Source organism: Streptomyces sp. NPDC088354 (genome assembly GCF_044753585.1).
GTDB lineage: Bacteria > Actinomycetota > Actinomycetes > Streptomycetales > Streptomycetaceae > Actinacidiphila.
This window is the reverse complement of sequence record NZ_JBIVNJ010000004.1, coordinates 167751-225421: the sequence shown is the minus strand read 5'-3', so window position 1 is coordinate 225421 and position 57671 is coordinate 167751. Positions and strand designations below refer to the sequence as shown.

General features: G+C 72.7%; 48 protein-coding genes (2 of these 48 cut by a window edge). 33 read left to right on the top strand and 15 right to left on the bottom strand.

The features are described from left to right. From hisH to ACIP98_RS09310, 6 genes are all read left to right on the top strand, one after another. A protein-coding gene (hisH, locus tag ACIP98_RS09335; RefSeq protein ID WP_319661090.1) for an imidazole glycerol phosphate synthase subunit HisH crosses the window boundary here: on the top strand, window positions 1-425 show its 3' portion. 226 nt of this gene lie to the left of the window's left edge; the window shows 425 of its 651 coding nt (coding positions 227-651); its start codon lies beyond the left edge, outside the window; it ends in the stop codon at window positions 423-425. A 14-nt stretch (window positions 426-439) separates the two neighbouring features. Beyond that, window positions 440-1174 carry a bifunctional 1-(5-phosphoribosyl)-5-((5-phosphoribosylamino)methylideneamino)imidazole-4-carboxamide isomerase/phosphoribosylanthranilate isomerase PriA gene (priA, locus tag ACIP98_RS09330; RefSeq protein WP_319661091.1) on the top strand — a complete coding sequence of 245 codons (735 nt, stop codon included), beginning with the start codon at window positions 440-442 and terminating at the stop codon, window positions 1172-1174. Then, window positions 1171-1569 carry a RidA family protein gene (locus tag ACIP98_RS09325; RefSeq protein ID WP_319661092.1) on the top strand — a complete coding sequence of 133 codons (399 nt, stop codon included), beginning with the start codon at window positions 1171-1173 and terminating at the stop codon, window positions 1567-1569. The genes priA and ACIP98_RS09325 overlap by 4 nt, the downstream gene beginning before the upstream one ends. 14 nt (window positions 1570-1583) lie before the next feature. Further along, window positions 1584-2348, top strand: coding sequence for an imidazole glycerol phosphate synthase subunit HisF (gene hisF / locus ACIP98_RS09320; protein WP_319661093.1), 765 nt, complete (start codon window positions 1584-1586; stop codon window positions 2346-2348). A gap of 138 nt (window positions 2349-2486) precedes the next feature. After that, complete coding sequence (locus tag ACIP98_RS09315; RefSeq protein ID WP_401974662.1) at window positions 2487-3104, top strand: winged helix-turn-helix domain-containing protein; 618 nt, start codon at window positions 2487-2489, stop codon at window positions 3102-3104. Window positions 3105-3181: 77 nt separating this feature from the next. Further along, a complete protein-coding gene (locus ACIP98_RS09310; RefSeq protein ID WP_401974659.1) occupies window positions 3182-4450 on the top strand; it encodes an MFS transporter in 1269 nt (422 codons plus the stop codon). Between the two features lie 7 nt (window positions 4451-4457). Here the strand turns inward: ACIP98_RS09310 and ACIP98_RS09305 are convergent, their stop codons facing one another. Both ACIP98_RS09305 and ACIP98_RS09300 read right to left on the bottom strand, forming a co-directional pair. Continuing rightward, window positions 4458-5096, bottom strand: a complete 639-nt coding sequence (locus tag ACIP98_RS09305) for a TIGR03085 family metal-binding protein (protein WP_401974657.1) — start codon at window positions 5094-5096, stop codon at window positions 4458-4460. A 39-nt stretch (window positions 5097-5135) separates the two neighbouring features. Then, entirely contained in the window at window positions 5136-5906 is a 771-nt protein-coding gene (locus tag ACIP98_RS09300; RefSeq protein WP_401974654.1) for a hypothetical protein, read from the bottom strand. 84 nt (window positions 5907-5990) lie between these two features. On the opposite strand from ACIP98_RS09300, the gene hisI reads away from it, so the two are divergent. From hisI to ACIP98_RS09235, 13 genes are all read left to right on the top strand, one after another. Then, window positions 5991-6365 carry a phosphoribosyl-AMP cyclohydrolase gene (gene hisI / locus ACIP98_RS09295; protein WP_319661099.1) on the top strand — a complete coding sequence of 125 codons (375 nt, stop codon included), beginning with the start codon at window positions 5991-5993 and terminating at the stop codon, window positions 6363-6365. A 130-nt stretch (window positions 6366-6495) separates the two neighbouring features. Then, window positions 6496-8016, top strand: coding sequence for an anthranilate synthase component I (locus ACIP98_RS09290; RefSeq protein WP_319661100.1), 1521 nt, complete (start codon window positions 6496-6498; stop codon window positions 8014-8016). Window positions 8017-8059: 43 nt separating this feature from the next. Next, window positions 8060-8740, top strand: a complete 681-nt coding sequence (locus ACIP98_RS09285; protein WP_401974651.1) for a TIGR02234 family membrane protein — start codon at window positions 8060-8062, stop codon at window positions 8738-8740. Window positions 8741-8860: 120 nt separating this feature from the next. Continuing rightward, window positions 8861-9076, top strand: coding sequence for an HGxxPAAW family protein (locus tag ACIP98_RS09280; protein WP_319661102.1), 216 nt, complete (start codon window positions 8861-8863; stop codon window positions 9074-9076). After that, window positions 9073-9606, top strand: coding sequence for a DUF2752 domain-containing protein (locus ACIP98_RS09275; RefSeq protein ID WP_401974835.1), 534 nt, complete (start codon window positions 9073-9075; stop codon window positions 9604-9606). Before ACIP98_RS09280 ends, ACIP98_RS09275 begins: the two co-directional genes overlap by 4 nt. Window positions 9607-9756: 150 nt before the next feature. After that, window positions 9757-10566: an indole-3-glycerol phosphate synthase TrpC gene (gene trpC, locus ACIP98_RS09270; protein ID WP_319661104.1), complete on the top strand. Its 810-nt coding sequence runs from the start codon at window positions 9757-9759 to the stop codon at window positions 10564-10566. Window positions 10567-10864: 298 nt separating this feature from the next. Then, window positions 10865-12115, top strand: a complete 1251-nt coding sequence (gene trpB / locus ACIP98_RS09265; protein WP_319661105.1) for a tryptophan synthase subunit beta — start codon at window positions 10865-10867, stop codon at window positions 12113-12115. Then, window positions 12112-12921: a tryptophan synthase subunit alpha gene (gene trpA / locus ACIP98_RS09260; protein ID WP_319661106.1), complete on the top strand. Its 810-nt coding sequence runs from the start codon at window positions 12112-12114 to the stop codon at window positions 12919-12921. The genes trpB and trpA overlap by 4 nt, the downstream gene beginning before the upstream one ends. Before the next feature lie 76 nt (window positions 12922-12997). Beyond that, a complete protein-coding gene (locus ACIP98_RS09255; RefSeq protein WP_401974647.1) occupies window positions 12998-13939 on the top strand; it encodes a DsbA family protein in 942 nt (313 codons plus the stop codon). 87 nt (window positions 13940-14026) lie between these two features. Continuing rightward, window positions 14027-15100, top strand: a complete 1074-nt coding sequence (gene lgt, locus ACIP98_RS09250) for a prolipoprotein diacylglyceryl transferase (RefSeq protein ID WP_401974645.1) — start codon at window positions 14027-14029, stop codon at window positions 15098-15100. A 185-nt stretch (window positions 15101-15285) separates the two neighbouring features. Next, complete coding sequence (locus ACIP98_RS09245; RefSeq protein WP_319661109.1) at window positions 15286-16026, top strand: VIT1/CCC1 transporter family protein; 741 nt, start codon at window positions 15286-15288, stop codon at window positions 16024-16026. 345 nt (window positions 16027-16371) lie between these two features. Next, window positions 16372-20913 carry a glutamate synthase large subunit gene (gene gltB, locus ACIP98_RS09240; protein ID WP_401974832.1) on the top strand — a complete coding sequence of 1514 codons (4542 nt, stop codon included), beginning with the start codon at window positions 16372-16374 and terminating at the stop codon, window positions 20911-20913. Further along, window positions 20906-22366, top strand: coding sequence for a glutamate synthase subunit beta (locus ACIP98_RS09235; protein WP_319661112.1), 1461 nt, complete (start codon window positions 20906-20908; stop codon window positions 22364-22366). Before gltB ends, ACIP98_RS09235 begins: the two co-directional genes overlap by 8 nt. Window positions 22367-22430: 64 nt before the next feature. Here ACIP98_RS09235 and ACIP98_RS09230 read toward each other — a convergent pair whose 3' ends face one another. The 4 genes from ACIP98_RS09230 to ACIP98_RS09215 all read right to left on the bottom strand — a co-directional run bounded on the left by ACIP98_RS09230 (window position 22431) and on the right by ACIP98_RS09215 (window position 25805). Beyond that, entirely contained in the window at window positions 22431-23144 is a 714-nt protein-coding gene (locus ACIP98_RS09230; protein ID WP_401974641.1) for a calcium-binding protein, read from the bottom strand. Beyond that, complete coding sequence (gene wecB / locus ACIP98_RS09225) at window positions 23141-24367, bottom strand: non-hydrolyzing UDP-N-acetylglucosamine 2-epimerase (protein ID WP_319661114.1); 1227 nt, start codon at window positions 24365-24367, stop codon at window positions 23141-23143. The genes ACIP98_RS09230 and wecB overlap by 4 nt, the downstream gene beginning before the upstream one ends. Window positions 24368-24432: 65 nt before the next feature. Continuing rightward, the gene (locus ACIP98_RS09220; protein WP_401974638.1) at window positions 24433-25683 is read right to left on the bottom strand and encodes a glycosyltransferase family 2 protein; all 1251 of its coding nucleotides are present in this window, start codon (window positions 25681-25683) and stop codon (window positions 24433-24435) included. Beyond that, entirely contained in the window at window positions 25680-25805 is a 126-nt protein-coding gene (locus ACIP98_RS09215) for a hypothetical protein (protein ID WP_401974636.1), read from the bottom strand. Before ACIP98_RS09215 ends, ACIP98_RS09220 begins: the two co-directional genes overlap by 4 nt. Before the next feature lie 415 nt (window positions 25806-26220). Here ACIP98_RS09215 and ACIP98_RS09210 point away from each other — a divergent pair, with 415 nt between their 5' ends. The 4 genes from ACIP98_RS09210 (at window position 26221) to ACIP98_RS09195 (ending at window position 32016) form a co-directional block, all read left to right on the top strand. Further along, the gene (locus ACIP98_RS09210; RefSeq protein WP_401974634.1) at window positions 26221-28053 is read left to right on the top strand and encodes a DUF2334 domain-containing protein; all 1833 of its coding nucleotides are present in this window, start codon (window positions 26221-26223) and stop codon (window positions 28051-28053) included. Next, the gene (locus ACIP98_RS09205; protein ID WP_401974631.1) at window positions 28050-29090 is read left to right on the top strand and encodes a glycoside hydrolase family 113; all 1041 of its coding nucleotides are present in this window, start codon (window positions 28050-28052) and stop codon (window positions 29088-29090) included. Before ACIP98_RS09210 ends, ACIP98_RS09205 begins: the two co-directional genes overlap by 4 nt. 38 nt (window positions 29091-29128) lie before the next feature. Continuing rightward, a complete protein-coding gene (locus ACIP98_RS09200) occupies window positions 29129-30955 on the top strand; it encodes an alkyl sulfatase dimerization domain-containing protein (protein ID WP_319661119.1) in 1827 nt (608 codons plus the stop codon). 80 nt (window positions 30956-31035) lie between these two features. After that, window positions 31036-32016, top strand: a complete 981-nt coding sequence (locus ACIP98_RS09195; protein WP_319661121.1) for an alpha/beta hydrolase — start codon at window positions 31036-31038, stop codon at window positions 32014-32016. 31 nt (window positions 32017-32047) lie between these two features. Here the strand turns inward: ACIP98_RS09195 and ACIP98_RS09190 are convergent, their stop codons facing one another. The 3 genes from ACIP98_RS09190 to ACIP98_RS09180 form a co-directional block, all read right to left on the bottom strand. Then, a complete protein-coding gene (locus ACIP98_RS09190) occupies window positions 32048-32950 on the bottom strand; it encodes a hypothetical protein (protein WP_319661122.1) in 903 nt (300 codons plus the stop codon). Window positions 32951-32983: 33 nt separating this feature from the next. Beyond that, the gene (locus ACIP98_RS09185; protein ID WP_401974627.1) at window positions 32984-34012 is read right to left on the bottom strand and encodes a class I SAM-dependent methyltransferase; all 1029 of its coding nucleotides are present in this window, start codon (window positions 34010-34012) and stop codon (window positions 32984-32986) included. Between the two features lie 762 nt (window positions 34013-34774). Further along, window positions 34775-35179, bottom strand: a complete 405-nt coding sequence (locus ACIP98_RS09180; RefSeq protein WP_319661124.1) for a VOC family protein — start codon at window positions 35177-35179, stop codon at window positions 34775-34777. A gap of 162 nt (window positions 35180-35341) precedes the next feature. Between ACIP98_RS09180 and ACIP98_RS09175 the strand changes: the two genes are divergently transcribed. From ACIP98_RS09175 to ACIP98_RS09155, 5 genes are all read left to right on the top strand, one after another. After that, complete coding sequence (locus tag ACIP98_RS09175; protein ID WP_401974624.1) at window positions 35342-35503, top strand: hypothetical protein; 162 nt, start codon at window positions 35342-35344, stop codon at window positions 35501-35503. A gap of 4 nt (window positions 35504-35507) precedes the next feature. Next, a complete protein-coding gene (locus ACIP98_RS09170; RefSeq protein WP_401974621.1) occupies window positions 35508-36110 on the top strand; it encodes a sortase domain-bontaining protein in 603 nt (200 codons plus the stop codon). A 74-nt stretch (window positions 36111-36184) separates the two neighbouring features. Then, on the top strand, window positions 36185-38680 hold the full coding sequence (gene pepN / locus ACIP98_RS09165) for an aminopeptidase N (protein WP_401974618.1): 2496 nt from the start codon (window positions 36185-36187) through the stop codon (window positions 38678-38680). 194 nt (window positions 38681-38874) lie between these two features. Beyond that, window positions 38875-40269 carry a pyridoxal phosphate-dependent decarboxylase family protein gene (locus ACIP98_RS09160; RefSeq protein ID WP_401974615.1) on the top strand — a complete coding sequence of 465 codons (1395 nt, stop codon included), beginning with the start codon at window positions 38875-38877 and terminating at the stop codon, window positions 40267-40269. After that, window positions 40256-41713, top strand: coding sequence for a lysine N(6)-hydroxylase/L-ornithine N(5)-oxygenase family protein (locus ACIP98_RS09155; RefSeq protein ID WP_401974612.1), 1458 nt, complete (start codon window positions 40256-40258; stop codon window positions 41711-41713). The genes ACIP98_RS09160 and ACIP98_RS09155 overlap by 14 nt, the downstream gene beginning before the upstream one ends. Here the strand turns inward: ACIP98_RS09155 and ACIP98_RS09150 are convergent. The 3 genes from ACIP98_RS09150 to ACIP98_RS09140 are packed head-to-tail and all read right to left on the bottom strand — an operon-like array spanning window position 41667 to window position 45048. Further along, the gene (locus tag ACIP98_RS09150; protein ID WP_319661130.1) at window positions 41667-42413 is read right to left on the bottom strand and encodes a succinate dehydrogenase/fumarate reductase iron-sulfur subunit; all 747 of its coding nucleotides are present in this window, start codon (window positions 42411-42413) and stop codon (window positions 41667-41669) included. The two genes, ACIP98_RS09155 and ACIP98_RS09150, sit on opposite strands and share 47 nt — an antisense overlap. Next, a complete protein-coding gene (locus tag ACIP98_RS09145; RefSeq protein ID WP_401974609.1) occupies window positions 42410-44344 on the bottom strand; it encodes a fumarate reductase/succinate dehydrogenase flavoprotein subunit in 1935 nt (644 codons plus the stop codon). Before ACIP98_RS09145 ends, ACIP98_RS09150 begins: the two co-directional genes overlap by 4 nt. Window positions 44345-44346: 2 nt before the next feature. Further along, a complete protein-coding gene (locus tag ACIP98_RS09140) occupies window positions 44347-45048 on the bottom strand; it encodes a succinate dehydrogenase cytochrome b subunit (RefSeq protein ID WP_401974606.1) in 702 nt (233 codons plus the stop codon). A gap of 94 nt (window positions 45049-45142) precedes the next feature. Here ACIP98_RS09140 and ACIP98_RS09135 point away from each other — a divergent pair, with 94 nt between their 5' ends. After that, on the top strand, window positions 45143-46066 hold the full coding sequence (locus ACIP98_RS09135) for a LysR family transcriptional regulator (protein WP_401974830.1): 924 nt from the start codon (window positions 45143-45145) through the stop codon (window positions 46064-46066). 4 nt (window positions 46067-46070) lie between these two features. Here ACIP98_RS09135 and ACIP98_RS09130 read toward each other — a convergent pair whose 3' ends face one another. Beyond that, complete coding sequence (locus ACIP98_RS09130; protein ID WP_401974605.1) at window positions 46071-47882, bottom strand: bifunctional metallophosphatase/5'-nucleotidase; 1812 nt, start codon at window positions 47880-47882, stop codon at window positions 46071-46073. Window positions 47883-48032: 150 nt separating this feature from the next. Between ACIP98_RS09130 and ACIP98_RS09125 the strand changes: the two genes are divergently transcribed. Further along, window positions 48033-48740, top strand: coding sequence for an SIMPL domain-containing protein (locus ACIP98_RS09125; RefSeq protein ID WP_401974603.1), 708 nt, complete (start codon window positions 48033-48035; stop codon window positions 48738-48740). Between the two features lie 221 nt (window positions 48741-48961). Then, the gene (gene pyk, locus ACIP98_RS09120; RefSeq protein WP_401974600.1) at window positions 48962-50401 is read left to right on the top strand and encodes a pyruvate kinase; all 1440 of its coding nucleotides are present in this window, start codon (window positions 48962-48964) and stop codon (window positions 50399-50401) included. A gap of 115 nt (window positions 50402-50516) precedes the next feature. On the opposite strand, the gene ACIP98_RS09115 is transcribed toward pyk, so the two are convergent. Further along, entirely contained in the window at window positions 50517-51788 is a 1272-nt protein-coding gene (locus ACIP98_RS09115) for a lytic transglycosylase domain-containing protein (RefSeq protein WP_401974598.1), read from the bottom strand. A gap of 137 nt (window positions 51789-51925) precedes the next feature. On the opposite strand from ACIP98_RS09115, the gene ACIP98_RS09110 reads away from it, so the two are divergent. Further along, window positions 51926-52840: a DUF4184 family protein gene (locus ACIP98_RS09110; RefSeq protein ID WP_401974595.1), complete on the top strand. Its 915-nt coding sequence runs from the start codon at window positions 51926-51928 to the stop codon at window positions 52838-52840. On the opposite strand, the gene polA is transcribed toward ACIP98_RS09110, so the two are convergent. Continuing rightward, on the bottom strand, window positions 52771-55509 hold the full coding sequence (polA, locus tag ACIP98_RS09105) for a DNA polymerase I (protein WP_401974592.1): 2739 nt from the start codon (window positions 55507-55509) through the stop codon (window positions 52771-52773). The genes ACIP98_RS09110 and polA overlap by 70 nt on opposite strands. Window positions 55510-55576: 67 nt before the next feature. Between polA and ACIP98_RS09100 the strand changes: the two genes are divergently transcribed. Beyond that, window positions 55577-57671: the 5' portion of an FdhF/YdeP family oxidoreductase gene (locus tag ACIP98_RS09100; RefSeq protein WP_319661139.1), read on the top strand. Its footprint extends 230 nt past the window's final position; the window shows 2095 of its 2325 coding nt (coding positions 1-2095); it begins with the start codon at window positions 55577-55579; its stop codon lies off the right edge, out of view.

Sequence of the window (57671 nt, the reverse complement as noted above, 5' to 3'; positions counted from 1 at the left end):
CCGGCGGCCGTCCGGTGATGGGTATCTGCGTCGGCATGCAGATCCTGTTCGCGCGGGGCGTCGAGCACGGCGTGACCACCGAGGGCTGCGACGAATGGCCCGGTACGGTGGAGCCGCTGCGGGCGCCGATCGTGCCGCACATGGGCTGGAACACCGTCAAGGCGCCCGAGGACTCACGGCTGTTCGCGGGACTCGACGCCGACGCGCGCTACTACTTCGTGCACTCCTACGCGGTGCGCTCCTGGGAGCTGGAGTCCGGCAACCCCGGCATCCGGCCGCCCAAGGTCACCTGGGCGACGCACGGCGAGCCCTTCGTCGCCGCGGTGGAGAACGGCCCGCTGTGGGCCACCCAGTTCCACCCCGAGAAGTCCGGCGACGCCGGCGCCCAGCTGCTGGCCAACTGGCTCGACACCTTCAAGGACTAGGACCCCACGCCGTCATGAGCACGACGCACCGCCTCGAACTCCTCCCCGCCGTCGACGTCCGCGACGGCCAGGCAGTCCGCCTGGTCCACGGCGAGTCGGGCTCCGAGACGTCCTACGGCGACCCGATGGCCGCCGCCCTCGCCTGGCAGCGGGCCGGCGCCGAGTGGCTGCACCTGGTCGACCTGGACGCCGCCTTCGGCACCGGCGACAACCGTGCGCGGATCGCCGAGGTCGCGCGCTCCATGGACATCAAGGTCGAGCTCTCCGGCGGCATCCGCGACGACGAGACCCTGGCCGCGGCGCTCGCCACCGGCTGCACCCGGGTCAACCTCGGCACCGCCGCGCTGGAGACCCCGGAGTGGGTCGCCAAGGTCATCGCCGAGCACGGCGACAAGATCGCGGTCGGCCTCGACGTCCGCGGCACCACCCTGCGCGGCCGCGGCTGGACCCGCGACGGCGGCGACCTCTACGAGACGCTGGCCCGCCTCGACTCGGAGGGCTGCGCCCGGTACGTCGTCACCGACATCAACAAGGACGGCACCCTGCAGGGCCCCAACCTGGAGCTGCTGAAGAACGTGTGCGCGGCCACCGACCGGCCGGTCGTCGCCTCCGGCGGCGTCTCCTCCCTGGACGACCTGCGGGCCATCGCCTCACTGGTGCCCCAGGGGGTTGAGGGCGCCATTGTCGGAAAGGCGCTCTATGCGCAGGCGTTCACCCTGGAAGAGGCCTTGGAGGCTGTGTCCCGATGACCGAGACCCCCGGCGTACGGCGAGTGCACAGCGACAGCCCCTGGGAGGAGCAGTTCGGTTTCGCACGCGCCGTGGCGGCGGGGGACCGCGTCCATGTCGCGGGCACGATGCCGTTCGAGGGCACCGTGCTGTACGGCGAGGGCGATCCGTACGAGCAGGCGAAGGTCGCGTTCACCAAGGCCCTCGCCGCACTGGAGGCGTTCGGCCTGGACGCCGACTCCGTCGTCCGCACCCGCATGTACCTCACCCACACCCATGACGTGGAGGAGGTCGGCCGGGCGCACAAGGAGTTCTTCGACCGTGCCCGTCCGGCCGCGACGTTCGTCGTGGTCTCGGGGTTCATGGACCCGCGGGTCCTGGTCGAAGTGGAACTCGAAGCATTCCGAGCATCCTGAGGAGCCTGAGCGCAATGACCCTGGCGGTCCGAGTCATCCCCTGCCTGGACGTGGACGACGGCCGGGTCGTCAAGGGCGTCAACTTCCGTGACCTCCGGGACGCCGGGGACCCCGTCGAGATGGCCAAGCTGTACGACGCCGAGGGCGCCGACGAGCTGACCTTCCTCGACATCACCGCCTCCTCCGGCAACCGGGAGACCACCTACGACGTGGTGCGGCGCACCGCCGAGCAGGTTTTCATCCCGCTCACCGTGGGCGGCGGCGTACGGTCCGCCGAGGACGTCGACAAGCTGCTGCGCGCCGGCGCCGACAAGGTGGGCGTCAACACCGCGGCCATCGCCCGGCCCGAGCTGATCCGCGAGATCGCCGAACGCTTCGGCCGCCAGGTCCTCGTCCTGTCGGTGGACGCCCGCCGCACGGACGCCGGCACCCCCTCCGGCTTCGAGGTCACCACGCACGGCGGCCGCCAGGGCACCGGCATCGACGCCGTGGAGTGGGCGCACCGCGCGGCCGAACTCGGCGCGGGCGAGATCCTGCTCAACTCCATGGACGCCGACGGCACCAAGGACGGCTACGACACGGAGATGATCGCCGCGGTGCGCAAGCTCGTCACCGTCCCCGTCATCGCCTCCGGCGGTGCCGGCGGCCTCGCCCACTTCGCCCCGGCCGTCGCCGCCGGCGCGGACGCCGTCCTGGCCGCCTCCGTCTTCCACTTCGGCGACCTGCGCATCGGCGAGGTCAAGCAGACGCTGCGCGAGGCCGGCCACCCGGTGCGCTGACGGCGCCGCGCGCCGCTCGCCGCTCGCCGTGGCGCGCGGCGCCGCCGCTGAAATCCCCCGTGCTGTGGGCCGGGATGCGCAGGACCAGTTGCGCAAATTCTATTGCGCAACTTTTCTTTCGTATCTAGGCTCCCGGGTATGGCAGAGGACACGCCCCCCGGCGGCGGCACCGCGGACGACCCGCAAAGGATCACCGACCTCGACGCGCTGAAGGTCTTCACGCACCCGCTGCGGATCAAGCTCTACCGGGCGCTGTTCACCGCCCGCACCGCCACCGCCTCCCAACTGGCCGACCAGGTCGACGAGGCGGTCTCGCTGGTCAGTTACCACCTGCGCAAACTCGCCGCGCACGGCTTCATCACCGAGGCCACCGGCCAGAGCAGCGACGCCCGCGAGCGCTGGTGGAAGGTCACCACCGAGCGCGGATTCACCTTCCGCACCTCGGACTTCGCCGACCGTCCCGAGGGCGCGGCCGTGATGAGCGAGGTCACCCGCCAGTTGCTCGCCACCCGCTACGAGCGCTACGCCGCCTACCTCGACCAGCAGCACGCGTGGGGCAGGCAGTGGTCGGACGTCTCCTTCAGTTCCGAGTACCTGCCCCGCCTGACCGTCGAGGAGACCCGCCAACTCGGCGCGGAGCTGGGCGAGCTGATGATGCGCTGGGTCGACCGGGCGCGCGCCGCCGAGGAGGCCGGTGACACCGAGGGCCGCGAGCACGTGGCGGTGCACCTGTACGGATTCCCCTACCGGCCGTGAGCGCAAAAGGCACCGAAGGCACCAAAGGCACCGAAGGAACTCGAGGAACCCAAGGCATCGAAGAAGGAGGCGACCGCATGGCGGCCCCCGGAATCTCCGCACCGCCCGTCATCCTGCCCCGCGTCCCCGCCCACCGGGACGGCAACGTCCTGCGCTGGCTGACCGCGTTCACGGCCTCGCTCGTGGGCGACGCCGTATGGTTCCTCGCCCTGTCCTGGGCCGCGACGCGCGCCGGCGACCCCGGGCGGGCCGGGCTGGTGCTCGCGGCCGGTGCGGTGCCGCGCGCCGTGCTGATGCTCGGCGGGGGAGTGATCGCCGACCGCTTCGGCCCGCGCCGCATCGTCATCGGCAGCGACCTGACGCGCTGCGTGGTGATGTTCGCGGCGGCCGCGCTGCTCGCCCTCACCACGCCGGGGCTGTGGGCACTCGCCGTGGTCGCGCTGCTCTTCGGCGCCGTGGACGCCGTCTTCCTCCCGGCCGTAGGCGCCCTGCCACCCCGCATCACCGGCCCCGACCAGCTCGGCCGGCTCAACGGGATGAAGGGCATCGCGATGCGCGTCGGCAACGTCGCCGGCGCCTCGCTCGGCGGCACCGCCGTCGCGACGGGCGGGCCGTCCGCCGCCTTCACCGTCGCGGGAGTCCTGTTCGCGGTCTCGCTCGTGCTGCTGGCCGCGGTCCGCCTGGCGCCGCTGCCGCCCGACGACCACGCCGGGAAGGACGCCTCCACACCCTGGAAGGACCTGGTCGAGGGCCTGCGCTACATACGCGGCCGCCGGGTGCTCGCCGCCCTGATGATCGTCATCGCGGTCGGCGAGCTCGGCTTCGCCGGCCCCCTCAACATCGGCCTCACGCTGCTCGTCGCCGACCGCGGCTGGGGCGCCGCGGGGCTCGGCTGGATCGTCAGCGGATTCGGGGCCGGCGCGGGGGCCGCCTCCCTGCTGCTGACCGTGCGCGGCCGGCTGCCGCGCGCCGGACTCGCCCAGTCGTGCTGCCTCGGCCTCGGAGCGGTCGCGGTCGGCGCGTTCGCCTTCGTGCCGGCACTGCCCGCGGCGGTCGCCGTCGCGGCCGTCGTCGGGCTCGTGGCGGGACTCAGCGGCGCGCTGTGCGGCGCCCTGCTGCAGACCGTGACCGACGGCCCCTACCTGGGCAGGGTCAGCTCCGTCGCCGCGCTGTTCTCCCTCGGCGTCGCGCCGCTCAGCTTCCCGCTCACCGGCGCCGCCATCGGGGCCTGGGGCGTCCGGCCGGTGTTCGTCGCGAGCGCGGCGGTCGCGGCCGCGGGGGCCGTCTGCGGACTCGCCGCGCCCACGCTGCGCCGGGCCGAACTCGCGCGCCGGAGCCCGGCCTAGGCCGGGCCTAGCCCGAGATGCCGAGCCGCGCCTCGTACAGCCGGCTCACGGCGTCCTTGTCGCCCTCGGTCTCCACGTGGGCCGCCTCCTGCCGCCCGAAGGCGAACAGCAGCAGCTCCGCCGGCTCGCCGGTGACCGTCACGACCGGGGTGCCGCGGTGGGCCACCGCGGTCTGTCCGTCCGGCCTGCGCAGTACGACGCCGACCGGGGCCTTGCGGCCCAGCAGCCGGGCGGAGCGCTCCAGACGGGACCAGAGCAGATCGGCGAAGACGGGGTCCAGCTGGCGAGGCGCCCAGTCGTGCTGGGCGCGGCGCACGTCCTCGGAATGGACGTAGAACTCGACGGTGTTGGCGGCTTCGTCGATCTGCTTGAGGGCGAACGGCGACAGCCGCGGCGGCCCCGTGCGGATGAGCTGGACGAGTTCCTCGTACGGCTTCGCCACGAACTCCTTGCGGATCCGCTCCGACCGGGCCGCGAGCTGCGGGATGACCAGGCCGGCCGAGGCGTCACTGCGCCGCTCCCGGACGACGACATGGGCGGCGAGGTCGCGGGTCGTCCAGCCCTTGCAGAGGGTGGGCGCGTCGGAGCCGGCGCTCTCCAGCAGGTCGGCGAGGAGCAGACGTTCACGCTGGGCATGAGTCGACATGCCGTCAGCCTACGTCGGCTCCTCGCCCACCGGCAGCACCTACGAGAGCGGTTTGGTCAGCTTCTCGCCATCGGGCTTGTTGCTGAGCGTCAGGGAGCAGGAGACCGTGTTCTTGCCCTGCACCTGGTACCCGGCCAGCTTCGGGTAGAGCGCGTAGTAGTAGAACGTGCGGTTGTCCGTGATGTGGTCCAGGCGCTTGCCGGCGTCCGCCTCGCAGAGCTGGAGCACCTTCTTCTTCAGCGCGGCCTCGGTCGCGAAGGTGCCGGTGATCTTCTCGTGGGCGATGACCTCGGCGTCGTGCGGGCCGGTGCAGGGGACCGGCGTGACCTCGGTGACGCCGCTGTCCAGACCGGGGTCGTTGAAGCACTGGCCGATGTCGAGCACGACGTACCTGCGGAACGTCTCCGCGGGCGACGGCGAGGCGGTCGTGTCGTCCGTGGGCTCCGACGACGTCGACGCGGAGGCCGTCGGGCTGCTGGAGGACGACGCCGCGTCCTTGTCGTCGTCGCCGCCGCCCAGCGCCACCGCGAGACCGCCGACGATCACCGCGACCAGTACGACCGCGCCGATGACGATCGCCGCGATCTTCGCTCCGCCACCGCTGCGCGGGGGAGGCTGCGGGGGCGGATAGCCGCCGTAACCACCCTGCTGCGGCTGCTGCTGGTAAGGCGCCTGCGGGGGCTGGTACGGCTGCGGCTGGTACGGCTGGGGCTGGTACTGCGGCGGACCGAAACCCCCGGGGGGCGGCCCGAAACCGCCGCCCTGGCCGGAGCGCGGGTCGTCGGGAGGGGGCTGCGGAGGAAAACTCATGGACGAAGCATGCCCCATACGGGTGATCGTCGTGTGTGCGGGAGTCGAAGTACCGCCCCTGCCGGACGCGGCAGAATGGAGGGCATGGAATCCCCGCTCGACCCCGCCCTCGCCGCCCGCCTCAAGCGCACGGCCGACGGGCTCGTGCCCGCCGTCGCCCAGCAGTACGACACGGGCGAGGTCCTCATGCTCGGATGGATGGACGACGAGGCGCTGCACCGCACCCTGACCACCGGCCGCTGCACCTACTGGAGCCGCAGCCGCCAGGAGTACTGGGTCAAGGGCGACACGTCCGGGCACGTCCAGCACGTCAAGTCCGTGGCCCTGGACTGCGACGGCGACACGATCCTCGTGAAGGTCGACCAGATCGGTGCGGCCTGCCACACCGGCGACCGCACGTGCTTCGACGCGGACGTATTGGCCCTTTCCCAGGGGCTCGGTTCGCCTCCAGGTCGCTAGAGCCCCTGTCGGGGGTCCCTCCCGTCCTCGCGACCTGCGCGTGCTCTCTCTTTCGGCTCACTCGCCCATCGGCGGACGCAGGGGTGCGGATGGGCCGGGCCGAGGGGCGGCGGGCACTAGGCTGCGGGTCATGACCACGGGCACCGTCACTCCCGATCTCGGGACGTTCCGCAAATTGGCGCTGGACCGCCGGGTGATTCCGGTCAGCAGGAGGCTGCTGGCCGACGGGGACACGCCGGTCGGCCTGTACCGGAAGCTGGCGGGGGAGCGGCCCGGGACGTTCCTGCTGGAGTCGGCGGAGAACGGGCGCTCGTGGTCGCGGTATTCGTTCGTCGGGGTGCGCAGCGCGGCGACGCTGACCGAGCGGGACGGGCAGGCGCACTGGCTGGGGACACCGCCGGTGGCGGTGCCTCAGGGAGGCGATCCGCTGGAGGCGTTGCGGGCGACGACGGAGGCGCTGCACACGCCCCGGGACCTGCACGACGACGCGGGGCTGCCGCCGTTCACCGGCGGGATGGTCGGGTACCTGGGGTACGACGTCGTACGCCGTCTGGAGCGCGTCGGCGACCACGCGCGGGACGACCTGGGGCTGCCCGAGCTCACGATGCTGCTGACCTCGGACCTCGCGGTGCTCGACCACTGGGACGGCTCGGTGCTGCTGATCGCCAACGCGATCAACCACAACGACCTGGACACCGGCGTGGACGAGGCCTACGCGGACGCCGTGGCGCGGCTCGACGCGATGACCGCGGACCTGGCCCGGCCGGTGGACTCCGCGCCGGTGGAACTGCCGCCGTCACGGCTGCCGGAGGAGATCACGGCGCGCTTCGGGGGCGCCGCGTACCACGGGGCCGTGGAGCGGACGAAGGAGTACATCAGGGCCGGCGACGCGTTCCAGGTGGTGCCGTCGCAGCGCTTCGAGACGCCGTGCCCGGCGAGCGCGCTGGACGTGTACCGGGTGCTGCGGGCCACCAACCCGTCCCCGTACATGTATCTGTTGCGGTTCGAGGGCTTCGACGTGGTGGGGTCGAGCCCCGAGGCACTGGTGAAGGTGGAGGACGGCCGCGCCACGGTGCACCCGATCGCGGGCACGCGGCCGCGCGGTGCGACGCCCCGCGAGGACCAGGCGCTCGCCGACGAGTTGCTGGCCGACCCCAAGGAGCGGGCGGAGCACCTGATGCTGGTGGATCTGGGCCGCAACGACCTGGGCCGGGTGTGCGAGCCGGGCAGCGTGGAGGTCGTCGACTTCATGTCGATCGAGCGCTACAGCCACGTGATGCACATCGTCTCGACCGTCACCGGCACCCTGGGGGCCGGCCGCACCGCGTTCGACGTGCTGACGGCCTGCTTCCCGGCGGGGACGCTGTCGGGGGCGCCGAAGCCCCGGGCGATGCAGATCATCGACGAACTGGAGCCGACCCGGCGCGGGCTGTACGGCGGCTGCGTGGGCTACCTGGACTTCGCGGGCGACTCGGACACCGCCATCGCCATCCGCACCGCGCTGCTCCGCGACGGCACGGCCTACATCCAGGCGGGCGCCGGCATCGTCGCCGACTCCGACCCGGTCTCGGAGGACACCGAGTGCCGGAACAAGGCGGCGGCGGTGCTGCGCGCCGTCGCCACGGCGAACCGGATGAGCGCGGGGGCGTAGCCCCGCGTACGCGGGCCGCGGGGCGAGGGGGGATAGTGGTCGGATGACCAGCGCCGTACCCCAGCCCCGTAGCACCGCCGACGCCGAAGGGACGGCGGTGACCCGCGGGCCGCGCCGTGCGGGCGGCCGTCGCAGCATGGCCGTCGCCCTGTCGGGCGGAGTGCTCGGCGCCGCGCTCGTACTGCTGGCCGCGGGCAAGACCTGGCAGCACGGCTTCGCCGGGACCGCCGGGGCCGGGGTGGCGGTGCACGCCAGCGGGGGTCAGGTGACGGCGGTGCCGGGCGCGCTGGCGCTGGTGGGGCTGGCCGCCCTGGTGGCGGTCTTCGCCGTGCGCGGCGCGGCCCGCAGGGTCGTCAGCGGCCTGCTCGCGCTGTGCGGGGCGGGCGCCCTGCTTGCGGCGCTGTTCGCCGTCGGGGACGCTTCCTCCCTGGACGCCGCCGCGGCCGCCGCCAGCGGGCTGACCCGGGCCACGGCGACCGGCACCGCCACCACGGCCTGGCCGGCCGTGTCCGCGGCGGGCGGTGCGCTGCTGCTGTTCGCCGGGGCGACGGCCGTCCTGCGCGCCGGGTCCTGGCCCGGGATGTCGAGCCGGTACGAGCGGGACACCGCCGGGACGGCCCGTCGCCCCACCGCCCGTCCCGCCCGCGCCGCGGACGGCGAGGAACGCCCCGAGGACATGTGGAAGGCACTGGACCGCGGCGAGGACCCCACCGACGCGCTCTGACGCGCCGGGCCACCCCCCGCGCGCGGAGCGTGAGCGGAACAGGGGAGAATGGGCCGCGACGCGTGCCATCGCGCGGCGAACGACCAAACGAACCTTCTGTAGAACGACTTGGGAGCACTCATGGCGGGCAACAGCCACGGACACACCCCTGCCGCCTGGACCGGCGTGATCATCGCCTTCATCGGCTTCTGCGTCGCGGGTGCTTTCGTCGTCCTGGCAGAGCCGATCGGCATGTTCGCGGGCCTGGCCGTGGCCGCGGTGGGCGGTCTCGTCGGCCTCGGCATGCGCGCGGCCGGTCTGGGCAAGCCGGTGGCGCACAAGGCCGCGCGCGGCTGACCCGCCGCACCACGGCACCGGAGCCGCCCGCTGGCAGCGCGCCGCGGGCGGCTCCGCCGTATCCGCCGCGACCCCGGGTGTCGCCCGGCGGCCCGGCGCGGGACAATCGGCGGGTGACCGAGACCGTCAGCACGCCGAAGGCGAGTGCCCTCGCCGCCCCGCTGGGCCTGCTGGGCGGCGTCGTCGCCGCCTTCGCCTACGTCGGTACCGTCGACCCCAACCAGCCCGGGCACTACCCCGTCTGCCCGCTGCTGCACTACACGGGCGTGTACTGCCCCGGCTGCGGCGGGCTGCGCAGCGCGTACGCGGTGGCGCACGGCGACCTCGGGGCGGCGTTCGGCCTCAACGCCCTCGCCGTCGCGATGTACCTGCTCTTCGCCGCCGCGATGGTGGTCTGGCTCTTGCGGGCGCTGCGCGGGCGGCCGTTCTCGGTGAGCCTGCGACCGGCGCACTGGTGGGCGGTGGGGGCGGTCGTGGTGGTCTTCACCGTTGTCCGGAACCTGCCGTTCGGGGCCGCGCTGGCCCCCTGACGGCGCCTGCCGGAAGGTGTCCGATCTGTCCGACTGGTGGTCGTCGGTTCCGCCGGATGCGGGTCCGAAGGCCCCCGGCGGTTACCATCGCAGTGCTGGTGGAACATCTCACTGGCTTGATCGTTTCGCTTTCGGAAGGGGTCCTCTCGCGTGAGTGTGCTCGACGAGATCATCGACGGCGTCCGCGAAGACCTCGCCGAGCGGCAGGCCCGGGTCTCGCTCGACGAGCTCAAGCAGCGCGCCGCGAAGGCGCGCGACGCGAAGGACGGCGTGGCCGCCCTGCGCGGCGAAGGCGTCACCGTCATCTGCGAGGTCAAGCGGTCCAGCCCCTCCAAGGGCGCCCTCGCCGCCATCGCCGACCCGGCCGGCCTCGCCGCGGACTACGAGGCGGGCGGCGCGGCCGTCATCTCGGTGCTGACCGAGCAGCGCCGCTTCGGCGGCTCGCTGGCCGACCTGGAGGCCGTCCGGGCCAAGGTCGACATCCCCGTGCTGCGCAAGGACTTCATCGTCACCGCGTACCAGCTCTGGGAGGCCCGCGCCTACGGCGCCGACCTCGCGCTGCTGATCGTGGCCGCGCTGGAGCAGGACGCGCTGGTCTCCCTGATCGAGCGGGCCGAGTCCATCGGGCTCACCCCGCTGGTCGAGGTGCACGACGAGGACGAGGTCGCCCGCGCCGTCGACGCCGGCGCCCGGATCATCGGCGTCAACGCGCGCAACCTGAAGACGCTCGAGGTCGACCGGGGCACCTTCGCCCGGGTCGCGCCGGAGATCCCGGACCACATCGTCAAGGTCGCCGAGTCCGGCGTCCGCGGCCCGCACGACCTCATCGCCTACGCCAACGACGGCGCCGACGCCGTGCTGGTGGGCGAGTCCCTGGTCACCGGCCGCGACCCGCGGACCGCGGTCGCCGACCTCGTCGCCGCCGGGGCCCACCCCGCGCTGCGCCACGGACGGGGCTGACCCCCGCCATGCACACCTACGCGCGACTGGCCCGGGGCTGCCGTCCCCGTGGCTGCCGCGCGCCCGCGCGGCGCATTCTCGGGCGCCGCGTGCGGTACCACATCGGCTGCGAGCCGGGGCAGATCAACGGTCGTCGATGGCGCCGGCCGCCGTGCGCGCCGCCCGGACGGGGTCCCGTCCCGGCCTGTGACGCGCGCGGCCGCGAACGCTGACGGCGCCGAGGGCGTCGTAGCGTGACCATCGGTACGCCCTGAGACCCTGGGGGCGCGAGCGCGCCCCCCAAGGAGCCGAGAACGCCATGTCCGTTGACTTCTTCATTCCCGACCCCGAGGGCCGGGTGCCCAGCGCCGAGGGCTACTTCGGCCGGTTCGGCGGCAAGTTCATCCCGGAGGCGCTGGTCGCCGCCGTGGACGAGGTCGCCGTCGAGTACGACAAGGCCAAGGCCGACCCTGCCTTCGCCGCGGAACTGAACGACCTGCTGGTGCACTACACCGGCCGCCCGAGCCCGCTCACCGAGGTGGCGCGGTTCGCCGAGCACGCCGGTGGTGCTCGGATCTTCCTCAAGCGCGAGGACCTCAACCACACCGGCTCACACAAGATCAACAACGTGCTGGGCCAGGCGCTGCTCACCAGGCGCATGGGCAAGACCCGGGTGATCGCGGAGACCGGCGCCGGCCAGCACGGCGTGGCCACGGCGACGGCGTGCGCGCTGTTCGGCCTGGAGTGCGTGATCTACATGGGTGAGATCGACACCGAGCGCCAGGCGCTGAACGTCGCCCGCATGCGCATGCTGGGCGCCGAGGTCGTCTCCGTGAAGTCCGGCAGCCGCACGCTGAAGGACGCGATCAACGAGGCGTTCCGCGACTGGGTCGCCAACGTGGACCGCACGCACTACCTGTTCGGCACCGTCGCCGGCCCGCACCCCTTCCCGGCCATGGTGCGCGACTTCCACCGCGTCATCGGCGTGGAGGCGCGCCGCCAGATCCTGGAGCGGACCGGCCGGCTGCCCGACGCGGTCGCCGCCTGCGTGGGCGGCGGTTCCAACGCCATCGGTCTGTTCCACGCCTTCATCCCCGACGAGTCCGTGCGCCTGGTGGGCCTGGAGGCGGCCGGCCACGGCGTGGACTCCGGCGAGCACGCCGCGACGCTCACCGTGGGCGAGCCCGGCATCCTGCACGGCTCGCGCTCCTACGTCCTCCAGGACGACGAGGGCCAGATCACCGAGCCCTACTCGATCTCGGCGGGCCTGGACTACCCCGGCATCGGCCCCGAGCACGCCTACCTGAAGGAGACCGGGCGCGCGGAGTACCGCCCGGTCACCGACGACGAGGCGATGCAGGCGCTGCGCCTGCTGTCGCAGACCGAGGGCATCATCCCGGCCATCGAGAGCGCCCACGCCCTGGCCGGAGTGCTGCAGCTCGGCCAGGAGGTCGGCGAGGACGGGCTGCTCCTGGTGAACCTCTCCGGGCGCGGCGACAAGGACATGGACACCGCGGCCCGCTACTTCGGACTGTACGACGGGGCAGAGAACGAGGGGGCCGCGAAGTGAGCGGGCAGATCGAACTGCTGGACCGGGCCCTGGCCGCCGCCAAGGCCGAGGGGCGGGCCGCCCTGGTCGCCTACCTCCCGGCGGGCTTCCCGACCGTCGACGGCGGCATCGAGGCCGTCAAGGCGGCCCTGGAGGGCGGTGCCGACATCGTCGAGGTCGGCCTGCCGCACAGCGACCCGGTGCTGGACGGACCGGTCATCCAGACTGCCGACGACATCGCGCTGCGCGGCGGCGTGCGGATCAAGGACGTGCTGCGCACGGTGCGCGAGGCGCACGCGGCGACCGGCAAGCCGGTCCTGGTCATGACGTACTGGAACCCGGTCGACCGCTACGGCGCCGAGCGCTTCGCCGCGGAGCTCGCCGAGGCGGGCGGCGCCGGCTGCATCCTGCCCGACCTGCCGGTGGAGGAGTCCGAGGGCTGGCGCAAGGCCGCCGAGCAGCACGGGCTGGCCACCGTCTTCGTGGTGGCGCCGAGCAGCCGGGACGAGCGGCTGGCGAAGATCACGGCGGCGGGCACCGGCTTCGTCTACGCGGCCTCGCTGATGGGCGTCACCGGAACCCGTGCGAGCGTCGGCGCCGAGGCGGCCGAACTGGTGCGGCGCACCCGTGCGCAGACCGGGCTGCCGGTCTGCGTCGGCCTCGGCGTCTCCGACGCGGAGCAGGCGGCCGAGGTCGCCGGGTTCGCCGACGGTGTGATCGTCGGCTCGGCCTTCGTGAAGAGGCTGCTGGACGCGCCGGACCTGGAGCAGGGCCTCGCGGCGGTGCGCGAGCTGGCCGCGGACCTGGCCAAGGGCGTCCGCCGCTGAGCGGTGGTGTCGCCCGAACGGGCGAATTACGGCCGGGGGCGCGCGCAGGTGCGCCCCCGGTTCGTTGTCCCGGGGTGTGAGCGAGAAGAACCGTGAAGGAAAGCGCAGCGCCCGCGAGCGGCTGCAGGAGCAGCGGGTGCAGGACCAACGCCGCCAGAAGCGCAAGAGGACGGCGATCGTCGCCGGGTCCGTCGTCGGGGTCCTGGTGATCGGCGCCGTCATCGGCATCCTGGTGGCCAACAGCGGCGGTGATTCCGAGGGGGCCGCCGCGGTCTCCCCCGCGGGCGCGACGGGCGAGAACAAGCTCGTGATCCCCACCGGCGCGAGCGACGCCCCGTCCACGCTGACCGTGTACGAGGACTTCCGCTGCCCGGCCTGCGGCGCCTTCGAGCAGGGCTACCGGGACACCATCCACGCGCTGGAGGACAAGGGCCAGCTGAAGGTGGACTACCACCTGGTCCGGATCATCGACGGCAACCTGGGCGGCACCGGCTCGCTCAACGCGGCCAACGCCGCGGCCTGCGCGCAGGACCAGAACAAGTTCCGCGACTACCACGACGTGCTGTACCGGAACCAGCCGCCGGAGCAGGACGACAAGTTCGCGAGCAAGCCCTACCTGCTGCAGCTCGCCGGCCAGGTGCCGGGGCTGACGACCCCGGCGTTCACCGCCTGTGTGAACAAGGGCACGTACGACGACTGGGTGAACAAGAACAACAGCGCCTTCAACTCCTCGGGCTACAACTCCACCCCGACCGTGCTGCTCAACGGGAAGAACATCTACGGCGCCCAGGCCGCGCCGCTGACCCCCCAGAAGCTGCAGCAGATGGTCACCGACGCCAACAAGGGCAAGAAGGCGGGCACCGCGACCCCGAGCGTGACCCCGCCCAGCGCTCCGGCGAGCGGCTCCGCGGCCGCTTCCGCGTCCGCGTCGGCCTCCGCCCCGGCCTCCTCCGCCCCGGCGAGCGCGCCCGCGAGCCCGCCCGCGAGCCCGCCGGCGACCCCCTCGGCGAGCGGCTGACGCGCCCGCGGGAGAGCGGCCCGTTATTCAGCCGTTGCCGGGCGGGTGCCCGCCGCACCCGCCCGGCACGGTAGCGTCGGCACTGCCATGGAATTCATCGCCTTCATTCCCAGCCCGTCGCGCGGGGTGCTCCACCTCGGACCCGTGCCGCTGCGCGGCTATGCCTTCTGCATCATCATCGGTGTCTTCGTAGCCGTCTGGCTCGGTGGCAGGCGATGGGCCGCCCGCGGCGGACAGAAGACCACGATCGCGGACATCGCCGTCTGGGCGGTGCCGTTCGGTCTGGTCGGTGGCCGTCTCTACCACGTGATCACCAGTTACGAGCTCTACTTCGGTGAGGGCAAGCACTGGGTGAACGCGTTCAAGATCTGGGAGGGCGGCCTCGGTATCTGGGGCGCTATCGCCCTCGGCGCCCTCGGCGCGTGGATCGGATGCCGGCGCCGTGGCATCTCGCTGCCCGCGTACGCCGACGTCGTCGCCCCGGGCATCGCCTTGGCCCAGGCCATCGGCCGCTGGGGCAACTGGTTCAACCAGGAGCTCTACGGCCGGCCGACCGATCTGCCCTGGGCGCTGAAGATCGACGCCGCCCACCGGCCGGCGAACACCCTGGACGCCGCCACGTACCACCCGACGTTCCTGTACGAGTCCCTGTGGTGCATCGGCGTGGCCCTGCTGGTGATCTGGGCCGACCGCCGCTTCAAGCTCGGTCACGGCCGCGCCTTCGCGCTGTACGTCGCGACGTACACCGTCGGCCGCTTCTGGATCGAGTACCTGCGCGTCGACGACGCCCACCACATCCTGGGCCTGCGCCTCAACGACTGGACGTCGATCATCGTCTTCGCCGGGGCGGTCGCCTACATGATCGTCTCCGCCCGGCTGCGTCCGGGGCGCGAGGAGAGCGTCGAGCCGGTGCCCGTCGCCGCGGCGGAGGGTGACGCCGGCACGGCGAAGCCGGCGAAGTCCGCGGAGAAGGACGAAGCGGCCGGCAAGGCGGACACGGCTGACACGGCTGACAAGACTGATGAGGCCGCCGCGGCTGAAGCGGCCGGCAAGCCGGGCAAGCCCGGCAAGGCCGCCGAGGACGAAGCGGCCGCCGAGGGGGAAGAGGCGGAAGAGGAGGCCGGGGCCACGGCCCGGGCCGAATCCGCCAAGAAGGGCTGATCCCGGCACATTCCGACGCCGGGCCGCGGCGCCGCCAGGGGTATGACCCCGGGCGGCGCCGCACTCGTTTCCGCAGGTAGGGGAGGCTTTCCTTGCTGGAAACGCAGGGAATCCGGGCGTACGGTCGAGGCGTTCCCAGGGGAGGACGCGGGCGGTCGCCACCCGCGGGAAGGAGTACCCGGACCATGTCGGCAGCCGTGGAGCGCAGCGAACTGGAGCAAGACGCCCCGTACCACGTCCCGCACCACACGCACCGGGACGTGAGCGGAGGCTGGCTGCGGCCCGCGGTGTTCGGCGCGATGGACGGCCTGGTCTCCAACCTCGCGCTCATGACCGGCGTCGCCGGAGGCAATGTCGCGCCGTCCACCATCGTGATCACCGGGCTGGCCGGTCTGACCGCCGGCGCGTTCTCGATGGCGGCGGGCGAGTACACCTCCGTGGCCTCCCAGCGCGAGCTGGTCGAGGCGGAGCTGGACATAGAGCGCAGGGAGCTGCGCCGTCACCCGAAGGACGAGCTGCGGGAGCTCGCCGAGCTGTACATCGCGCGTGGCGTGGAGCCGGAGCTGGCCCACGAGGTGGCGCGCCAGATGTCCCGGGACCCGGAGCAGGCGCTGGAGATCCACGCCCGCGAGGAGCTGGGCGTCGACCCGTCCGACCTTCCGTCGCCCCTGCTGGCGGCGGGTTCGTCCTTCCTGTCCTTCGGTCTCGGCGCGCTGCTCCCGGTGCTGCCCTACCTGCTGGGTGCCACCGTGGTGTGGCCCGCGGCGGTCGTCGCCCTGATCGGACTGTTCCTCTGCGGTGCGGCTGTGGCGCGTGTGACGGCGCGCAGCTGGTGGTTCGGCGGTTTGCGGCAACTTGTCTTGGGCGGAGCGGCTGCCGGGGTTACCTTCGTTCTGGGCGCGCTTTTCGGTACCGCCGTCGGTTGAGCCGGGTACAGGCCACGAGCCACTTGTTACCCGCTCGTTTCAGCGCGGCCAACACAGGGCATCAGTCTGTGGCGCCGCGGGCAGTGTCGCCTGCGTCTCACGTGAGCGATGCTGGCCCCGAACTGCCTGCTCGTAGCGCTGTTAAGTCCACATGATGGAATCCGCTATCCACTTTTCGGTCATCAAGCCATCATGTAACCTGCTCGAAATCGCAGAGGGCCAACGTCGTCCCTAGCGCGCATGCATATGCCAGATGACGACGACGGGAGAGCCGACCAGATGCGTCCTGTTCTGCACCGGCCTACAGACCCCCGCCCCGCCGGCTCCGGTTCCGGCCGGGCCCACATGGACGGGCGTCCCGCCCCCCAGGGGATGTACGACCCCCGTAACGAGCACGACGCATGCGGCGTCGGTTTCGTGGCGACCCTCACCGGTGAGGCGGACCACGCGCTCGTCGAGCAGGCCCTGACCGTGTTGCGCAATCTGGAGCACCGCGGGGCCACCGGCTCCGAGCCGGACTCCGGTGACGGCGCGGGCATCCTGATGCAGATCCCGGACGCGTTCCTGAGGGCTGTCGCCGGTTTCGAGCTCCCCGCCGCCGGACAGTACGCCGTCGGCGTGGCCTTCCTGCCCGTCGAGGACGAGGACCGCCGCAAGGCCGTCGAGTCCATCGAGCGGATCGCCGCCGAGGAGGGCCTCACCGTCCTCGGCTGGCGCGAGGTGCCGACCGACGCCGCGAGCCTGGGCGCCACCGCCCGCTCGACGATGCCGTACTTCTCGCAGCTCTTCGTGACCGACGTGCAGGGCGAGCACGGGCAGCGGAGGGCCGGGATCGACCTGGACCGCCCCGCCTTCGTGCTGCGCAAGCGCGCCGAGCGCGAGGCGGACGTCTACTTCCCGTCGCTGTCCGCCCGCACGATCGTCTACAAGGGCATGCTGACCACCGGCCAGCTGGAGCCCTTCTTCCCCGACCTGTCCGACCCGCGCCTCGCCACCGCGATCGCCCTGGTCCACTCGCGCTTCTCCACCAACACCTTCCCGAGCTGGCCGCTGGCGCACCCGTACCGCTTCGTCGCCCACAACGGTGAGATCAACACTGTCAAGGGCAACCGCAACTGGATGCGCGCCCGCGAGTCGCAGCTGGCCTCGGAGCTGTTCAGCGGGGACCTGGAGCGGATCTTCCCGGTCTGCACCCCGGACGCCTCCGACACCGCGACCTTCGACGAGGTGCTGGAGCTGCTGCACCTCGGCGGCCGCTCGCTGCCGCACAGCGTGCTGATGATGATCCCCGAGGCGTGGGAGAACCACGACTCGATGGACCCGGCCCGCCGTGCCTTCTACCGCTACCACTCCACCTTGATGGAGCCCTGGGACGGCCCGGCCTGCGTGACCTTCACCGACGGCTCCGTCGTCGGCGCGGTCCTGGACCGCAACGGCCTGCGCCCCGGCCGCTACTGGGTCACCGACGACGGCCTGGTCGTGCTCGCCTCGGAGTCCGGCGTCCTGGACGACATCGCCCCGGAGCGGATCGTCCGCAAGGGCCGGCTGCAGCCCGGCCGGATGTTCCTGGTCGACACCCTCGAGCACCGGATCATCGAGGACGACGAGATCAAGTCGCAGCTCGCCGCCGAGCACCCCTACGGGGAGTGGCTGGACGCCGGGCTGATCCACCTCGACGACCTGCCCGAGCGCGAGCACATCGTGCACACGCACGCCTCGGTCACCCGCCGCCAGCAGACCTTCGGCTACACCGAGGAGGAGCTGCGCATCATCCTGGCGCCGATGGCCAAGACCGGCGGCGAGCCGCTGGGCTCCATGGGCACCGACTCGCCGATCGCGGCGCTGTCGGAGCGGCCCCGGCTGCTCTTCGACTACTTCACCCAGCTCTTCGCGCAGGTCACCAACCCGCCGCTGGACGCCATCCGCGAGGAACTGGTCACCTCGCTGATCAGCGTCGTCGGCCCGTCCGGCAACCTGCTGGAGCCGTCGCCGGCCTCCTGTCGCAACATCACCATGCCGTTCCCGGTGATCGACAACGACGAGCTGGCCAAGCTCATCCACATCAACGCCGACGGCGACCTGCCGGGCCTGAAGGCCGCGACCCTGTCGGGCCTGTACCGGGTCTCCGGCGGCGGCGACGCGCTGGCCGCCCGGCTCACCGAGATCTGCGCCGAGGCCGACGCCGCCATAGAGGCCGGCGCCCGCTTCATCGTGCTGTCCGACCGGCACTCCGACGCCGAGCACGCGCCGATCCCGTCGCTTCTGCTCACCTCGGCCGTCCACCACCACCTCATCCGCACCAAGCAGCGCACCCAGGTGGGCCTGCTGGTCGAGGCCGGCGACGTCCGCGAGGTCCACCACGTCGCGCTGCTGATCGGCTACGGCGCCGCCGCGGTCAACCCGTACCTGGCCATGGAGTCGGTCGAGGACCTGCTGCGCGCGGGCACCTTCATCTCCGGCCTGGAGCCCGAGACGGCCATCAAGAACCTGATCAAGGCGCTGGGCAAGGGCGTGCTGAAGGTGATGTCCAAGATGGGCATCTCCACCGTCGCCTCCTACCGCGGCGCGCAGGTCTTCGAGGCGATCGGCCTGGACGGCGAGTTCACCGACACCTACTTCCACGGCACCACCAGCAAGATCGGCGGCGCCGGGATCGACGTGATCGCCCAGGAGGTCGCGGCCCGCCACGCCAAGGCGTACCCCGCCTCCGGCATCGCGTCGGCGCACCGCCGGCTGGAGATCGGCGGCGAGTACCAGTGGCGCCGCGAGGGCGAGCCGCACCTGTTCGACCCCGAGACGGTCTTCCGGCTGCAGCACGCCACCCGCTCGCGCCGCTACGACATCTTCCAGCAGTACACGAACCGGGTGAACGAGCAGTCCGAGCGGCTGATGACGCTGCGCGGTCTGTTCCGCTTCAAGGACGAGGAGCGGCAGCCCGTCCCGGTCGACGAGGTCGAGCCGGTCTCCGAGATCGTCAAGCGCTTCTCCACCGGCGCGATGTCGTACGGCTCCATCTCGCGCGAGGCGCACGAGACGCTCGCCATCGCCATGAACCAGCTGGGCGGCAAGTCCAACACCGGTGAGGGCGGGGAGGACCCGGACCGCCTGTACGACCCGGAGCGCCGCTCGGCGATCAAGCAGGTCGCCTCCGGCCGCTTCGGCGTGACCTCGGAGTACCTGGTCAACGCCGACGACATCCAGATCAAGATGGCCCAGGGCGCCAAGCCCGGCGAGGGCGGCCAGCTGCCCGGCCACAAGGTCTACCCGTGGATCGGCAGGACCCGGCACAGCACTCCCGGTGTCGGCCTGATCTCGCCGCCGCCGCACCACGACATCTACTCCATCGAGGACCTGGCGCAGCTGATCCACGACCTCAAGAACGCCAACCCGGCCGCGCGCATCCACGTGAAGCTGGTGTCCGAGGTCGGCGTCGGCACGGTCGCGGCGGGCGTCTCCAAGGCCCACGCCGACGTCGTGCTGATCTCCGGCCACGACGGCGGCACCGGCGCCTCCCCGCTGACCTCCCTGAAGCACGCGGGCGGCCCGTGGGAGCTGGGCCTGGCCGAGACGCAGCAGACGCTGCTGCTCAACGGCCTGCGCGACCGGATCGTCGTGCAGACCGACGGCCAGCTCAAGACCGGCCGCGACGTGGTCATCGCCGCCCTGCTGGGCGCCGAGGAGTTCGGCTTCGCGACCGCGCCCCTGGTGGTCTCCGGCTGCGTGATGATGCGCGTCTGCCACCTGGACACCTGCCCGGTCGGCATCGCGACCCAGAACCCGGTGCTGCGCGACCGCTTCTCCGGCAAGGCCGAGTACGTGGTGAACTTCTTCGAGTTCATCGCGCAGGAGGTCCGCGAGCTCCTGGCGGAACTGGGCTTCCGCTCGATCGAGGAGGCCGTCGGCCACGCCGAGCTGATCGACACCACCGCGGCCGTCGACCACTGGAAGGCACAGGGCATGGACCTGGCCCCGCTCTTCCACGTGCCCGAGCTGCCCGAGGGTGCCGCGCTGCACCGCACCACCGAGCAGGACCACGGCCTGGACAAGGCGCTGGACCAGGAGCTCATCGAGCTGGCCGGCGACGCGCTGCACACCGGTGACCCGGTGCGCGCCCAGGTCAAGATCCGCAACGTCAACCGCACGGTCGGCACCATGCTCGGCCACGAGGTGACGAAGAAGTACGGTGGCGCGGGCCTGCCCGACGACACCATCGACGTCACCCTGACCGGCTCGGCCGGCCAGTCGTTCGGCGCCTTCCTCCCCAAGGGGATCACCCTGCGCCTGGAGGGCGACGCCAACGACTACGTCGGCAAGGGCCTGTCCGGCGGCCGGATCGTCGTCCGCCCGGACCGGGGCGCCGACCACCTGGCCGAGTACTCGACGATCGCGGGCAACACCATCGCGTACGGCGCCACCGGCGGTGAGCTGTTCCTGCGCGGCACCACCGGCGAGCGCTTCTGCGTCCGCAACTCCGGTGCCACCGTGGTGTCCGAGGGTGTGGGCGACCACGGCTGCGAGTACATGACCGGCGGCCGGGCGGTCGTGCTCGGCCCGACGGGCCGCAACTTCGCGGCCGGCATGTCCGGCGGCATCGCGTACGTCCTCGACCTCGACCCCGGATGCGTCAACACCGGCATGGTGAACGTCGAGGACCTGGACGCGGACGACATCAAGTGGCTGCACGACGTGGTGCGCCGCCACCACGAGGAGACCGGCTCGACGGTGGCCGAGAAGCTCCTCGCCGACTGGGGGAACACCCTGACCCGCTTCGGCAAGGTCATGCCGAGGGACTACAAGGCAGTGCTCGCCGCCAAGAACGCCGCCGAGCAGGCCGGACTCTCCGAGTCCGAGACCACCGCGAAGATGATGGAGGCGGCAAATGGCTGACCCGAAGGGCTTCCTCACCACGCCCCGCGAGACCGCTCCGACCCGGCCGGTCGAGGAGCGCAAGCGGGACTGGAACGAGGTCTACGTTCCCGGCGGGCTGCTGCCGATCATCACCCAGCAGGCCGGACGCTGCATGGACTGCGGCATCCCCTTCTGCCACAACGGGTGTCCGCTGGGGAACCTGATCCCGGAGTGGAACGACTACGCCTTCCGCGAGGACTGGAAGGCCGCCAGCGAGCGCCTGCACGCGACCAACAACTTCCCGGAGTTCACCGGCCGCCTCTGCCCGGCGCCCTGTGAGTCCGCCTGCGTGCTGGGCATCAACCAGCCCGCGGTGACCATCAAGAACGTCGAGGTCACCATCATCGACAAGGCCTGGGACAGCGGCGACGTCACGCCGCAGCCCCCGGACCGGCTGTCGGGCAAGACCGTCGCCGTCATCGGCTCGGGCCCGGCGGGCCTGGCCGCCGCCCAGCAGCTCACCCGGGCCGGCCACACGGTCGCGGTGTACGAGCGCGCCGACCGTATCGGCGGCCTGCTGCGCTACGGCATCCCCGAGTTCAAGATGGAGAAGCGGCACATCAACCGCCGCATCGAGCAGATGCGCGCGGAGGGCACCAAGTTCCGCACCGGTGTGGAGATCGGCCGCGACCTCGACGGCGCCAAGCTGCGCAAGCGGTACGACGCGGTCGTCATCGCCGCCGGCGCCACCCAGTGGCGCGACCTGCCCGCCGAGGGGCGCGACCTGCGCGGCATCTACCAGGCCATGGAGTACCTGCCGCTGTCGAACAAGGTGCAGGAGGGCGACTTCGTCACTCCGCCGATCACCGCGGCCGGCAAGCACGTGGTCGTCATCGGCGGCGGCGACACCGGCGCGGACTGCGTCGGCACCGCCCACCGCCAGGGCGCGCTGTCGGTCACCCAGCTGGAGATCATGCCGCGGCCGTCCGACGACCGTCCGGCGCACCAGCCCTGGCCGACCATGCCGATGACGTACAAGGTCACCTCGGCGCACGAGGAGGGCGGTGAGCGGGTCTACGCCGTCAACACCGTGAAGTTCGAGGGCGATGAGGACGGCAACGTCAAGGCGCTGCACCTGGTCGAGGTCGTCTTCCAGGACGGGAAGTTCGTCCCGCAGCCGGGCACCGAGAAGGTCATCCCGGCCGACCTGGTGACCCTGGCCATGGGCTTCACCGGCACCGATCAGAAGAACGGCCTGGTCGAGCAGTTGGGCCTGGAGATGGACGCCCGCGGCAACGTGGCCCGCGACAAGGACTTCGCCACCAACGTCGAGGGCGTCTTCGTCGCCGGTGACGCCGGCCGCGGACAGTCGCTGATCGTGTGGGCCATCGCCGAGGGCCGCTCCGCGGCCAGCGCGGTGGACCGCTTCCTGACCGGCGCCAGCACGCTGCCCGCCCCGATCCGCCCGACCGACCGGCCGCTGACGGTCTGAGCCCGCGAGGAAGAAGAGAGCTGTCCCGTACAACGGCGTACGGAACGGAAGGCGGCGCCTGCCCTCACCACCCGGCCGAGGGCAGGCGCCGCACTTGCATACCGGCGAAGCCGGCCTGCGCGTCCTCGGTGTACGCGCCCACGCTGCCGCTCGTGTAGGGCCGTTCGGCGTCGGTGAACGAGGTCAGGAAGCGCCCGGCCACCGTGACGGTGAGCGTGGCACCGCGCTGCTCCACCCCGACCTCGTACCACGGGCCCGGGGGGAACGGCGCCGGGCCGGTCGCCAGGAAGCGCTGGCCGCCGGGGTAGGCGGGGTCGCGCTTGCCCAGTTCCCAGCCGTTGGGCTTGAGGGTGACGTAGTAGAAGTGCTCGGGGTCGCTGTACCCCCACACCAGCCAGGGCACCTCCCACGGGTTGGGCGCGGGGGAGCGCAGCCGGCGCAGCGCCCGCATGTGCGCCGACCAGGTCATGTCGGTGTACCGCTCGGTGCTGACCACCAGCCCGGCGTGCGTCTCGTCGGGGCGGGTCGAGGGGGCGGGGGAGAGCGTCAGCGAGGTGTCGTCGCCGCGGTTGTCGCCGTACCCGTCGTACACCGACAGCCAGCGGCCGTGCACCGAGCCGTCCTCCCAGCCGGGGGCCGCCGCGCCGGGCCCGGTGCAGGCGTACACGACGCCGCCCACCACCAGCAGCAGCACCAGCGCGAGCCCGGCAGGCCGGCGGCCCCTCCGCCGCGGGAGGGGGAGGGGCCCGGACGCGAGGGACCGGGGCGCGGTGGTCATGCCCTGGAGTACGGCTCCGCGGCCCGGGGCGGCGCAGCGGCCGCGGCGAGTTCGCCGCGCAGGGCTCCACCGCGTACGTCCGTGCCGAACTCCCCGAAGTCCTCGGCCAGTTGGGCGAGGATGCGATCGGCCGCGAGCCCGTCGCCGAAGGGATTGCCGGCGGTCGCCATGCGGTGGTACTCCGCCGGGTCGTCCAGCAGCCGGGTCGCCGCGCCGAGGATCGCCTCGGGGTCGGTGCCGATGAGCCGGGCGGCGCCCGCCTCGACGGCCTCGGGCCGCTCGGTGGTGGTGCGCAGCACCAGGGCGGGCTTGCCGAGACCGGGTGCCTCCTCCTGAATGCCGCCGGAGTCGGTGAGCACCAGCTCGCAGTCGGCCAGGGTGGCCGCGAAGTCCGGGTAGCCCAGCGGCTCGACGACGTGGACCGCGTGGTGGCCGGTCAGTTCGGGGAGCAGGGCCTCGCGGACGGCCGGGCTCTTGTGCAGCGGCAGCAGGATCTCCACGTCACCGCGCTCGCCCAGGCGGCGCAGCGCCCTGCCCATCGCGCGCATGCGCTCGCCCTGGTTCTCCCTGCGGTGCAGCGTCAGCAGCACCCGGCGGCGGCCGGTGCCGGGGAAGGCGCTGCGGCCCACGCCCTCGCCGATCACCCACAGCAGGTTGTCGATGACGGTGTTGCCGGTGACGAACACCTGGGTGTCCGGGGTCCCTTCGGCGCGCAGGTGGCCGGCGGCCCGCGCGGTGGGCGCGAAGTGCCAGCGGGCGATGCGCCCGATGAGGCGCCGGTTGAGCTCCTCGGGGAAGGGGTTGTCGAGGACGCCGGTGCGCAGGCCCGCCTCGACGTGGGCGACGGGCACCCGCTCGTAGAAGGCGGCCAGTGCCCCGGCCAGCGCGGTGGTGGTGTCGCCCTGGACGACGACCAGATCCGGGCGGTCGCCCCGGATGACCTCGCCCAGACCCTCCACCAGACGGGCGGTCAGTTCGGACAGCTGCTGGCGCTCACGCATCACGTCCAGGCCGGTCCTGGCCGGGACCCGGAGCAGGTCCAGCATCTGGTGGAGCATCTCGCGATGCTGCCCGGTGGTGACCACCAGCGGTTCGAAGAGGTCGGAGGCGGCCATCGCGCGGGCCACGGGGGCCAGCTTGATCACCTCCGGCCTGGTGCCGAGGACGAGCATCGCGCGGATGGTGCCCGGAACATCGGGCGCATCGGCGGAGCGTGCGGACATGGATCCCCCTGGGACGGTGTGCGGTGTGCGGTGGGTCGGTGGGCGACGGGAACGAGCGGTGCGTGTCAGGTGCGGGCGGTCTTCAGCCAGGTGCGCTTCCCGGTGACCATCCGCCACAGGCCCCACCATCCGGCGGCGAACCAGATGTAGCCGTAGAGGATGAAAACGTGCGCGACCAGGACCGAGCGCACCAGCCCGAGGGTGCGCTCGCGCTTGGCGTAGACGAACCCGTACACATAGGCCGCGGTGAAGGACAGCACGTACGGGCCGAGCAGCCACATCGGCGACACGAGCGCGTGGCCGGACCGCACGGACGCGGCGACGGTGCCGGCGAGGGCGATCAGGAAGGACAGCGGCAGCAGCGAGGTGAGCAGGATCAGCACCGGGCTGGACAGGTGGTACAGCAGGTCGAGGGCCGGGCGGGTGGCGACCTCGCGCAGGATCAGCGGAACGAGGTTCGCCGACTGCAGGTGGCCCTGGAACCAGCGGGAGCGCTGCCGCACCAGCCGGCGCACGTCGAGCACGGCCTGCTGGGAGACCGCGGCGGTGGTGCAGTACTGGTTGCGCCAGCCGCGGGCGATGAGCCGGACGCCCAGGTCGAGGTCCTCGGTGAGGCTGTCGCTCCACGGGCCGGCGCCGCCCAGCGAGTCCAGCGCGGACAGCCGCATGAACTGCCCGTTGCCGCCCATGCCCACGCTGCCGATGAAGCGCCGGGCACTCTGGAAGACGTCGCCGTAGACGACGAACTCCATGTCCTGGAGCCGGGCGAGCAGGCCCAGGTGGCGGTTGTACATCCGCACGCCGATCTGGACGGCGCCGGTGGCCGGGTCGTCGAAGTACGGGTCCACGGACTGCAGGGTGTGCGGGTCCAGCCGGCCGTCGGCGTCGACCACGCAGATGATCACGTCGTGCGGGTCGCGGTCGCCGAGCAGTCCCGAGGACCGCAGATGGCGTACGCCGGCGTTGAGCGCCGCGCCCTTGCCGCGCCGGGCGTCGGGCAGTTGGCGCCGGTAGAGCCGGACCCGCTCGCTGCTCGTGGCGGCGGTGCGGACGACATCGGCCGTGCGGTCCTCGGAGGCGTCGTCGATGACCAGGGCCATGAAGCTGTCGGCGGGCAGTGAGGTGATGCGCGCCAGACTCTCGCCGATGACCTTCTCCTCGTTGAGGCAGGCCAGCAGGAAGACGTAGAAGCGGGGTGTGCCGGGGCGGCGGGACCTGCGGATCCGCCGTCTGGAGAGCAGGAAGAGCACGGTGTTGTAGGCACCGGCCATCACGATCAGCGCGGTCGCGGCCCAGAGCGGGATCCGGGAGATCATCCGCCGCCCCCGGGGAGCTGCGGGGCCGAGGGCCGGACGGCGGGCCGTCCGAGCGGCCGGTGCAGCCACAGTCGTGCGGCGATCAGACCGAACGCGATCAGGCAGTACAGCAGGAAGCCCATTCCTGCTGCTATTTGTAAAACCCTGGCGAACGGAATGCCAGGAACGGTTCTCGTCGCCTCTGCCATACCGGCAAGAGGCAGCATTGTGCCCAGTGCGGGCCTTCCGTACATGAGTGAGTTCCCCCCAATGTGCTCCGGCTCCGAAGTCGAGCCGAAACTCCCTCAGGGAAGTTAGCAGATACTTTTAGAGGATCATCGTCCGCGGCGTCACCCGTGAGAGAGCCGGTCCGGCACGCCTTGCGTTTTCCCAGGTGAGGAGGGTGAAGCTGGAAGGTCATTCACCCTTCCGAGTGGGATTGGCCGCGGTAATGGAATGAACAATCGAACGAACTGTACATCCGATGATCCGGTTGACAGCGGGCATTGACGGTCTGAACAATCAGCGGCCTGTTCATTCGGTGCAATGGGGGGAAACATGCAATCCCGCATCGGGAGACCACGGAAGTCCCGGGTCTCCGTCGTCGTCATGCTCGTCGCGTCGCTCATGGGCGCCGCATTCCTGACCGTCCCGGCCGATGCCGCGGGCCGCGTCCCGGCAGCCGATCCCGGCGGCCGCCACCACCGGCACGGCGAGAGCCTCGGCGGCCGCTCGGGCGTCGGCAGTATCGACCTCGCCGCGTGGGCGAAGTCCCAGCTCGCCGCCGACCGCGACCGCCGCGCCGAGGGCCCGGCCCGGGAGGCCGCCGCGGAGCGGCCGGCCACCCGCGCCGCCCTGCTCGCGAAGCCGGCCGCCGTGGCCGCCGGCACCTCGGCACTCGTGCTCTACGACACCGCGGGGCCCTACGGACAGCTCGGTGAGCTGTACGCCATGGCCACCGCCAACCTCGCCGGCCACTTCGGCACGGTGACCGCCAAGCCGGTCCAGCAGTACACCGCCGGCATGGTGAACCAGTACACGGCGACCGTCTACCTCGGCTCCACGTACTACGGCGGCAGCGTCCCCGACGCCGTCCCGGCCGCGTTCTACCAGGACGTCGTCACCACCACCCACCCGGTGACCTGGGTCGGCGACAACATCTGGTCACTGGCGAACGCCACCGGGGTCACCCAGTTCCAGAACACCTACGGCTGGGACCCCAGCACGTCGTACTTCGACCCCGCCTCCGTCACGCAGGTGACGTACCGGAACCAGACCCTGACCCGGAAGGTCCCGGCGGGCCAGGACGGCGGCGTGCTGCGCCCCGCCATCCTGACCGGGCCCGGCTACCCGGCGGTGACCCCGCTGGCCCAGGCGGTCGACACGGCCACCGGCGCGTCCTTCCCGTGGGCGGTGCGCTCAGGCAACCTCACCTACGTCGGCGAGATCCCGTTCGCCTACGTCTCCGAGAGCGACCGCGTCATCGCCTTCGAGGACCTGCTCTTCGACGCCCTCGCGCCGAACACCCCCGAGCGGCACCGGGCACTGCTGCGGCTGGAGGACATCAGCCCCGACTCCGACCCGGCCGAACTGCGGGCGACGGCCGACTACCTCTACGCGCAGAGGATCCCGTACGGCATCAACGTCATCCCCGTCCACACCGACCCGCACGGCACCTACAACAACGGCCGTGCCGAGACCGTCACCCTGGTCCAGCGCCCGCAGGTGGTCTCCGCGCTGAAGTACATGCTGGCGCGCGGCGCCGTCCTGATGAACCACGGCTACACCCACCAGTACGGCACCGTCGCCAACCCCTACGACGGCGTCTCCGGTGACGACTTCGAGTTCTACCGGGCCCACGTCGACAGCGCCGACAACGTGGTCTACGACGGCCCGGTCGCCGAGGACTCCGCGCTGTGGGCGCAGACCCGGGTCACCCTGAGCCTGGCCCAGTTCCTCCTCGCCGGGCTGCCGACGCCGAAGTTGTGGACCACCCCGCACTACGCCGCCTCCGCCACCGACTACAAGGTCTTCGCGCAGAACTACACGGCCCGCCTGGAGCGTTCCCTGTACTTCTCCGGGACGCTGAGCGGTACCGCGGGGGATCCCAACCGCTTCATCGGCCAGTTCTTCCCCTACGTGGTGAAGGACGTGTACGGCACCACCGTGCTGCCCGAGAACATCGGCAACTACGAACCCCAGGCGTACAACAACCACCCGGCCCGGCTGCCCGCCGACCTGATCGCCTCGGCCAAGGCGAACCTCGCCGTGCGCGACGGCTTCGCCAGCTTCTTCTACCACCCCTACAACCCGGTCCAGCCGCTCCAGGAGACGGTCGACGGCATCCGCGCCCTCGGCTACACCTTCGTCAGCCCCGCGGCGCTCACGTGACCCTGATCCGGAGGACCGCCGCCGCCATCCTGGCGGCGGCGGTCCTCGCCGTCACCGCCGGATGCACCACCGTCCCCTCCTCGCCCGCGCCCGCGCCGGCCGGCGCGGGGGCCTCCCGGCTGCGGGGGATCGCCCTGCCGTCCTGGGCCGCCGAGGACTACGACAGCCCCGCCGCCGGCCGCTACCTGCGCGACATCGCGGCCACCGGGGCGGGCTGGGTGTCACTCACCCCCACCTGGTACCAGTCGGCACCGGGCGACGCGTCGATGCACACCACAGGAGAGACCGCGAGCGACGCCTCGCTGCGCCGGATCGTCCGCGAGGCCCATGCCGCCGGGCTCAAGGTGCTGCTCAAACCGCACGTCGACCTCCCCGGCGACCAGGACCGCGCGCGGATCCGGCCCGCCGACCGCGCCGCCTGGTTCGCCGCGTACACCCGCTTCATCACCCACTACGCGCGGCTGGCCGAGGACCTCGGGGTCGAGCAGGTCTGCGTCGGCACCGAACTGGCCGGCACCTCGCGGGACGGCGCCCCCTGGCGGGCGGTCATCCGCGCCGTCCGGCGGGACTACCGAGGACCGCTGGTCTACGCCGCCAACTACGACGAGTACGCGCACGTCCCCTTCTGGGACGACCTCGACCTGATCGGCGTCGACGCGTACTGGCCGCTCGCCGGTCACGCCACCACCGACGTCGGCCGGCTGCGTGCCGCCTGGCGGCCGATCGCCCGGGAGCTCGCCGCCTTCTCCGCCCGCCGGCACCGCCGCGTGCTGTTCACCGAGGCCGGCTACGTCAGCCAGCGCGGCACGACCACGGCCCCCTGGTCCTGGACGGTCAGCGCGCGCCCGGCCGACGACGAACAGGCCGCCGCCTACCAGGCGCTGCTCGGCGCCCTGGAGGGGGAGCGCTGGTGGGCCGGGGTGTGCTGGTGGATGTGGGACGACTGGCCGGACAGCGGCGAGACACCGCGGCGGCTGGCGTACACCCCGCACGGCAAACCCGCCGAGGAGGTGCTGCGCCGCTGGTGGCGCAGATGAACGAGACAAAAGGTGCGAATCGCTGGGATTGTGTTCCCATGACCGCTCTCGCGCCCCCCGACCACGAGGACACCACGGACTTCGCCGACGCCGACCGCGGCTTCCTCGGCGCCCTGACGCCCGGCCGCGTCACCGCCGACGACGGCCGGGTGGTCTGGGACAACGACGCCTACTCCTTCCTGCAGGGCCCCTGCCCCGACACCGCCCACCCGGGCCTGTGGCGGCAGAGCCGGCTCGCGGCGAAACAGGGTCTGTTCGAGGTCGTCGAGGGCGTCTACCAGGTCCGCGGCCTGGACCTGTCCAACATGACACTCGTGGAGGGCGACCGCGGGGTCGTGGTCATCGACCCGCTGCACTCCACCGAGGCCGCGGCCGCCGCCCTGGCGCTCTACCGCGAGCACCGGGGCGACCGCCCGGTCACCGCGCTCATCTACACCCACTGCCACGTCGACCACTTCGGCGGCGCCCGCGGCGTCCTCCCCTACGGCCACGACCCGGTCCCGGTCCTCGCCCCGGCCGGCTTCCTGGAGCACGCCGCCAGCGAGAACGTCTACGCCGGCACCGCGATGAACCGCCGCGCCGTCTACATGTACGGCTCGGAACTGCCCAAGGGCCCCGCGGGCCAGATCGGCTGCGGGCTCGGGCAGACCGTGTCCACCGGCGCCATCGCCCTGATCCGGCCGACCGTCTCCGTCACCCGCACCGGGCAGGACGAGACCCTCGACGGCGTCCGCATCGTCTTCCAGCTCACTCCCGGCACCGAGGCGCCCGCCGAGATGAACTTCGTGCTGCCGGGCAAGCGCGTGCTGTGCATGGCGGAGAACGCCACCCACACCATGCACAACATCCTGACCCTGCGCGGCGCCCAGGTCCGCGACGCCCGCCAGTGGGCCCAGTACCTCAACGAGTCGCTGGTGCTGTTCGGCAACTCCGTCGACGTCGTCATCGCCTCCCACCACTGGCCCACCTGGGGGCGGGAGAACATCCACCGGCTGCTGGCCCACCAGCGCGACCTGTACGCCTACCTCCACGACCAGACGCTGCGGCTGCTCAATCAGGGCATGACCGGCAGCGAGATCGCCGAGGAGCTGCGGCTGCCGCCCGCCCTGGAGCGCCTCCACGCCAACCGCGGCTACTACGGCTCCCTCTGCCACAACGTGAAGGCGGTCTACCAGCGCTACATGGGCTGGTTCGACGGCAACCCCGCCCACCTGTGGGAGCACCCGCCGGCCGAGGAGGCGCGCCGGTACGTCGACTGCCTCGGCGGGGTCGACGCCACCGTCGCCAAGGCGGGGGAGTACGCCGACGCGGGCGACCTGCGCTTCGCCGCGACCCTGCTCAACCACGCCGTCTTCGCCGACCCCGGGCACACCACGGCGCGCGGTGAACTGGCCGCCGTCTACGTCCGGCTGGGCCACGGCTGCGAGAACGGTCCCTGGCGGAACTTCTACCTGATGGGCGCCAAGGAACTGCGCGACGGCATCAGCCCCACCCCGACCGCGACCCCCGGCCCCGATCTCACCGCGGCCCTGACGGTCGATCAGTTGATCGACTCGCTCGCCATCCGCGTCAACGGCCCCCGGGCCTGGGACACCCACCTCACCATCGACTGGCGGCTCACCGACGAGCACCGCACCTGGCACCTCACCCTCTCCAACGGGGCGCTCACCCACTACTCCACCCAGGACGGCCGCCCCAACCGGCACGCCGACCTCACCCTCACCCTGACCCGGCCCGAACTGCAACGACTCCTGGCGGGCGGACGTTTCGACGGGATCGAGCACGAGGGCGACCTGAAGGTGGTGACCACCCTCGTCGGCCTGCTGGACGGCCCCGACCGGGACTTCGCCATCGTCACCCCCTGACCCGGGGACCCGCGGGCCGGCCCGCCGAGTGGCCAATTCCGGCGGCGCGGCCGGGGCACCGTGGGCATAGCCTGAACGTCATGGTCGAACACCGCTTTGCCGAAGTGAACGGTATCCGGCTCCACATCGCGGAGGAGGGCGAGGGACCCCTCGTCGTGCTGCTGCACGGCTTCCCCGAGTGCTGGTACTCCTGGCGCCACCAGTTCGGACCGCTCGCCGCCGCGGGCTACCGGGTGGTCGCGCCCGACCAGCGGGGCATCGGGCGCAGCGACCGCCCCGAGGCCGTCGACGCGTACACCGTGCTGGACCTGGTCGGCGACGTGATCGGGCTGATCCACGCCCTCGGAGAGGACACGGCCGTCGTCGTCGGCCACGACTGGGGCGCCCCCGTCGCCTGGCACACCGCGATGCTGCGCCCCGACGTCGTACGGGCCGTGGCCGGGCTGAGCGTCCCACCGACCCCGCGCAGCGGGGACACGCCCCCGCTGGTCGCCATGCAGGAGCGCTACGACGGGCGCTTCTACTGGAACTACTTCGCGCAACCCGGCGTCGCCGACGCCGAGTTCGCCGCCGACCCGGACTCCACCTTCCGCCGCTTCCTGTACGGCGCCTCCGGCGACAACCCGGCCAACGACCCGGTCCCCGCCGAGCCGCTGGTCCCGCCGGGAGGCGGGTTCCTCGACCTCGTCGGCGATCCGGAGAAACTGCCGGCCTGGCTCACCGAGGAGGACGTCGCCACCTTCGCCGCCGAGTACGGGCCCCAGGGCTTCACCGGCGGACTCAACTGGTACCGCAACCTCGACCGCAACTGGCGGCTGACCGCGCCCTGGAGCGGTGCGACCCTCCAGGTCCCGGGCCTCTACGTCACCGGCGACCGCGATGTCGTCCACGCCCTCCCCGGCGCCTCCGACCTCCTCGCGGTGCTGCCGCAGCTCTACCCGACGCTGCGCGAGCCCGTCGTGCTCCCCGGTTGCGGCCACTGGACGCAGCAGGAGCGCCCGGCCGAGGTCAACACGGCGCTGCTGGACTTCCTGCGCGAGACGGCGCCGGCCCGCGCCTGACCGGCACGCCGCACCCCGCCGGGGCACCGGCTCAGGTGTCGCACTCCAGCACGGTGCGGCACAGCCCGCACCGTGCCTTCACCCGGCCGCGCACCGGGACCCGGATGCGCTGGTGGCAGGTGGGGCAGGGGAAGGACACCCGCATCGGCGCCTCGCCCTCGAAGGCGTAACCGGCCACCGGGTGCGCGGCTCCGCGGCGGCGGTCGTGGGCGTAGCGCCGGCGGTTCGCCCAGCCGCAGCCCAGCAGCGGCGCGTTCCGCAGGTCGTCGCGGGCCAGCCCGAGGCCGTCCCGGTAGGCGTCGCGGGCCCGCGGGCCGGTCAGCCAGGGCTCGATGTCGTCGCCGAAGGCCAGTGCGCGCTTGGCCAGGACGTACCCGAACTCCTCCGGGGTGAGGTAGCCCAGCTTCGACGCCGCCATCGTCACCCGGTCGCCGAACAGCGCCGGCTCCTCCCGGTAGGAGTCCAGCAGCAGCCAGCCCGCGCCGAGGTAGGCGGTCGCGGTGTCCGTGAGGATCTCGTTGTCCCGCGTCCCGGGGAACTCCAGGCCGAGCCGGTGCAGGTACACGTGCATGACCTCGTGCGCCAGCGCCGCGCCCACGTCGCGCCGGTCCTCGCGGAAGCGGTCGTGCAGCTCCACGAAGTACTCCGGGCCGGAGGCCAGTTCCACGTTGCCCGCGTGCGTCATGTCGCGGAAGCTCACCACCATGCGGGCCTCGGGCAGCCGGAAGTGCCGCACGATGACCCCGGCCACCCGCTGCGCGCCCAGGTGCAGGTCCTCGTCCGGCGGGAACTCCACGGCCTCGGGGCGGACGCTCGCCGCGAACCGGCTCACGGTGTCGTACGACAGCCTGCGGTAGAGCGCGGTCAGGGCGGACCGCACCTTCTCCAGGTGCGGAAAGCCGTGCTCGATCGGGCTGGACGACGGCTCGCCCACGGCGCCTCCCCCAAGCGGTGCGACGCTACGAGCCTACGCGTCCAGCCACGCCGTTGTCGCCGTGCGATCCGGTCCCGTACCGGACGCCGAACCGGCCACCGGCATCCCCAGCGCCGCCAGCCGCTCCGCCGCGCCCGGCGCCTCTCCGCCGGCCGGCTGGTAGGCGCTCACCAGCAGCCGCCCGCCCGGCTCCACCAGCTCGGCGAGCAGCCGGCGCAGCAGTCCGCCGAGCCTCGCCGGCGGCACGCAGTCCACGAGGACGTGCACGAAGGTGAAGCGTCGGCCGCCGGCCGGCCGCCAGTCCAGCGCGTTGCCCACGGCTATCCGGTCCGCCCACTGCGGCAGCCGCCGCCGTGCCAGCTCCGCCAGCCCCGGCGCGATGTCCAGCCCGTACGGCTCGATCGCCCGGCCGCGTTCGGCGGCCCACGTCCGCACCGACTCCATCAGCAGCCCGTTGGCGCAGCCGATGTCGAGGAAGGCGCCGTCCCGGTGCAGCGCGTCCACCACCATCGACCGGCGCGCCCGCCACTCCTGCGGGCCGCCGCCGAAGCCGGAGCCGCCCTCGGCGGTCGCCGCCCGCAGATAGGCGGGCTGGATCAGCCGCAGGTTGTCCGCGAACCACGAGGCGTCGTCCTGCTCCCGGAAGGAGCGCGCGGCGTCCAGCACCGCCCGCCGCTCGGTGCGGTCCGCCAGCCGCGCGGCGACCTCCTGCGGGGTCCCGGTGAACAGCTCCACCCGGGTGTGCGGCCGCCGGCCGCGGTAACGGTCGCCGTCCAGCCAGGCGTACAGCCGCAGCTCCACGCCGTCGTAGGCGAAGGGGTGCACGCGCTGCCGCAGGAAGCCGGCGGTCATCAGCGGCACCCGCTCGGAGGTGTCGAGCACCCAGTCCTCGCCCGGCAGCACCCGCCCCGACGGCAGCCGCAGGCCCGCGCCGCCGTGGCCCTGCGCGGGGACCGCGCAGCGCCCGTCCGGCAGGAAGAGCACATACGTCACCCGGCGCACCGCCTCCGGATCCTGCGGATCGTGCTCCACCGGCTCGTACGCGTGCGCCCCCGCCACCATGCCGTCCGTCCCCCTCGGCCGAATCCGTTCGCCCCCGGCCGATCCCCCCGGACGCGTCGACGTACGGACACCGTACAAGTGACCGCCGACATCCGGCTGATGCGGGTGCCCGCGGGGCGGGCCGGAACCGTCCGGAACCCCGGTATGTCGCGGTGGCGCGGCCCCGCCGGGCGGTCGGCAACGCCCGCGGTGCGCATCGCGGCAGCGCGGCCGTCCCTGTGAGGCCTCGGGCCCGCGGGCGGCGCGGGCCGAGCGCTGCGATCACCACCCCGGATCGGCCTGACGTGGTGAACTGCCGAGCCTGGCACGCGGGGGAGGGGACCATCCGCGGGCCGTCCGCCTCCGCCTCCGCGTGGCGTGGGCCGAGCGCTGCGCTCGCGCCCGGTGTGCGGGCCGGCGAAGCCGCGGGGGCGGCTTGGGGTGCCCGCGCGCGCTCGGCCTCCGGCGCCCGCGACGCGCTGCGGGGGTGACTCCCGGGGACGCGGATGCGGTACGGGCCGGGCGTGGGCCCGGACCGTGTCCGTGTGACCGCCTGCGTGGGCCGAGCGCTGCGCTCGCGCCCGGTGTGCGGGCAGGCCAAGGCGCGGGGAGGCTCCTTCGGGCGCCCGCGCGCCCGGACTCCGGCGCCCGCGAGGGCGCTGCGGGGGTGACTCCCGGGGACGCGGGGTCACCCGCATGCGGCAGGGCCCGGCGCGGGGGTCTTCGGGTGCCCGCGCGCTCGGCCTCCGGCAGCCGCGAGGGCGCTGCGGGGGCCGCGGCCGGTCAGAGCGCTGCGGGGGCCGGGGGCGGGGGGAGTTGGCCGTAGCAGAGGCAGAAGGGGTGGCCTGCCGGGTCGGCGAAGACGCGGAAACCGCTGTGTTCGCCGCCGCTGTCGTGGAGGAAGGTCGCGCCCAGGGCGACGACCTCTCCCTGGGCCCGTTCGACGTCCGCGCGGGTGGGCACCTCGAAGTCGAGGTGGAACTGCTGCGGGTGCTCCGGGTCCGGCCACTGCGGCGGGCGGTGGAAGAGCACCTCCTGGAACGCGAAGCGCGTGCCGCCCGGTGCCGTCAGGGTCACCCAGGAAGGGTCGGAGCCGTCCAGGGCTCCGCCGAGGATGCCCTGGTAGAAGGCGCCCAGCGCCCGCGCGTCGGGACAGTCGATCACGGTGAGCTGCAAGGTGGCGATCATCCGGCGAGCCTGCCCGCTGTCATACCTGAGGTGCAAGGCCCGCGGCCGGGACCATACTTTCGGTGGATACCGACAGGGACGGCCGGGGGAGGCGCGGCACGCACCCGGCTCCGTACCCTGGGGACCGTCGACGTAGCCGCCAGCCGCGAAGGACCCGCCGCGATGCATGCCCTGCCCGTGCCCCTGATGCCCGCCGCCCTCGCCGCCGGGGTCACCCTCCTCGTGTGCTGCGCGGCCGTCGTGTGCGGCCCGCTCACGGCGGTGTTCGCGGGACTGCTGGCGCTGGGCGTGTGGGGCGTGCGCTACGCGGTCCACCCTCGGTGAGCCCGTGGGCGGCCCCGTGACGACGGCCCACCGGCGGGTCAACGTGCTCGCCCTCGCCCTGCTCGTCGCGGCCGCCGCGGGGACCGCCTGGGCCGTCTGGCGCACCGGCTCGGGACGCGCCGACGCCGTCGTGCACGGCAGCACCTCCGCGCGCGCCGCCGACCCGGCGGGCCACACCCCCGTACGCCTCGACATAGCCCGCGCCTGGGTCCACGCCCGCGTCCTGGACCTCGGGCTCAACGACGACGGCAGCCTGCAGACGCCGGGCGCCGAGGAGGGCCGCCGCTGGGCCGGCTGGTACGACCGCAGCGCCGCGCCCGGCGACCCCGGCACCGCCGTGATGGTCGGCCACCACGACACCGGGAGCGGCCGCGGGGTCTTCCACGACCTCGGCGACCTGCGTCCCGCGGACACGGTCGTGGTCACCCGCCGCGACGGGAGCCGCGCCCGCTTCACGGTCACCCGGGTCGTCCGGGTCCCGGGCCGCTCCCGGCCCGCCGAGGCCTGGTCCACCGGCGCCGGAGGCCCTTCCCTGCGCCTGATCACCTGCACCCGCGGCCAGGGCGACAGCCTGATCGTCGACGCCGCCGCGGTCCGCTCCTCCTGACGCCCGGCACGGCCGCCGGACCGGGCGGGGGAACTCCCGTGCGGGTCGCACGGCCCATGAGGCAGCATGGCGGCATGCCTGCTCTCACCCGTGCCGAGGCCGAGACCCGCGCCCGGCTCCTCGACGTCCACACCTACGCCGTCGACCTGGACCTGACCCGCGGCGCCGACGTGTTCGGCTCCACCACCGTCATCGGGTTCACCGCCCTCGCCGACGGCGACACCTTCGTCGAGCTCAAGCCCGCCGCCCTGCACCGCGCCGTGCTCGACGGCCACGCCCTCGACCCCGCCGCCCTGGAGGACAACCGGCTGCCGCTCACCGGGCTCACGGAAGGCCCGCACGAGCTGCGGATCGAGGCCGACATGCGCTACTCGCGCACCGGGGAGGGCATGCACCGCTTCACCGACCCGGCGGACGGCGAGACCTACCTGTACACCCAGCTCTTCCTGGACGACGTGCAGCGCGTGGTCGCCGCCTTCGACCAGCCCGACCTCAAGGCCGTCTTCGAGGTCACCGTCACCGCGCCGCCCGCGTGGACCGTCCTCGGCAACGGAGTCGCCGAGCGCACCGGCGAGGCCGAGGGCCACTGGCGGATCGCGCCGACCCCGCGCATCAGCACCTACCTGCTCGCGGTCGCCGCGGGCCCCTGGCACTCGGTGCGCACCGAGCACGCCGGCCTGCCCTTCGGACTGCACTGCCGGCGCTCGCTGGCGCCCCACCTCGACGCCGATGTCGAGGAGCTCTTCGACATCACCCGGCGCTGCTTCGACCGCTACCACGAACTGTTCGCGGAGCCCTATCCGTTCGACTCCTACGACCAGGCCTTCGTCCCGGAGTTCAACGCGGGCGCGATGGAGAACCCCGGCCTGGTCACCTTCCGCGACGAGATGGTCTTCCGGTCCGCCGTCACCGACGCCGAGCGGCAGACCCGCGGCATGGTCGTCGCCCACGAGATGGCCCACATGTGGTTCGGCGACCTCGTCACGCTGCGCTGGTGGGACGACATCTGGCTGAACGAGTCCTTCGCCGAGTACATGGGCTACCAGGTGCTCTCCGAGGCCACCCGCTTCACCGACACCTGGACCGACTTCGCGGTCGCCCGCAAGGGCTGGGGCTACGACGCCGACCAGCGCCCCTCCACCCATCCCGTCGCCCCGGACCCCGAGGCCGTCCCCGACACCGCGTCGGCGCTGCTCAACTTCGACGGCATCTCGTACGCCAAGGGCGCCTCCGCCCTGCGCCAGCTCGTGACGTGGCTCGGCCGCAAGGACTTCCTGGCCGGCATCAACGAGCACTTCTCCCGGCACCGGTTCGGCAACGCCGCCCTCGCCGACTTCATCGACTCCCTCGCCTCCGCCACCGACCGGGACGTGCACGCCTGGGCCGACCGCTGGCTGCGCACCACCGGCGTCGACACCCTCACCCCCGTCCCGGCCGAGGCCGACGGAGGCTGGCGGCCCGAGGTGGTCCGTGTGGGCGAGCGCCCGCACCGCATCGCGGTCGCCGCGTACGACCGCGACCCCGCGGACCCGGCGCGGCTCGTGCTGCGCGAACGCTTCGAGACCGATGTCCCCGCGGGCGCCGAGGCCGCCGCGACACGGCCCGGGCCGCGCCCGGACCTGGTGCTGCTCAACGACCAGGACCTGACGTACGCCAAGATCCGCTTCGACGCCCGGTCCTGGGACACCCTCGTCCAGGGCCTGAGCGGCCTGCCCGACCCGCTCGCGCGGGCCCTGGTGTGGAACGCCGCCCGTGACATGGTGCGCGACGGCGAACTGCCTCCGGCCGCCTACCTGGACGTGGCCCGCGCCCACCTGCCGCACGAGACCGACCTCGCCGTGGTGCAGGGCGTGCTCGGTTTCGCCCGCGTCCAGCTCGCCGACCGGTACCTGCCCGCCGGGCAGCGGCCCGGGGCCCTCGCCGTACTGGAGGCCCTCACCCGCGAGCTGCTCCGCCACGAGGACCCCGGCATGCGGCTCGCCGCCGCCCGCGAACTCATCACCGCCGTCACCGACCCGGCCGAGCTGCGCGGCTGGCTCACCGCCGGGACCCTGCCGGACGGGCCGCCGCTCGACCCCGAACTGCGCTGGCAGATCCTCACCCGGCTCAGCGTCCTGGGCGCCGCCGACCGCGCCGACATCGACGCGGAACTCGAGCGCGACCCCAGCGCCACCGGCCGGGAGGGCGCCGCCCGCTGCCGGGCCGCGCTGCCCGACGCGGAGGCCAAGCGGGAGGCCTGGACCTCGATGTTCGAGGACGACACGCTCTCCAACTACCTGTTCACCGCGACCGCCCAGGGCTTCTGGCAGCCCGAGCAGCTCGCCCTCCTCGGCGACTACGTGCCCCGCTACTACCCGGCCGCCGTCGCCCTCGCCGCCCGCCGGGGGCCCGCGCTGGCCGACGCCGCCGGCCGCTGGGCCTTCCCCCTCCCGGTCGTGGACGCCTCCGTCCTCGCCCTCGGGGAGGCCTGCGTCCGCTCCGCCGACCCCGCTCCCACCCCCGCCCTGCGGCGCAGGCTCGTCGACCAGCTCGACGACCTGGCCCGCGCCCTGCGCGTGCGGGGCGCGTGACCGCTCACTCCCGGGGCGAGGGCGCGCCTGACGTGCCCTCGCCCCCGCGCCCGCGTGCGCGCAAACTGCGGGTCCGATGAGGGGTACTTCGAGGTCGGGGCAGCATCCCCGCGCGGGCGGCGTCGTTACGCAGTCCGGACCGCGCGGACGGGTCGCGCGGCGGTGATCGCTGTGTTCTCGGAGGGTGCCAGGCCGTGTCACCTCAGCTCGCCGGCGGCAGGGGAGGGCCGGGCCGGCTGCGACCGTTGCTCGGGGTGGTGCTGGACGCGCTCGCGGAGGGTGCCGCGCGGCGCGCGGGACCCCTGCCCGCGGGCGGGCCGGAGGCGGTCGCCGCGCGGGTCGCGCAGACCCTGGGAGAGGCGCTGCCCGAGCACGGGACCGGGGTGCAGGAGGCGCTGCGGACGCTGGTGCGGCTGACCGCGGAAGGCGCGGCGGACCCGGCGGAACCGTTCTGCGCCGCACATCTGCACTGCCCGCCGCTGGCCGTGGCCGCGGCCGCCGACCTGGCCGCGAGCGCGCTGAACCCCTCGATGGACTCCTGGGACCAGGCCCCCGCGGCGACCGCCCTGGAGGCGGCGGTGACGGCGGCGCTGGCCCGCCTCGTCCACCCCGGGGCGGCGGCGCCCGACGCGCTGATCACCACCGGCGGTACCGAGTCCAACCAGCTCGCCCTGCTACTCGCCCGCGAACGCGCCCCCGGTGTGCGGATCGTGACCGGGGCCAACGTCCACCACAGCGTGCCGCGCGCCGCGTGGCTGCTCGGGATGCCGGAGCCGGTGGTCCTCGACACCCCCTCAGGGGTGCTCGACCCCGCGCGGGCACGCACCGCGCTCGCCGCGGTCCCGGGCCCGGCCCTGCTCGTCGCCACGGCCGGGACCACCGATACCGGGGCCGTCGACCCGCTGCCCGAACTCGCCCGCGCCGCACGGGAGTACGGCGCCGCCCTGCACGTGGACGCGGCCTACGGCGGCCCCCTGCTGTTCAGCGACCGTGAGGCGCCGCGGCTCGCCGGGCTGGCCGAGGCCGACAGCGTCACCCTGGACCTGCACAAGCTCGGCTGGCAGCCGGTCGCCGCGGGTGTGCTCGCCGTGCGCGAGGGGGAGTCGCTGCGTCCGCTCGGGCACCAGGCGGACTACCTCAACGCCGCCGACGACACCGAGGCCGGCTTCCCCGATCTGCTCGGCCGCTCGCTGCGCACCACACGCCGCCCGGACGTGCTGAAGATCGCCGTGACGCTGCGCGCCCTCGGCAGGCAAGGCCTGGGCCGGCTCGTGGACACCGTCTGCGACCGGGCCCGCGAGCTGGCCGACCTGGTCGAGCGGCACCCGGACCTGACCCTGTACGCCCGCCCCGCGATCAGCACCGTGCTGCTGCGCCCCGCCGGGGCCGGCGACGACGCGGTCGCCGCGATCCGGCGACGGCTGATGCTCGACGGCCGGGCGGTCCTCGGCCGGGCCCGCGCCGGCGGACGGCTGTGGCTCAAGGCGACCCTCCTCAACCCGGCGCAGGCCGCCGGCGACCTCGAGGCACTCCTCGCGCTCGTGTGCGCGACCCATCAGGAAGGCAGCACGCCCGATGACCGTGGCTGACAACACCGAGTACGCCGAAGACACCACGTACACCGCGTACGCCGAAGCGGCCGCCTCGCACGCCGAGCAGCCCTACGACCTGCTCGGCATCGGCATCGGGCCGTTCAACCTCTCCCTGGCCGCGCTCGCCGACGGCGTCCCGTCCCTCAGCGCCGCCTTCTACGACCAGGAGCAAGCCTTCCGCTGGCACCCCGGGCTGCTGATCGAGGGCGCCACCCTCCAAGTGCCGTTCCTGGCCGACCTGGTGAGCCTCGCCGACCCCTCCAGCCGCTGGAGCTTCCTGAACTGGCTGAAAGCCCGTGAGCGGCTGTTCCCGTTCTACTTCGCCGAGCGCTTCCATGTGCACCGCGCCGAGTACGACGCCTACTGCCGCTGGGTCGCCGAGTCCCTGACCAGCACCCACTTCGGCCGCCGGGTCGACAGCGTCCGCTGGAACCCGGGCCGCGGCCTGTTCGAGGTCGGCCACACCCGGCTCGATTCCGAGGGGCAGGCCGTGGGGCGCGGCGTCCGCCACGCCCGCAACCTGGTCCTCGGCATCGGCTCGGAACCGTACGTCCCCGAGGCGCTGCGCCCGCTGATCGAGGCCCCGGCGGTGCAGGTCGTGCACTCCGCGGACTACCTGGCGCACCGCGACCGGCTGCTGGCCGCCGGCCACGTCACCGTCGTCGGCGCCGGCCAGTCCGGCGCCGAGGTCTTCCTCGACCTGCTGCGCGGCCGCCCCGCCGGGAGCGAGCGGATCACGTGGATCGCGCGCAGCCCCGCCTTCGCGCCGATGGAGTACAGCAAGCTCGGCCTGGAGCAGTTCACCCCCGACTACGCGCGCTTCTTCCACGGCCTCGCCGAGCCGGTGCGCGACGGTCTGCTGCCCCGGCAGTGGCAACTGCACCGGGCCGTCGACCACGGCACCCTCGCCGCCGTCCACGACGAGCTGTACCGCCGCTCCCTCGGCGGCGGCTGGCCGGACGCGGTCCTCACCCCCGGTGTCACCGTGCGCACCGCCGGGCGGCTGGGCATGGGCGCGGTCGAACTCCACCTGGAGCACCAGGAGCAGGGCACCCGCACCCGGATGGTCACCAACGCCGTGGTGCTCGCCACCGGCTACCGCGAGCGGCCCACCGGCAGGCTGCTGGCGGCCCTGGACCCGTACATCCGCCACGACGGGGCGGGCCGGCCCCGGATCGACGAGCAGCACCGGATCGTGCTGGACCCGGCGGTGGGCGGATCGGTGTACGTGCAGAACGCCGACCGCCACTCGCACGGCGTCGGCGCCCCCGACCTGGGCCTGGCCGCATGGCGCTCGGCGGTCATCCTCAACTCCGTGACGGGCGGGGAGCCCTATCCGCTCCCCGCCCGCACGGCCTTCACGACCTACGGCCTGACCTCGGCCACGGCCCCGGTCAGCGAGATCCCTTCCGCACGGCCCGCAGGTATTCGCGGTTCATAGCGGCGATCGACGGCAGCGGGATGCCCTTGGGGCAGGCCGTGGCGCACTCACCGGTGTTGGTGCAGCCGCCGAAGCCCTGGTCGTCCATGGCGGCGACCATGTTGAGCACCCGGGTCTCCCGCTCCGGACCACCTTGCGGCAGCACATTGAGGTGGTTGACCTTGGCGGAGGTGAACAGCATCGCCGAGCCGTTGGGGCAGGCCGCCACGCACGCCCCGCAGCCGATGCACTCCGCGTGCTCGAAGGCGAGGTCGGCGGCCTCCTTGGGGACGGCCGTCGCGTGCGCCTCGGGCGCGCTGCCGGTCGGCACCGAGATGTACCCGCCGGCCTGGATCACCCGGTCGAAGGCCGAGCGGTCCACGACCAGGTCCTTGACCACCGGGAAGGCCGCGGCCCGCCACGGCTCGACGTCGACGGTGTCGCCGTCCTGGAAGTGCCGCATGTGCAGCTGGCAGGTGGTGGTCCGCTCCGGGCCGTGCGCCTGTCCGTTGATGACCATGCCGCAGGCACCGCAGATGCCCTCGCGGCAGTCGTGGTCGAAGGCGACGGGCTCGTCGCCCGCGAGGATGAGCTCCTCGTTGAGGACGTCGAGCATCTCCAGGAACGACATGTCGGGACTGATGTCCTCGACGCGGTAGGTGACCATGGCGCCGTCGTCCTGCGAGGACCGCTGGCGCCAGATGCGCAGGGTGAGGTTCACGCGTAGCTCCGCTGGGTGGGGTGTACGTAGTCGAAGGTCAGCGCCTCCTTGTGGAGCACCGGCGTGCCGCCGTCGCCGGGGTGCTCCCATGCGGCGGCGTACGAGAAGTTCTCGTCGTCGCGCAGCGCCTCGCCGTCGGGGGTCTGGCTCTCCTCGCGGAAGTGGCCGCCGCAGGACTCGGCGCGGTGCAGCGCGTCCAGGCACATCAGCTCGGCCAGCTCCAGGAAGTCCGCGACGCGGTTGGCCTTCTCCAGGGACTGGTTGAACTCCTCGCCGCTGCCGGGCACCTTGATGCGGCGCCAGAACTCCTCGCGCAGCGCGGGGATGCGCTCCAGCGCCTTGCGCAGGCCGCTCTCGGTGCGGGCCATGCCGCACTCGTCCCACATCAGCTCGCCGAGCTCGCGGTGGAAGGAGTCCGGGGTGCGGTCGCCGTCCACGGCCAGCAGCAGGTTCAGCCGGTCCTCGACCTCCGCGACGACCTCGGTGACCGCCGGGTGGTCGGGGCCGACCGCCTCGTGGGGGCCGCGTGCCAGGTAGTCGTTGATCGTGGCCGGCAGCACGAAGTAGCCGTCGGCCAGGCCCTGCATCAGGGCGCTGGCTCCGAGCCGGTTGGCGCCGTGGTCGGAGAAGTTGGCCTCGCCGATCGCGAACAGGCCGGGGATCGTGGTCTGCAGGTCGTAGTCCACCCACAGACCGCCCATCGTGTAGTGCACGGCGGGGTAGATCCGCATCGGCCGGGTGTACGGGTCCTCGGCGGTGATCCGCTCGTACATCTCGAAGAGGTTGCCGTACTTCTCCTCCACCCGGGCGCGCCCCATGCGGGCGATCGCGTCGGCGAAGTCCAGGTAGACGCCCTGGCCGCCGGGGCCGACGCCGCGGCCCTCGTCGCAGACGTTCTTTGCGGCGCGGGAGGCGATGTCGCGGGGCACCAGGTTGCCGAAGGAGGGGTAGATCCGTTCCAGGTAGTAGTCCCGCTCGTCCTCGGGGATCTCGTGGGGCGGGCGGTCGTCGCCCTTGGCCTTCGGCACCCAGATGCGGCCGTCGTTGCGCAGCGACTCGCTCATCAGCGTCAGCTTCGACTGGTGGTCGCCCGAGCGCGGGATGCAGGTCGGGTGGATCTGCGTGAAGCAGGGGTTGGCGAAGTACGCGCCCCGGCGGTGCGCCCGCCAGATGGCGGTGGCGTTGGAGCCCTTGGCGTTGGTCGACAGGTAGAAGACGTTGCCGTAGCCGCCGCTGGCCAGCACCACGGCGTCGCCCAGGTGCACCGAGATCTCGCCGCTGACCAGGTCGCGGGCGACGATGCCGCGGGCCCGGCCGTCCACCACGATCAGGTCCAGCATCTCGGTGCGGGCGTGCAGTTCCACCGTGCCCGCGTCGATCTGCCGGGACAGCGCCTGGTAGGCGCCGAGGAGGAGCTGCTGGCCCGTCTGGCCGCGGGCGTAGAAGGTGCGGGAGACCTGGACGCCGCCGAAGGAGCGGGTGTCCAGCAGGCCGCCGTACTCGCGGGCGAAGGGCACTCCCTGGGCCACGCACTGGTCGATGATCTGCAGCGACACCTCGGCGAGGCGGTGCACGTTGGACTCGCGGGCCCGGAAGTCGCCGCCCTTGACGGTGTCGTAGAACAGCCGGTGCACGCTGTCGCCGTCGTTGCGGTAGTTCTTCGCCGCGTTGATGCCGCCCTGGGCGGCGATCGAGTGCGCCCGGCGCGGGGAGTCCTGGTAGCAGAACTGCACGACGTGGTAGCCCTGTTCGGCCAGCGTCGCCCCCGCGGATCCGCCCGCCAGGCCGGTGCCGACGACGATGACCTTGTGCTTGCGGCGGTTGGCCGGGTTGACGAGCTTCGCCTCGAACTTGCGGCGGCCCCAGCGCTCCTCGATGGGAGCGGCGGGCGCCTTGGTGTCGGCGATCGGCTCGCCCTCGCGGTACTGCATGGTCAGTCCACCAATCCGGTCATCACGGCGACGGGTACGACGATGAATCCCGCGGTCAGCACCAGCGCCAGCACGTTCGCGGTGGCCTTCAGGGCCCGGTCGCTGCGCTTGGTGACCGCGCCGAGGGTCTGCGCCGCGCTCCAGAAGCCGTGCCTGATGTGCAGGCCGAGGGCGAGCATCGCCACGATGTAGACGACGTTCACCCACCACAGCCGGAAGTCGGCCACCACGTTCTCGTAGGGGTGCTCCGCCTGGCCGCGGGGGTTCACCGTCAGCGTCGTCAGGTCGAGGATGTGCCACACGATGAACAGGGCGAGGATCACCCCGCCCCAGCGCATCGTCCGGGTCGCGTAGCTGGCGCGCGGCCGTGAGTGCACGTACTTCGCCGGGCGCGCCTTGATGTCGCGCCGGCTGAGCTGGTAGGCGGCCACGCCGTGCAGGACGACGGCGACCACCAGGCCCGTCCGCTGGATGTACAGGTACCAGCCGTTGTGCAGCGCGGGCTCGCCGATGGTGCGCAGCCACGCCGCGTACGCGTTGAAGTCCGTGGGGCCGAAGAAGATCTTCAGATTGCCCGCCATGTGCGCGACCAGGAACAGCAGCATGATCACGCCGGTGGCGGCCATGACCGCCTTCTTGCCCACGGTCGAGCCCCACAGCGCCCGCACCGCGGACGGTCGCACCGCTCTCGTCGCCAAAGCCATGCGGCTGACGCTAGGTCTCACCGTATTGAAAGGTCCAAGACACGTTCGGGCTCGTTTCGATAGGCCGGCCCTATCGTCGACTACCGTGGGCAGCGTGCAGCTCCAGCAACTCGTGTACTTCCTGGCCGTCGCCGACACCCGGCACTTCACCCGGGCCGCCGAACGCGTCCACGTGGCCCAGCCCTCGCTGTCCCAGCAGATCAAGGCCCTGGAGCGGGAACTCGGCGCGGAGCTGTTCAGCCGGGCCCGGGGCAACATCGCGCTCACCGACGCCGGGGAGGCGCTGCTGCCGATCGCCCGCCGCATCGTCGCGGACACCGAGGCCGCCACGCAGGAGGTGCAGGAACTGGTGCAGCTGCGCCGCGGGCGGGTCCGCCTCGGCGCCACGCCGAGCCTGTGCACCGGCCTGCTCCCCGACGTGCTGCGCGACTTCCACACCCGGTACCCGGGCATCCGGCTGGTCGTGGAGGAGGGCGGCTCCCGCGACCTGGTGCGGGAGCTGGCCTCCGGCAGCCTGGACCTGGCGCTGATCGTGCTGCCCCTGCAGAGCCACGACCCGGCGCTGGACGCCACCCCGCTGCTCCACGAAGACCTGGTCGTGGTCACCGCGGCCGACACGCCGCCGCCCTGGCCCGGCCCCGACGTCGAGGTGGCCGATCTGCGCGATCAGCCGCTGGTGATGTTCCGCCGCGGCTACGACCTGCGGGAACTGACCGTCGGCGCGTGCCGGGCCGCCGGCTTCGAGCCCCGCCTGGCGATCGAGGGCGGCGAGATGGACGCCGTCCTCGGCTTCGTCGAGGCGGGGCTCGGCCACGCCGTCGTGCCCAGCATGGTCGCCGGGCGCCGCCCGCGGCTGCGGACGACGCCCTTCGCGGCACCGGGCCTGCAGCGCACCGTCGCCCTCGCCCACCGCAAGGACGCCGAACCGCCGCGCGCCGCGCGCGAACTGCGCCGGGTGCTGCTGGAGCACGTACGGGACAGGGACCGCGCATCCCGCCGCGCGCACCCGCCGGCCTGACGGATCAGAACACCGGCACGCCGTCGCGGGTCAGCTTCCAGTCCCCGTCGCCGAACCGCGCCGGGTCGATGGTGCCGGTCTCCTCGACGTAGGTGATGATCGTGTTCCGGATCTCCTCGGAGTTCGCCCACACCTGCGGCGCGGTCGCGACACCGGGGAAGTTGCCGCCGCCGTTGGCGCGGTAGTTGTTCACCGCGAACACGAAACGCGCGGACTCGTCGATCGGCGCGCCCTGGAAGGTCACCTTCGTCACGCGCGAGCCGGCCGGCCTGGCGATGTCGATCTCGTAGCTGACGCCGCTGACCACGTCGTAGTTGTAGTCCGGGGTGTTGCCGGCGTTGGTCAGCTTCGACACGTCGACCGGCGCGCCGGCCGGGGTCTGCACGAAGTAGTTCGCGGAGAACTCCAGGTACGCCTTGATCTGCGCACCGGTCAGGATGCGGGCCTCCAGCGTGTTCTCGAACACGTACAGGCCGGCCACGTCGCGCAGGGTGACCCGGCCCGCCGGGATGGCGGCCGTGCGGGAGAAGCACGCGGCCTGTGAAAGGACCGGCAGCGCGGCGTACTCGGTGCCCGCCAGCGCGGCCTTGACCGTCTCGGCCTGCACATGGTTGATGAAGTCGATGATCGGGGTGTCCTTGTACGGGGACTCGGTGGCCGACATGGCCACCGCGGAGTCGCCGATCACCTGGTTCACGTACTCCACGACCTTCGCGTGCTCGTCGCGCAGCAGCCCGACGATCTCCGGGTCCTCCTCGACCGTGTTGGAGTTGAGCACGGACGCACCGACCGTGACGACCTCCCAGGCGCCGTTGACCCTCTCCATCTCGAAGTCGAAGACGGTCAGCCGCTGGCCCCACTTCGCCGGCTCGGACAGCACCACGCCCTGGCCGGTCTGCTTGTTGGCCACCACGTACTCGGGGATCTCGTTGTGCGCGTGGCCCACGAGGATCGCGTCGATGCCCGGCACCTGCTCGGCCACCAGCGCCGCCGCGTTCTCCACGTACGGCAGCTGGTCACCCCAGGAGGAGGTGCCCGAAGTGCCGCTGTGCGCCGAGACGATGACCACGTCGGCGCCCATCGCGCGCAGCCGAGGCACGTACTTGGCCGCCTGCTCCTCCAGACCCGGGAAGGTCATCTTCCCCTGGACGTTGCCCTTGTCCCAGATCGCGATACCCGGGTTGGTCAGGCCCAGGACGGCCACCGTCACGTCCGGCGCGCCCTGCACCCGCATCCGGTGGAGGGAGTACGGCGCGAAGGCGGGCTGCCCGGTCCTGGCGTCCAGGGCGTTGGCGCCCAGCAGCGGGAACTTGCACTGGTCCTCGAACTTGCGCAGCAGCGGGATGCCGTAGTTGAACTCGTGGTTGCCGAGCGCCGCCGCGTCGTAGTCCATGGCGTTCATGGCCTGGGCCATGGGGTGCTTGGGGCCGTGCTTGGCGGTGATCGGGTCGACCCGGGCGTAGTAGTACGACAGCTGCGTGCCCTGGATGGTGTCGCCCGCGTCGATCAGCAGGACGTTGCGGCGGCCCTTGGCGGCGCGCTGCTGCTTGACCAGCGTGGAGATCTTCGCCAGGCCGACGTCGTTGTGCGGCTTGTCGTCGAACTCGGCGTCCGTGAAGTAGTCCCAGTTGAAGACGTTGCCGTGCAGGTCCGTGGTGCCGAGGACACTGAACGAGTAGCGCTCGGGCTCTTCCGGCTTGTGGCTCTTGGCCTGTGCGGGAGCCGCCGTGGCCAGCACGCCGGCCGCGCCGGTCAGCGCGATGCCCGCCCCCGTGGCGGCGGAGCGGTTGAGGAAGTCCCTGCGGTTGAGCGGCATACGTCGGCTCCCGTTGATTGACGAAACGATGGGCGGTTCTTTGCGGTAACGCGCGTAGATTCTGGCCCAGTCCCTCCACCTCGCAACACCCCCGCCACGTTGCGATCAGATGACTCGTCATCGACGTCCCGCCCTGGGACAGTGGGACGCATGACGAACGAAGCGCCCAGGACGTACCCGACCCCCGAGGTCCCGCACGTGGGCGTCCGGGGCGAGGCGACCCTCGAGGTCGAGCCCGAACTCGCCCGGATCGCCGTCACCGTCAGCGCCCGCGGCACGGACCGCCGCGGCACCCTGGACGACCTCGGCGGACGCAACGCCCAAGTGCTGGAACTGGTCAAGGGCTACGGCGAGGCGGTCGACAAGCTGGAGACCGGCGCCTTCGTGATCACCCCGGAGCTGCGCGAGCGCCGCCGGGGGGAGCGGATCCGGGCCTACCACGGCAGCGTTCGCATCGGCGCCACCCTCACCGACTTCACCGCCCTGGGCGAACTCACCACCCGCCTGGCCGACCTCGACCTCACCCGGGTCGACGGCCCCTGGTGGTCGCTGCGCCCGGACTCCCCGGCCTACCGGGCCGCCCGGCAGCTGGCCGTGCGCGACGCCGTGCAGCGCGCCCGCGAGTACGCCGAGGCGCTCGGCGCGCGGCTGCTCGCCCTGGTCGAACTGGCCGACGAGGGCATGCAGCAGACGCTGCCGTACCAGGGACGCCCGGCGATGCGGGCCGCCGCCTTCGCCGGTGCGCCGGGCGCCGCGGAGGACATGGCTCAGGCCCTTGACATGGAACCGGAGCAACAGAGCGTGTACGCCCAGGTCACCGCGCACTTCACCATGACGGCCCCGGACCTGTCGGCCTGACCTCGACAGGGGGCCGCGGGCTGCCGGACGACCGACGGCCGGGGCCATCGGCGGTTTTCACGGTGTTCACCGTATTCATGGCGTTCATGGCATGCGCGCCGGTATCGCCCCGAATGCCGTGCACGTCTGTTCATCGGTTGTCGGCAAGCGTTAATCACGACGACGTTGGACAGTCGCTTCCCGCGAGGTCTCTACTGTGAAGTAGGTCATAGGCTCGCCCCATGCGCCGAGCAAAAATCGTCTGCACCCTCGGGCCCGCCACCGACGGCTACGACCAGATCAAGGCTCTGGTCGAGGCCGGGATGGACGTCGCCCGCTTGAACATGAGCCATGGCTGCCTTGCCGATCACGAAGAGCGGTACCAGCGCGTGCGCAAGGCCTCCGACGAGAACGGCCGCAGCGTGGGAATCCTCGCGGACCTTCAAGGCCCGAAGATCCGGCTGGGACGTTTCGCCGAAGGACCCGTACTCCTTGAACGTGGTGACGAGTTCACGATCACCACCGAGGAGGTCCAGGGAGACCGGCTGATCTGCGGCACGACGTACGCGGGTCTCGCCGCCGACGTCACGCGCGGTGAGCGGATCCTCGTCGACGACGGCCGGGTCACCCTGGAGGTCACCGAGGTCGACGGCCCCCGCGTCCGCACCATGTGCATCGAGGGCGGGCTGATCTCCGACCACAAGGGACTGAACCTTCCCGGCGTCGCCGTGTCCGTGCCGGCCCTGTCCGAGAAGGACGTGACCGACCTGCGCTGGGCGCTGCGCACCGGCGTCGACATCATCGCGCTCTCCTTCGTGCGCAGCGGCCGGGACGCCGAGGAAGTACTGCGGATCATGCGCGAGGAGGACCGGCGGGTCCCCGTCATCGCCAAGATCGAGAAGCCGCAGGCGGTGGAGAACCTGGAGGAGATCGTCGCCGCCTTCGACGGGATCATGGTTGCCCGCGGCGACCTCGGCGTCGAGATGCCGCTGGAGGCCGTCCCCCTGGTCCAGAAGCGCGCGGTCACCCTCGCCCGGCGCAATGCCAAGCCGGTGATCGTCGCGACCCAGATGCTGGAGTCGATGATCGAGTCCTCCCGGCCCACCCGCGCCGAGGCCTCCGACGTCGCCAACGCGGTCATGGACGGCGCGGACGCGGTGATGCTGTCCGGCGAGACCAGCGTCGGCAAGCACGCCGTCGAGACCGTGAAGACCATGAGCCGGATCGTCGCCTCGGCCGAGGAGGACATGCTCGCGGGCGGCCTTCCGCCGCTGACCGAGCAGAACAAGCCCCGCACCCAGGGCGGTGCCGTCGCCCGTGCCGCGGCCGAGATCGGCGACTTCCTGGACGCCAAGTACCTGGTGGCGTTCACCCAGTCCGGCGACACCGCCCGGCGGCTGTCCCGCTACCGCTCGCCGATCCCCGTGCTGGCGTTCACCCCCGAGCCGGCGACCCGCTCGCAGCTCAGCCTCACCTGGGGCGTGGAGACCTTCATCGGGCCCGTGGTGCAGACGACCGACCAGATGGTCGAGCAGGTCGACGAGCAGCTGCTGCGGATCGGCCGCTGCCAGAAGGGCGACACCGTGGTCATCACGGCCGGCTCGCCGCCCGGCGTGCCGGGCTCCACCAACCTCGTGCGCGTGCACCACATCGGGGAGGACGACTTCCCTTCGGCCCGCTGACGGCGGGCCGAAGGCCGCGTCCAGCCATCGGGCGGACAGCGCGCGTCAGGGGCGGAACCAGCTTGCTGGTTCCGCCCCTGACGCGCGCTACGCCCGATCCGACGGGCCGGACCGGTCAGCCGGCCTTGCCGGAGGCGGTGGCGCCCTCGGTCGCCGAGTCGGAGGGTGAGGACGTGTCCGTGGCCGTGGGCGACGGGGAGTCGGTCGGGCAGGCCGGCGACGAGGTGTCCGTGGGCGTGGGAGTCGCGGTGCCGGTGGGCGACGGGGAGTCGGTCGGGCAGGTGGGCGACGTGGGGTCCGTGGGCGTGTCCGTCGGGCCCGTGGTGGGACCACCGGTGGTCGGGTCGTCGGTCGGCGAGGTCGGCGACGTGGGCCCGGTCGGCGAGGTGCCGCCCGTCGGCGTCGGGGTGCCGATCGTGCCGCTGGACGAGGCGGTGGGCCGCGGCGACTTGGTGGGCCGGGGCGAGCCGGAGTCGGACGCGTTCGGCGAGGCCGACGGAGACGGGGACCACGAGGGGAAGTGCGACGGCGACGGGGACGACGGCAGGGTCTCCGGAGTGTCGCTGCCCGCGCCGCCGATGTCCGGCAGGGAGACGATCCCGCCCTTGCGGAAGTGGGCGTACCACGCCAGCACGGTGTTCAGATACGCCTCGGAGTGGTTGTACCCGAGGATGGCCTGGTGGAGGTCGCTCTCCACCGACATGTCGCGGTTGCCCGCGCACAGGTAGCGGCCGGCGGCCAGTGCCGCGTCGAATATGTTGTTCGGGTTGCTGACCCCGTCACCGTTGCCGTCGGCGCCCCAGGTCTGCCAGGTCTGCGGGATGAACTGCATCGGGCCGACCGCGCGGTCGTGGACACTGTCCCCGTCCCACGTGCCGTGGTCGGTGTCCGTGATGTTCGCGAAGCCGTCGCCGTTCAGGACCGGGCCGAGGATCGGGGAGATGGTGGTGCCGTCGGCGTCCACGTTGCCGCCGCGCGCCTGGTTGGACTCCACCTGGCCGATCGCGGCCAGCAGCTCCCAGCGCATGTTGCAGCCCGGGTCGCTGGCGGCGAGCGCCACCTCCGCCCGGCGGTACGCCTCCAGCACCGTCGCCGGCAGCCCCGAGCCGTCGGTGGTCACGGCGCCCGTGCCGCCGGCGGTACCGGTGCTGGGCGTGGTGGTGCCGGGCGCGGGCGTGTTGAGCGGCGGGAGCGCGGTGAAGTAGTCCGGCGAGCCGCCGTCGATGGGATCGCCCGGCGGAGGCGTGACAGGGGCCCCCGAGCTCGCGTTGACGATCTGCGGGAACACCGCCGCGGACTGGGAGCCCGTCAGCGCCGCCATCGCCGCGGCGGCCACCGCGGTGCCCGCGACTCCCCTGCGGACTCGCCGTCCGTACCGCGCTCGCATATGAGCTGCCCCTCCCGAAACCGAGTTGTGCGTCTCCCTGCGCGACAACCCTGGTGACCCTACGGCAACTTCCTGAACGGATCTACCGTCGAAACCGTCGCATACTGATCTGACAGACATGTTCGGGAAGAGGTCGCATGCCGTTCACGCTCAGCCATGCCTTGGCGGTCGTTCCCGGTCTGCGGCGGGACCGCCACGGCACGCCGCGCGGGCGCGGCCCGCTGGTCGCCGCGGCCCTGGTCGCCGGCTCCTTCGCCCCCGACGTCCCCTACTTCGCCGAGTCGCTGGTCTCCGGGGTGTACGGCTACGGCACCTTCACCCACGCGCCGCTGGGCCTGGTCACCGGGGACCCGCTCATCGCGGCCGCGCTGGCCGGCGGCTGGGTACTGCTGCGAGAACCGCTGGTGGCACTGCTGCCCGAGCGGTCCCGGGACCGGGTCGCGGCGATCACCGGATGCGGGGACCGGCGCCGGCCGACGCTCCGTTCCGCCGCCGCCTTCTGGGCCTCGGCCGCGGCCGGGGCCGCCACCCACGTGGTCTGGGACGCGTTCACCCATCACGACCGCTGGGGCGTCCGCCTGCTGCCGGTACTCGACCGGCAGCTGCACGGCACACCGCTGCACAAGTACGCCCAGTACGGCAGCTCGGCCGTGGCCCTGGCGGTACTGGCCGGCTACGCGGTCCGCGCGCTGCGCGCCGTGCCGGAACCGGATGCGGATTGGGATTCGGCCGAAAACCGACGCCGTCCGCTGTCCCGGGTGCCGCGGCTCTCGCCGCGGGCCCGCGCCGTCGCCCTGACCGCCATCGGGGCCACGACGGTCGCCGCGGCCGCCGTGCGCGCCGGGCAGTGGTACCGGGCCACCGGCGACGCCGCCGGGATCATCCCGTCCGGGCTCTTCGGCGCCGGAGCCGGCCTGGCCCTGGCCGCCACGGCCTGCGCCGGTGCGGTACGCCTCGCGTACCGCACCGGGGAAGGCACGGCTCAGTGCGCCGCAGACTCCCAGTCCGTGCCGACGCCCACCGAGACGTCCAGCGGGGCCCGCAGGGGGTAAGCGGCGGCCATCTCACGGCGCACCAGCTCCTCCACGGCGGCCCGCTCGCCAGGGGCCACCTCCAGCACGATTTCGTCGTGCACCTGGAGCAGCATCCGGGACCGCAGCCCCTCCGCGGTCAGCGCCGCGGCCACCTTGAGCATCGCGATCTTGACGATGTCGGCGGCCGAGCCCTGGATCGGCGCGTTCAGCGCCATCCGCTCGGCCATCTCGCGGCGCTGCCGGTTGTCGCTGTTCAGGTCCGGCAGATAGCGGCGGCGGCCCATCAGCGTCTCGGTGTAGCCCGTCACCCGGGCCTCCTCCACCACGCGCTGCAGATAGTCCCGCACCCCGCCGAACCGCTCGAAGTACGTGTCCATCAGACCGCGCGCCTCGGCCGCCTCGATGCCCAGCTGCCCCGACAGCCCGAACGCCGACAGTCCGTACGCCAGCCCGTACGACATCGCCTTGATCTTCCGCCGCATCTCGGCGTCCACCTGCTCCGCGGGCACGGAGAACACGTAGGAGCCGACGGTGGTGTGCAGGTCCTCGCCCGAGTCGAACGCCGCGATCAGGCCCTCGTCCTCCGACAGGTGGGCCATCACGCGCAGTTCGATCTGGCTGTAGTCGGCGGTCAGCAGCGACTCGTAGCCCTCGCCCACCACGAAGCCGCGGCGGATCGCCCGGCCCTCGTCCGTGCGCACCGGCACGTTCTGCAGATTGGGGTCGGTCGACGACAGCCGGCCGGTCGCGGCCACCGTCTGGCTGAAGCTGGTGTGGATCCGCCCGTCGGGGGCGATGGTCTTGATCAGACCCTCCACCGTCACGCGCAGCTTGGCCTGCTCGCGGTGGCGCAGCATGATGACCGGCAGCTCGTGCTCGGTCTGCGCGGCCAGCCAGGCCAGGGCGTCGGCGTCGGTCGTCCAACCCGTCTTGGTCTTCTTGGTCTTGGGCAGGCCCAGCTCGCCGAACAGCACCTCCTGCAGCTGCTTGGGCGAGCCGAGGTTGAACTCGTGGCCGACCGCGGCGTGCGCCTCCTTCACCGCCAACTGCACCTCGCCGGCGAACCGCTGCTCCAGGCGCTCCAGATGCTCGCGGTCCGCGGCGATGCCCGCCCGCTCCATCCGCGCCAGCAGCGCGGAGGTCGGCAGCTCGACCTCGCTCAGCAGACGCAGCGCGCCGTCCTGCTCCAGCCGGCCGGTGAACGCCTCGCCCAGGTCGAGCACGGCGCGCGCCTGGACCATCAGCGCGTCCGCCTCGGCCTCGTCATCGGCGCCGAAGGCCAGCTGACCGTCCTCGCCGCCGGCCGGGGACAGCTCACGGCCCAGGTACTCCACCGAGAGCGCGTCCAGCGCGAACGAGCGGCGGCCGGGCTTGACCAGGTACGCGGCCAGCGCCGTGCACATGGTGATGCCCTCCACGCTCCAGCCGTGCTCGGCGAAGACCCTCATCAGGCCCTTCGCGTCGTGCACCACCTTCGGGCGCCGCGGGTCCGCCAGCCACGCCGCGAACGCCCGCTCGTCCTCCTCGTCCAGCACCGACGGGTCGAACCAGGCGGCCTGCCCGGCCGCGGCCGCCAGCGCGACCTCCGAGACGCTGCCCGCGCCCAGTGCCCAGGCGTCGACCGTGGCGATGCCCAGCGGCTCGCCCCCGTGCTCCGCCAGCCAGCCGGCCAGCTCGCCGGTGCCCAGCACCCGGCCGTCCACGGCGACGCCGCCGGCGATCTCCTGCTCCTCCTGCTGCGCCCCCGGGTCGGCCGCGAACAGCCGCTCCCGGAAGTTGGGGTGGCGGAACTCCAGGGCGTCCAGCACCACATTGAGGCCCTCGCGGTCGTACGGCCGGCGCTCCAGCCCCTCCGGACCGCAGGGCAGCGTCACGTCCCGGACCAGCTCGGTCAGCCGCCGGTTGAGCTTCACCGACTCCAGGTGGGCGCGCAGGTTCTCACCGGCCTTGCCCTTCACCTCGGCCGCGCGCTCCGCCAGTTCCGCGAACGAACCGAACTGGGTGATCCACTTGGCGGCGGTCTTCTCGCCGACACCCGGGATGCCCGGCAGGTTGTCCGACGGGTCGCCGCGCAGCGCCGCGAAGTCCGGGTACTGCGCCGGGGTCAGCCCGTACTTCTCCTCGACCTTCGCCGGGGTGAACCGCGTCAGCTCCGAGACGCCCTTGGTCGGGTAGAGCACCGTGACGTGGTCCGAGACCAGCTGGAAGGAGTCCCGGTCGCCGGTGACGATCAGGACCTCGTAACCCAGCGCCTCCGCCTGGGTGGCGAGCGTGGCGATCACGTCGTCCGCCTCGAAGCCCTCCAGGGCGAAGCGCTGCACGTTCATCGAGTCCAGCAGCTCGCCGATCAGCTCGACCTGGCTGCGGAACTCGTCCGGTGTGGCGGACCGGGTGGCCTTGTACTCCGGGAACTCCTCCAGCCGCCATGTGCGCCGCGAGACGTCGAAGGCCACCGCCAGATGCGTCGGCTGCTCGTCACGGAGCGTGTTGGCCAGCATCGAGGCGAAGCCGTACACGGCGTTCGTCGGCTGACCGGTGGTCGTGTTGAAGTTCTCCACCGGCAGCGCGTAGAACGCGCGGTACGCCAGCGAATGCCCGTCCAGCAGGAGCAACCGGGGCCGCTCGCCCCCTTGGGGTGCGGGTGCCGTGCCGGTCGCTGCGCTCGTCTTCTCTGCCTTTGCTGCCACGCAACCGATCCTCCCACGCCCGACTGACACTGCCGGTCCGCCGCCTCGTCGTGGCAGGATCGGAGCCATGGCAGGCAAAGCACCCGCAGGCGACCCCGTCCAGGACGCACCCGAGGTCAGCGCCCCGCAGCACGCCGCTGCCGGGCTCCCGGCCGTCGGCCACTCGCTGCGGATCGCGCAGCAGCAGATGGGCATGAGGCGTACCGCTCTCACCCTCCTCAAGGTCAACCAGAAGGACGGCTTCGACTGTCCCGGCTGCGCCTGGCCCGAGCCGGGACACCGGCACACCGCGGAGTTCTGCGAGAACGGCGCCAAGGCCGTCGCGGAGGAGGCCACCCTCCGCCGGGTCACCCCGGACTTCTTCGCCGAGCACTCGGTCACCGACCTGTCCGGCCGCAGCGGCTACTGGCTCGGCCAGCAGGGCCGGCTGACCCAGCCCATGTACCTGCCCGACGGCGCCGACCACTACGAGCCCGTCCCCTGGGAGCGGGCCTTCGAGATCGTCGCCGACGAGCTGACCGCGCTGAGCGGCCCCGACGAGGCCGTCTTCTACACCTCCGGGCGCACCAGCAACGAGGCCGCCTTCCTCTACCAGCTCTTCGCCCGCGAGTTCGGCACCAACAACCTGCCGGACTGCTCCAACATGTGCCACGAGTCGTCGGGCTCCGCCCTGGTGGAGACCATAGGCATCGGCAAGGGCAGCGTCCTGCTGGAGGACCTCTACCGCGCCGACCTGATCATCGTCGCCGGGCAGAACCCCGGCACCAACCACCCCCGCATGCTCTCCGCACTGGAGAAGGCGAAGGCCGGCGGCACCCGGATCGTCACGGTCAACCCGCTGCCCGAGGCCGGACTGCAGCGCTTCAAGAACCCGCAGACCCCCAAGGGGCTGGCCGGCGGCGGCACCGCCCTGGCCGACCTCTTCCTGCAGATCCGCCTCGGCGGCGACCAGGCGCTCTTCCGCGCCCTGAACAAGGCCCTGCTGGAGGCCGAGGACGCCCGGAACACCGGGGACACGGAGCCCGGCACCGTCCTCGACCGCGCCTTCATCGACGAGCACACCCAGGGCTTCGAGGAGTTCGCCGCCGCCGCCCGCGCCACCGACGCCGCCGAGGTCGCCCGCGCCACCGGCCTGCCGCAGTCCGACATCGACGCACTGCTCGCCATGGTGCTCGACGCCAAGAGCGTCATCGTCTGCTGGGCCATGGGCCTGACCCAGCACAAGCACTCGGTGCCCACCATCAAGGAGGTCGTCAACTTCCTCCTGCTGCGCGGCAACATCGGCCGCCCCGGCGCCGGTGTGTGCCCCGTGCGCGGCCACAGCAACGTCCAGGGCGACCGCACCATGGGCATCTACGAGAAGCCCGCCCCCGCCTTCCTGGACGCCCTGGAGAAGGAGTTCGGCTTCGCCCCGCCCCGCGAGCACGGCCTGGACACCGTCGACTCCATCCGCGCGCTGCGCGACGGGCGGGCCAAGGTCTTCTTCGCCATGGGCGGCAACTTCGTCGCCGCATCGCCCGACACCGATGTCACGGAAGCCGCCATGCGCCGCGCCCGCCTCACCGTGCACGTCTCCACCAAGCTCAACCGCTCCCACGTCGTCACCGGCGCCCGCGCCCTGATCCTGCCCACCCTCGGCCGCACCGAGAAGGACCTCCAGGCGGCCGGCGAGCAGTTCGTCACCGTCGAGGACTCCATGGGCATGGTCCACGCCTCCCGCGGCGGCCTGAAGCCCGCGAGCCCGCACCTGCTGTCCGAGCCCGCGATCATCTGCCGCCTGGCCCGCGCCGTCCTGCCGCACAGCGGGATCGACTGGCGGGGCCTCGAAGGCGACTACGACCGCGTCCGCGACCACATCTCCCGCGTGATCCCCGGCTTCGACGACTTCAACGTCAAGGTGCGCCGCCCCGGCGGCTTCACCCTGCCGCACGCCCCCCGCGACTCCCGCAGCTTCCCCACCGCCACCGGACGCGCCCACTTCACCGCCGACGCCCTGGAGTACCCGCACGTCCCCGAAGGCCGGCTGCTGCTGCAGACGCTGCGCTCGCACGACCAGTACAACACCACCATCTACGGCCTCGACGACCGCTACCGCGGCATCAAGGGCGGCCGCCGCGTGATCCTGGTCCACCCCGACGACGCCGCCGCCCACGGCCTCGCCG

What these genes read in the sequence shown, in the direction of transcription:
- pyk (WP_401974600.1), top strand. Translation starts at nt 48,962, where the DNA reads ATGCGCCGAGCAAAAATCGTCTGCACCCTCGGGCCCGCCACCGACGGC.
- ACIP98_RS09180 (WP_319661124.1), bottom strand. Translation starts at nt 35,179, where the DNA reads ATGATCGCCACCTTGCAGCTCACCGTGATCGACTGTCCCGACGCGCGG.
- ACIP98_RS09185 (WP_401974627.1), bottom strand. Translation starts at nt 34,012, where the DNA reads ATGGTGGCGGGGGCGCACGCGTACGAGCCGGTGGAGCACGATCCGCAG.
- ACIP98_RS09300 (WP_401974654.1), bottom strand. Translation starts at nt 5,906, where the DNA reads ATGAGTTTTCCTCCGCAGCCCCCTCCCGACGACCCGCGCTCCGGCCAG.
- ACIP98_RS09115 (WP_401974598.1), bottom strand. Translation starts at nt 51,788, where the DNA reads ATGCGAGCGCGGTACGGACGGCGAGTCCGCAGGGGAGTCGCGGGCACC.
- lgt (WP_401974645.1), top strand. Translation starts at nt 14,027, where the DNA reads ATGGAATTCATCGCCTTCATTCCCAGCCCGTCGCGCGGGGTGCTCCAC.
- ACIP98_RS09145 (WP_401974609.1), bottom strand. Translation starts at nt 44,344, where the DNA reads ATGCAGTACCGCGAGGGCGAGCCGATCGCCGACACCAAGGCGCCCGCC.
- ACIP98_RS09110 (WP_401974595.1), top strand. Translation starts at nt 51,926, where the DNA reads ATGCCGTTCACGCTCAGCCATGCCTTGGCGGTCGTTCCCGGTCTGCGG.
- ACIP98_RS09310 (WP_401974659.1), top strand. Translation starts at nt 3,182, where the DNA reads ATGGCGGCCCCCGGAATCTCCGCACCGCCCGTCATCCTGCCCCGCGTC.
- ACIP98_RS09285 (WP_401974651.1), top strand. Translation starts at nt 8,060, where the DNA reads ATGACCAGCGCCGTACCCCAGCCCCGTAGCACCGCCGACGCCGAAGGG.
- wecB (WP_319661114.1), bottom strand. Translation starts at nt 24,367, where the DNA reads ATGTCCGCACGCTCCGCCGATGCGCCCGATGTTCCGGGCACCATCCGC.
- ACIP98_RS09305 (WP_401974657.1), bottom strand. Translation starts at nt 5,096, where the DNA reads ATGTCGACTCATGCCCAGCGTGAACGTCTGCTCCTCGCCGACCTGCTG.
- ACIP98_RS09290 (WP_319661100.1), top strand. Translation starts at nt 6,496, where the DNA reads ATGACCACGGGCACCGTCACTCCCGATCTCGGGACGTTCCGCAAATTG.
- pepN (WP_401974618.1), top strand. Translation starts at nt 36,185, where the DNA reads ATGCCTGCTCTCACCCGTGCCGAGGCCGAGACCCGCGCCCGGCTCCTC.
- ACIP98_RS09195 (WP_319661121.1), top strand. Translation starts at nt 31,036, where the DNA reads ATGGTCGAACACCGCTTTGCCGAAGTGAACGGTATCCGGCTCCACATC.
- priA (WP_319661091.1), top strand. Translation starts at nt 440, where the DNA reads ATGAGCACGACGCACCGCCTCGAACTCCTCCCCGCCGTCGACGTCCGC.
- ACIP98_RS09325 (WP_319661092.1), top strand. Translation starts at nt 1,171, where the DNA reads ATGACCGAGACCCCCGGCGTACGGCGAGTGCACAGCGACAGCCCCTGG.
- ACIP98_RS09280 (WP_319661102.1), top strand. Translation starts at nt 8,861, where the DNA reads ATGGCGGGCAACAGCCACGGACACACCCCTGCCGCCTGGACCGGCGTG.
- ACIP98_RS09215 (WP_401974636.1), bottom strand. Translation starts at nt 25,805, where the DNA reads ATGGGCTTCCTGCTGTACTGCCTGATCGCGTTCGGTCTGATCGCCGCA.
- ACIP98_RS09155 (WP_401974612.1), top strand. Translation starts at nt 40,256, where the DNA reads ATGACCGTGGCTGACAACACCGAGTACGCCGAAGACACCACGTACACC.
- ACIP98_RS09245 (WP_319661109.1), top strand. Translation starts at nt 15,286, where the DNA reads ATGTCGGCAGCCGTGGAGCGCAGCGAACTGGAGCAAGACGCCCCGTAC.
- ACIP98_RS09315 (WP_401974662.1), top strand. Translation starts at nt 2,487, where the DNA reads ATGGCAGAGGACACGCCCCCCGGCGGCGGCACCGCGGACGACCCGCAA.
- ACIP98_RS09130 (WP_401974605.1), bottom strand. Translation starts at nt 47,882, where the DNA reads ATGCCGCTCAACCGCAGGGACTTCCTCAACCGCTCCGCCGCCACGGGG.
- hisI (WP_319661099.1), top strand. Translation starts at nt 5,991, where the DNA reads ATGGAATCCCCGCTCGACCCCGCCCTCGCCGCCCGCCTCAAGCGCACG.
- ACIP98_RS09230 (WP_401974641.1), bottom strand. Translation starts at nt 23,144, where the DNA reads ATGACCACCGCGCCCCGGTCCCTCGCGTCCGGGCCCCTCCCCCTCCCG.
- trpB (WP_319661105.1), top strand. Translation starts at nt 10,865, where the DNA reads ATGTCCGTTGACTTCTTCATTCCCGACCCCGAGGGCCGGGTGCCCAGC.
- ACIP98_RS09175 (WP_401974624.1), top strand. Translation starts at nt 35,342, where the DNA reads ATGCATGCCCTGCCCGTGCCCCTGATGCCCGCCGCCCTCGCCGCCGGG.
- hisF (WP_319661093.1), top strand. Translation starts at nt 1,584, where the DNA reads ATGACCCTGGCGGTCCGAGTCATCCCCTGCCTGGACGTGGACGACGGC.
- ACIP98_RS09235 (WP_319661112.1), top strand. Translation starts at nt 20,906, where the DNA reads ATGGCTGACCCGAAGGGCTTCCTCACCACGCCCCGCGAGACCGCTCCG.
- ACIP98_RS09200 (WP_319661119.1), top strand. Translation starts at nt 29,129, where the DNA reads ATGACCGCTCTCGCGCCCCCCGACCACGAGGACACCACGGACTTCGCC.
- ACIP98_RS09125 (WP_401974603.1), top strand. Translation starts at nt 48,033, where the DNA reads ATGACGAACGAAGCGCCCAGGACGTACCCGACCCCCGAGGTCCCGCAC.
- ACIP98_RS09220 (WP_401974638.1), bottom strand. Translation starts at nt 25,683, where the DNA reads ATGATCTCCCGGATCCCGCTCTGGGCCGCGACCGCGCTGATCGTGATG.
- ACIP98_RS09210 (WP_401974634.1), top strand. Translation starts at nt 26,221, where the DNA reads ATGCAATCCCGCATCGGGAGACCACGGAAGTCCCGGGTCTCCGTCGTC.
- gltB (WP_401974832.1), top strand. Translation starts at nt 16,372, where the DNA reads ATGGACGGGCGTCCCGCCCCCCAGGGGATGTACGACCCCCGTAACGAG.
- ACIP98_RS09140 (WP_401974606.1), bottom strand. Translation starts at nt 45,048, where the DNA reads ATGGCTTTGGCGACGAGAGCGGTGCGACCGTCCGCGGTGCGGGCGCTG.